Source organism: Noviherbaspirillum pedocola (assembly GCF_016632335.1).
Taxonomy (GTDB): domain Bacteria; phylum Pseudomonadota; class Gammaproteobacteria; order Burkholderiales; family Burkholderiaceae_D; genus Noviherbaspirillum_A; species Noviherbaspirillum_A pedocola.
On sequence record NZ_JAEPBG010000011.1, the window covers coordinates 1 to 57,671 of the forward strand.

The window sequence follows — 57,671 nt, forward strand, 5'->3', positions numbered from 1 at the left end:
TTTGCGAGCGGAAGACATCAGGGCCGGTGCCGACGGGTGCCACAGTAGGCCGGATAGATACATGCAGTCGATTCTCACTTCGACGTCAAAACGGCAGGTCTTGCAAGACGGAGGGAGTCCATAGATACTTTGTTGAATTCAGAGATAAAGGTTGATTCCGTTTCCTTGCATTAGCATTTGAAGGAGGCTATCGAACTCGCATGGCGGGGGCTGGTTGCCGAACGCGTGCCAACACCGCGTGAGCCAATGCACTGGGACTAGCCACGCGCGTACCGAGCGCAGGGTCTTCGTCCAGCATGGGAAAGGGATCGCGCGGCGATTTTTTTCCGTCCGGTTGACGGCACTGACGGGAAAGCCGGTTGCTGGGATCGATCGATGAGTCGTACCCGGTTGGTCTCATGCCTCCAGCAAAAGCTGAAGGCGCAATACACCAGGATCCAATGCCGGCGAATCGCGCGGTCGCTGCGCACCATGAAATCGGCCCAGCCCAATTCATCTTTGGTCTGCTTGTAGCTTTGTTCGACCCAATTCCTTAGCCCGTACAGTCGCACCACTTCTTCCAAGGGCGCCCGTTCAACAGACAGGTTGGTCGTCAGATACCACGTGGACAAATCAGGCAACTTGCGGCGATCCGTGGTGGCGCAAATGGCCCGTGCGCCTCGGTCCGGGCCATAACCCAGCAGCGTCAATTCCGTTGCCCACCAACGCTCGATATGCCCATCGCGAAATCGGCGCACGACGGGCGTCCAGGCAGACAGCCGCACGCGGCGTGTCGCCTCTTCGAACGAATGCGCTGCCTGTATCGGGGCCCAGTAGCCCACACGACCGCGCTGCGCCAGCATGTAAGACCGATGGTGCTCGTCGAGCGCTTCTTCGAAGGCGATATTGTCGCCATAAGCACAGTCGGTCACGATGGCTTTGAACGCAATGCCTGCGGCTTCGGCCTGTTCAATGAGTTGCAGTGCAATTTGCGGCTTGGTGTGAAAAGCTGGGTCGCGCTTCCCCCCGGCCAGGCGGCATTCCGGTGTGTAGGGCGCCACCTGCAAGGGATAGTAGCAGCGCTCATCGGCCCACAAGCTGGTAACGGCGACAATGCCGTTGTCGATCTTGCCCACCGAGCCCAGATACTGGCGTGCGACGTGATCCGTGGCGTTTCCTTCTTTGCGATCACCCGTATCGTCAATGACCAGCACGCCCTGATCGGTCGCGGCCGTGGCCGGGTCAGCCATCAGAAGTTGCAGTCGCCGCTGGTTGATCGCCTCAGCATCCCAGGTCGATTCAGACAAAAAGAATTGCAGGCGCTGCACTGGCGCGGCTTGCGCCTGCACGACCGGTTCTGCGCCCGCCAGCGCCGTGAGCGTCTTGGCGCGATCACGTGGCAGTAGCAATCCGCTGACGTAATTGCGGAATTTGGCCCGCTGCGCATAGGAAGCAAAGAGCGGGTCGAATTGCACCGCAAAATCCTCGAGTGGCCCCGGTGCCGATGGGCAAGGACGACGTGCAGACATGGCCGTTTCCCTCCTCACCCCCAGTATAGGCGTCTTTAACCTAGGTTCAACAAAGTAGCGCTAATCCGCGGCGTGACGGCGATCGCGGTCTCATCAACCTTCTTCGGGCTTAGGACCAGTAGTGGATCAAAAAGCGGGGTCAGCAATACCAGTTGTGATATCAAATCAGGTCGTCGCAGGCATAGCGCATGAGCGATGACCGCGCCAAAGGAATGCGCGAGTACCGGCACCGGCGCGCCATTGGCCGCATGCCAATATTCCAGCCGCTCTTCAGCCATTTCGCATAGTGTTCGGAACGGGTGCTCCAACGTGGCAACACGCGGTTGGTCCCACCAATCTACCGGAATGCTGGCGTCAAACCATGCGCGTTCGGCCGCAGCATCGAGTCCCGGCCCGCCGTGCAGAAAAAGTATCGTCATCGTCGCACCATTTCAGCCTTATGAGGCCCCAAGTGTTGCTTGTGTCAATCTGGTCGTCTGTGGACTTTCTCGGACACGCAGGTTAAGCAGTATTCCCGCTTATCCTGCAGCCCCAACTTACGAAGCTACTGCTAATGTTCCAAGCTGGGAAACGATATCTCGATATCTCATCGTCGTGATTCGAGCCTGATCAAAGTCAGTACCTTTGAAGTGCGTTATCGCAAACCACCCACCAATCAGCAGGAACGCGGCACGATTTCTGCTGAGTGCGAACTTTTCCGCCAGGTTGCAGGTTTTTATGGCTTGCGCATCGTCCTCCGTGAAAACATCGGAGAAGTCATACCCACAGTCATCTACCAACGATACGGTGTACATCTTGGACCTCAACAAGAAATAGCGATATGAAGAAACCAAGTCATGGTAGCCACCCTACGTTTCGCTGATGTGACACCCCAGGAGGTGACTGTCAAAGGTACTCAAGCAGGACGGACGATTGCCAACATTGTCAAAGCCATACCTGTACTCGGCAGCCGTACTTTCAGAGCGGTGCCGTGGCTTGCTAATTCATTCCAAGCGAATATGCCCGAGTTGACGTGGTTCGACGTCTACGATGATTTAAGGCACCATCAGCGCATGCTGTCTGGACCCCAGGTACAGAAAAGCGAAGCGGCGGCACTCGGGCGCTATCGCAGCCAAGTTATGGCGTATCCGCCATGATCGTGCTTCGAAATGGAATAACAACAAATACTGCCTCGTCACCTACAGGTAACATTTCCTGGGAATAATGTTGCATGTAATACATATTCTGAATGTCGGAACCATACCCGTTCTTACCCCAGTCGCTTAGTGGAGTGCCTGCATGACTATTCGCCAACGTATCACCCTTTTACTCATATTCATGTTCATCGCCATTACGGTGATCGGGGGTTGTGGAATCTATCAATCGCGTCGCGGCGCGATAGAAGTTAAGCGCGTCACCGAAGGCGTTGTACCAAGCGCGCTCGCGTCCGCCGACATGGTGAGTCACCTCAAGGATGTACAACTCGCGACCATGGCACTTGTCTTCACGCCCGACAATGAGCTGGTCAACCAATTGAAGGAAAAGCTTGACGCCAAGCGATCCGAGCTGACAGCGGCCGTCAAGGACCAGGCCGCGCATGCTGAAGGAAAGACACAGCAGGGCTTAATCGAGCAAGCGCAGGAAAGCATGTCGAATTACTTCTCGGCGATCAACGACAGCATTTCGATGAAACTCGCCGGCAAGAACGAGCTATCGCAAGCGAACCTGTTCGCCAATGTTGTGCAATATCAGGATGAACTAGGGCAGATCGTCGAGACGCTGCGCATCGAGAAGAACAGGGAGAAGGACCAGGCCATATCGGCGTTGAACGAAAACCTTGCGTCCACCACCACGACCATTACGACCATCACTGCCGCAGCGGGCATTTTGCTGACAATAATCGGCGTTTTCCTGTATCGCCAGATTGTCGGCCCGCTCGGACGCATGCAAGGAACGATGAGCGAGATCGCTTCCAGCCAGGACTTTGCACGCCGCGTCCCGGTAGACCGCATGGACGAGGTCGGACACTCAATCGTCGCATTCAACGGCATGCTGGAAAAAATCGAAGAGAGTTCCGCGCAAGTCAGGCAGAAGACCGCGGACATCGAAGCCATGCTGCAGAACATACAGCAGGGCATCCTGACGGTAGTTGGCGATGCCGTTGTGCATCCGGAATATTCCGCCCACCTCGAAACGGTGCTTGAGACGAACAACATTGCCGGCTGCGATGTCATGCGACTGGTCTTCAGCGACACCGATCTCGGCGCAGATGCATTGTCGCAGGTGGATGCCGCAATTCGCGCATGCTTGGGTGAAGATGAACTCAATTTCGAATTCAATCATCATCTGCTGCCGAGCGAGATCCAGAAAACCATGCCGGATGGCCGCATCAAGGCACTCGATTTGAGCTGGTCGCCAATTTCCGACAGCGGCGGCATCATTGTGCGCCTGATGTTGTGCTTGCGCGATGTCACCGAGCTGCGCAAGCTCGCGGCCGAAGCCGATGCACAAAAGCACAAGCTGGAAATCATTGGTGAGATCCTCGCCGTTACGCAGGAAAAGTTCCAGGAATTCATTGATAGTTCCATGGAATTTGTCCGGCGCAACGTGCAGCTGGCGGACGTCACTGAGTACGGGGACGATGCGGTCATCGATGAATTATTCCGCAACATGCATACCGTGAAGGGCAATGCCAGAACGTATGGTCTGCGCCATTTGACCAACGTCGTCCACGAGGTTGAGCAGGCTTATGAAGCCTTGCGGCAGCCTGATACGGATGTCGCATGGGACCGGCAGCAGTTGTCCAATGATCTGACTCGCGTAACACAGGCGCTTGCTGAGTATGCGCAGATGAACGAAGAAACCCTTGGCCGCAAGGGACCTGGACGCCGCGGCAGCGTGGAGCGCTATCTCATGGTCGAAAAGGCGCAAATCCACAACAGCCTGACGCTACTGGAGCAGGCGGATCCGGGCAGCGTCGAAAGCCTCTCGCATATGCGCCTTACGGTGCACCGAGAATTGCGCTTGTTGGGCAGTGAAACGATTGATGCAATGCTGTCCGGGGTGCTCGATTCGCTACCTTCTCTGGCCTTCGAGCTGGGTAAAGAGCCGCCAATGGTGCATATCAATGATTACGGGTATCGGGTCCACAGCCAAGCCGGTAATGTGTTGAAGAACGTCTTCATGCACCTGCTGCGCAATTCGCTAGACCACGGCATCGAAAATACCGCGACGCGAAGCGCGATGAACAAGCCGGCGGCGGGAAACATCAACATCGAACTTGGGGTGGACGAAGACATGCTCGAGATCACGCTGACCGATGACGGCCGCGGTCTGGCGCTGTCGCGCATCCGTGCCATTGCTATTGAAAAGGGATTGATCGCCGCTGACGCAAGCTTGAGTGACGAAGACATCGCGCATCTCATCTTCCGTCCGGGTTTCTCTACCGCACAGCAGCTCACCGAGGTCTCAGGAAGGGGCGTTGGTATGGACGCGGTGAAGGACTTCCTCGAACGCGAGCAGGGCAAGATCCAATTGCGCTTCACTGATGAAGACGTCGGCGCAGACTTCCGCCAGTTCGAAACCATCGTGTTCCTGCCTGACCGCTACGCCGTCGATACGGTCTCGCCATTGCCCGGTGTCGCTTTGGAGGGCATGCCAATGGATTCAGTGGTCACGAAAAACTTTATTTGAGGCCTGCTCGTTTCGAGCAAGTCAGCTTGGAAGACATCGAGATGTTGACAGGACAATTTGCAGTAGGGTTGCTGGGTGGAGGTAGTGTCGCCGGGCTTGTGCTGACGGGCTTGCGACGCTTCCTGCGCTCGGATGGGAATGCGCATCGGTTAGCCGAGTTGGAGCGGCGGATCGCGGCGCTGGAGCACGAAAACGCACGCCTGCACAATGAGGCAGCAGCGCTTGCGCTGGAGAAGGACGAGCTCTTGGAATTCTCCAACCGCCTTCATGAGAATGTCGAAGAGAAATCACGAATCGAGGAGGATCTGCGCAACACGCTGCAAGCGCATCTGGATGGACGCGCGCAACTCGAACAGCAGGCCAGGCAAATGGAAGACGAAGCCCAGCGGCTTAAGGACTTGAACATTACGTTCGAGCGTTGGCACGAGCAGATGATTTCGTTGATGCAGCAGAATCAGGACATGCATGCGATGAATGCTGAACTGTCCTCAATCGTCAGGCACGTCATCATCGTGTCGCTGAACGCGTCCATTGAAGCTGCCCGTGTCGGCACGGTAGGCAGAGGGTTCGCCGTGGTGGCAAGTGAAGTCAGGCAGCTTGCGACTCGCTCGGAGGAGCTGTCAAAGCAATACAGCGCAAACCTGCACCGCAATGACTTGACGACCACCGCAACGTTCCAGGACATACAAGCAGGGGGCAAGATGATTATGGCTTCGCTCTCTGGCCTAGGCGCCAAGGCTGGCCAAATCGTCGCTGAACTGCAGCAGGAGCAGGGGTGATCACTGAACAAGCTAAAGCCGGATTCGAGCAGCTCCTCGTTTCCGCGCTCAAATCCAGGTTACCGCTTTCTTGCGAGGATACCTGTGAGATCACGCCGGTTACGGCAAACGACTCTATTGCGACATCGGCGAATACGGTCGTCGTTCTGACCATCTCGGGAATCCGCTTCAGGCTGTTGTTCTTCCTCGAAGTTGAAGAGAAAGAAGATATCCGCTTCTACTATGCGGCAAACGGGCAAAGTGAGGCTTTTAAGGAAGCGTTTCTGGAAGTATCGAACCTTTGCTGCGGCCTGCTGAGCCAGGGATTACAAGCACACTTCCCTGACCTTGGCATGTCCACGCCTTACATCCTTCGCAACGGCTGCCTGGCGCACCTGACGAGCCTGAAGCAGGGTTATCTCACGAAACATGCCGTAACGATCAATGGTTCGATGCAGATGCTGGCCACGATCTGCGTCTGCGAGTACGCCGATATCGACTTCATGCTCAGCTTGGCGACAGCCGAAGTCGAAGTGGACAGCGGCGAACTGGAACTGTTCTGACGCAGTATGTTTCGAAACCGATTTGCAAAAAAGGAAAGAATTTTGAATACGGAAAAAGTGGTCAGCAAGGTACTTGTGCTGGACAACTGTGACGATCACATAGAACGGCTAAAAAGCTTTTGCAGCGAAAACAGTCTCGTCGGCTTAAGGGTACGTGAAGACCGCCTGATGTCGGTCCTCCAGTCCAACATTGACCTGGGTGCGATACTCCTGTCCGAAGGGTATGCAGGCTCAATGGCGCGCAGCGCCGAGATCGCGCTCGACATCAACGGGGTGCGTCCCGAGTTGCCTATTATCCTGCGCCGCGAGCACATGCCATCGCTGGAAGATCTGCCGCCGGAGCAGCATCAACCCTTCTGCGCTGCGTATGTCGCTACGGATTTGGAGCCGCTGCACAACATTATCGATGAGTACATTTTCAGCCTCGACTATCCGAATGCGCTGGTACGCGGCATCCTTGAGATCACAGAAACCATGCTCAGCAGCTTGCTGCCTGGGTGCACAGTCGAGTGGAATACGCCGAGCATCGTACGTGACCGGATCATTTTTGGTGAAGTCTTCAGTTTGATTCCGCTGGAGAGCAATTGGTGTCGTGGCTATATGATGATGCAGGCGAAAGAAAAACCAATTCTTGATTTACTCAATGCGCATCAAATGTGTGACGGCAAGGCAAACTTTCGCGATTTGAATAGTTTGTTGGGCGAAGCAACCAATTTGATTTGGGGAGCGTTCAAAAATCGTTATCTGGGCGATGCAGCGTCGTTATGCCGTAGTCAGGTGCAAGTGCCATTGATTGTTAATCATCAGCAAAAATATATATCGTTCGGCACCGAAAACCCGCAATTGGTTTTTATGTATCGACTGATTGATAAAAATACGGGTGAGGGGATAAGTTTGCACCAGCGCTTTGTCTTCAATTTAGCTTGGTCGCCTGAAGATTTCACGGAAATTCCGGCAAACATCGGCGAGATGGTGGACTCCGGCGAGCTAGAGTTATTTTAACGTTAGTATTAGGTAAGGAACCGATCATGTCGAAAATTCTTGTAGTAGATGATTCAAGCACCGTACGTGACGAAGTCGCTGGATTTTTGAGGAAAAATGGTTTGGACGTGGCAACAGCGGTGGATGGAAAGGACGGGTTGGCAAAAATCAGGGCAACTCCCGGAGTCAAGTTGGTGATATGCGATGTCAATATGCCGAACATGGATGGCTTGACTATGGTCGAAAAGGTGCGAAGCGAACTCGGTAACAAAGCGGTGAATATCATCATGCTGACTACGGAGAGTAGCCCTGCAATGAAGGAGCGTGGCAAAGCGGCAGGAGTGAAGGGTTGGATCGTTAAGCCGTTCAAAGGTGACGCTGTGCTAGAAACCTTCAAAAAGCTTGCTGCGTAACGCCAGTTCACTCCGCAAGCATGAAAAGTTGTCTATACGGATCAAGGGTCTTCGCCAAAGAAATCGTTTTTATGGCAAGGCATCGTCGAAGACGAGATATGTAAGCACTATGAGAGCATTGGTTTTGACAAAATCTGGATTTGTGCCCAGGAGCGATGAGGAACAACGAATGTTGACAGAGTTACGTGACATCCTGCGCACGCAAGCATTGACGCCACTCTATCAGCCTATTGTCGATCTTGGGTCGGGCCAGATCTTCGGCTATGAAGGATTGATCCGGGGGCCGTCCAATTCGCCGCTACACTCTCCTCTGACGTTATTTAAATGTGCCAAGATGCATGGCATGACGGCTGAGGCTGAGCGCGTATGTCGCAATGTCTTGCTCAAGCAATTTGTAAAATTGCAGCTCCACGGTAAGCTTTTTCTTAATGTTAGCCCAGACGTTTTGACCAAGCCAAGGCGGGATGTTCGAGCCGATATGCATCAATTGGATATTGCCGAATTCACTGCAACAAACGTTGTGCTTGAGTTGACGGAGTCTGATGCGACTGTCGACTATGCCGCACTCTGTGAGGCTGCTGCTCACTATCGTTCTTTTGGATTGAATATTGCGATCGATGATCTAGGGGAGGGCTTTTCCAGTCTTCGTCTGTGGTCAGAGGTGCGCCCGGAGTATGTGAAGATAGATCTGCATTTTATTCAAGGAATCGATGCAGATCCGTTGAAGCTGCAGTTTGTGCGATCTATTCTTGAAATCGCGCAGAAATCCAATGCCATGGTCATTGCGGAAGGGATTGAAACAGAAAGCGAATTACATGCCGTGAGAGAGTTAGGAATATCGTTTGGCCAAGGATATTTCTTGGGTCGACCGACAGGGACGCCAGGTAGAGCGCTTGCACCAAGCGCGCTCGCGTTATTTGCAAAGTCGCCGGTGAAAACTGGTACGCGATCAACCACATATCAAAATCGGTCAAAAAAAGTGGGCGATCTTCTCCGTGAGGTGCCAACAGTTACAAGCGAAACGCCGGCTAACACGGTTTATGAAATGTTTATTGACCGACCTTCCCTTCAGGTTGTTCCGGTTGTCGACCATGGAATGCCGGTCGGGTTGATCAATCGCTACAAGATGACCGACAATTTCTCCCGCCCGTTTCAACGAGAATTGTATGGAAAAAAGGGCTGCAGTCGTTTCTGCGAACCCACGCCATTAATTGTCGATCATCAGACGAGCTTGCAGGATCTGAGTCATCTTATTGTGGAGTCTGACCCTCAGCATTTGTCGAATGGTTACATTATTACTGATGCTGGAACGTATATAGGAGTAGGCGGTGGCCATGATTTGATTCGTGAGTTGACGAAAATACAGATGCAGGCCGCGCGTTATGCCAACCCATTGACTGGGTTGCCTGGAAATGTTCCAATCAATGAACATATAGAATTGCTTCTTGGTGCGGAAAACAAATTTATTATCTGTTACTGTGATTTAGATAACTTTAAGGCGTTCAACGATTTGTATGGATATCAGAAGGGCGATGAGATCATTGGGTTGACTGCTGAAGTATTAAAAAATGAGTTGAGCAACACATTGGATTTCGTTGGGCATATTGGCGGAGATGACTTTATCCTGTTATTCCAGAGTTCGGACTGGGAGGAGCGCTGTCGACGGATGCTGCATTCGTTCGCAAAATCAAGTCAACGCTTTTATCGTGATGAACACCTACGGGATGGCGGATATGCGACCGAAAATCGTCAGGGGATTAAGACCTTTGTTAGTTTGGTCAGCCTTTCGATAGGGGCAGTATGCATTAAGCCGATGCAGGGCGTAACAAACTATCATGTCGCCGAAGCAGCATCAGCCGCTAAAACGCAAGCTAAGAAATTGGCAGGGAACGCTTTATTTGTTGAGCGGCGAGAAATCTCATCGAATGTTTCTCCTCATGCTGACAATTAAGCCACTCGCGCGAATGTCGAGATTAAGCAAGAACAGGTGCATTAAAGAAATGAGCGCGAGCTTTGTTTGGCGCCGAATTTCGGTGAGCTACTCGATGGCTCTTTGAAGACTCTAATCCGCCTGTGACTGCGGCAGCTTGAAGATTCATGCAGTGCCACAGTCACACCGACCATATGTGTTCGTCATCGCCATGTCGCCGTGGTGGCTTTAATGGAATGGACGCATCCTTCCTGAAATGGCACTGAAGTGCCAAAGTGGATGTGCAAGATGTCCACGACCAGAAAGGAGCGTTCGAAATGAAGCTTAGTGCATGCGGCATTGATCTGGCAAAGGCGGTTTTCCAGGTGCACGGCGTCGATCTTCATGGCACGTCCTGCTTGCGCAAGCAACTACGACGCGCTGAAATGCTGTCGTTCTTTGTGAAACTGGAGCCATGTCTGATTGGCATGGAAGCGTGTGGCAGGGCGCATTATGTGAAGACGAGCAAGAATAACGCCGCGGATGCCGAAGCGATCCGACACGCCGAACGCAAGGTAGAGACTGCTGCACGCGGGCTCGGTTGCTTGCTTGGTCGACGAAACAAGAATGTCGCTGCAGTGGCGTTGGGCAACAAGAATGCGCGCTGGGTATGGGCGCTCCTGATGCATGACGAGAGGCGGTTCCGTGCTGATTGCGCGCCAGCAAATGCTGCCACGTTATCAGCACGGTTGCTTCCTTCTACGATCAACAGCAAGGAGGCACTGGCAAGGATCCTTCCACAGATTGCACAGGCGATCAGGATGTGATGGCAAGACAGGTTCGACCGTGACCAGCAAACCCTGCGTGCAACAGGGAGCGTTAAGCTCGTGGCGTTAAGCTCGTGGCTTTGATCATGAGCCGGTCAGCAAATTGCATCAGGGACAGAGGCGCCAGCCCCAACCAAAGTCCGGAGGTATGGCTGCAATCGACCTCACTGAATATCGCAAATAGAAAGGCTGGCAAACCAGGGTGCGTTCATGTATGTTGCATAAATCCGTAAGCCTATGATTTTGCCAAGCAAAAATTTTGATGCCGTAGGTTCAATTCCTCATGCATTCAAAGGCTTATCGATAATTTGTGCAACAAGGCCCCTCTCGCCAGAAACTACTATTACAACTCCCTTTAGTCGATTGAAGGTTCAGTCTCGGGCGGCATAGGGCGGTAACGATCTGAGGTAAATTTTTGATTGGTTTTTCCAGACAGGCCGGAGGTTGGCCGACAAAGCACCATGCCGGACTGCTCCAAAAGATCACCAGGTTTAATCACCGTTTTTCAAGTAGCGCCGGGCATAGCGTTCTTCCATGCGTGACAGAGACAACAGCAGGAGAAGGTCGGCACAATGGAAGTCTGGATCCCATGCTGGCTCGCCGCAGATCCATGCACCGCTTTTTAGGTAACCTTTCAGTAGCGGAGGCACCTCCACCTTGAATGCACTGTCCTGCTCATGCAGCGGAAAGGGCAGGTGTGGCACTGCCCTGTATTCCGTTGGCGCCAAGTGCAACGGCGCCATTTGCTGGTAGACCGCGGTCGCATTATGTCCGCCGTCAGCCAGGCTGATACTGGCGCAGCCGATGAGGTAGTCGGCCCTGAAGAATTCTGAAGTTCAATATATGGGGTTGCGCTGGCATTCGCCCTTGAGCTTGTTGATGATCAGACGCAGGTTATGCCCGGCGCCGCACAAGACCGCATGGATGGCATCGCCGAGTGCACCTTTAAGCCAATTGCGATCCAGCTTGCCATCGCTCTTCATATGCCCAATGGTCGGCTCGATCGCACTGCGACGTCGAATCATCGCTTTGAGTCCGCGCGTCACGCCCCGCTTTTGGCCTGAGCGCCAGATCTGTACCTGTTCGACTTCCACGCCGCGGTAACCGCGATCGACGAAGACCATTTCCGGCTCCACGTCCGACAGGATGGCAGCCTGCTCCAACGCCTCATGCAGCGTGTGCCCGTCATATGGATTGCCCGGCATGGACCGTGCCCCGAGCACCAGGCCCTCCTTCAACGTCGTCACGATCGCCACTTTGACGCCGAACTCATAACGCACTCTAGCTTTGCCCTTGCTGATGCATTCCACTTCCGGCGCATGCAGCGCATACAGCTTGTTCTTGTCGTTCGGTCGCTGCTGCAGGATGCGCCGGGTACGGCATAGCAGTTCATCGAGCCGTTCGCGCGCAGCCGATTGCACGCGCTGCAGTTGCCGCTCAATATCGCGCTGCACCCGTCCGACGCGGGACCGTAACGCTCGCAAGACACGCCGCATGCGCTTGAATTGGCGGGCATGGGCGTAATGCGCGATCTGACGTACCAGACGCGGTGCCAGGCGATTGTAGTTCTGCCGCAGCGTCAGACCATATTGCCGGGCGGCCTTGACCAGCAGAACACGACTCTTCTCCAGCAGCGCCGAGTCGGTCGGGTATGCAATTGCCTTGGCCATGACGGTGGTATCAGCGATGACGCGCTTGATGCTGGCTGGCTTGATTACACTGGCACGCTTGGCCGCTTCGATGCTTTGCGCCAGCAATTCCTCTACGCCGGCTTCGCCCATGCGCTTGCGCCAGCGCGATAGGCTGGATGGATCAATGGGCGGCTCGGTTTGCAGATACGTCTCGCCGGTAAAGACCTGCCAGTAAGGATTCTCGACCCAGCCCCACACCATTTCTTCATCAGAGAGATCGAAGGTGTGCTGCAAATAAAGCAGGCCGGCCACCAGGCGTGGTCGCAACGGCGGCCGGCGATGTCTGGGGCCCATGGCCTCATAGGCGACGCGCTCGATGGCGTTCCAATCAATCAGCTTGGCCAGCACGATCAGCGGATGGCGCGCATTCAGGTGTTCCAGCAGGGGAAAATCTTGCCGCGGTGATGCGCCTGGCTTTCCGGAATGATGACGCGGGTCCATGATGACCTCATCAGAATTTGCAGGAAACCGCGTATGACAAGCGCCGTTCCCTGCAAATTCCACAGACCGATTTCAGCTCTTAGCCCGCATGGCTACTGGGCCCAAACAATTTTTCAGCGTCGACTATTTAGTCGTCCATGCAAATTCCATAACGAGCAGGAGCCACAAGGGATTTGCGCAAGAACGACCTTTCGAATTCCCGGGAAAATTAGGATACAAGGCAGCGAAAACTGATGGAAACGCGAGGGAGCTCGAATGCCGACCGACGATTTTTTCCGCGCCCGATTGGACCAGATGATCGACCTGCGGCATCCCTTGGCGGTGCTGGCTCAGCGCCTGCCCTGGGCGCAGATCGAAGCCGCGCTGGCACCAGCCTTTGCCCATCGGCCGCGCCCCGGCAAAGTGCTGGCTGATTGCGACTTGTTCGGCACGTCGCTGGAGCTGGGCGGCGCTGCTCCCAGCGCGGCTGGGCGACCGCGCCTGCCGATTCGCTTGATGGTCGCGCTGCTCTATCTCAAGCACGCCTTTAATCTGAGTGATGAAGAACTCGTTGAACGCTGGTCCGAGAACGTGATCTGGCAATACTTCAGCGGCCAGGATTAATACACTCCGAAACTGCCCTGTGATCCAACACAGCTCGGGCGCTTCCGCAAGGCTATCGGCGAAGGCGGGGTCGAGGAAGTGCTCAAGGCCACCATCGATACGGCCGTGGCCAGCAAAGCGGTCCAGCCCACGGAATTCGAACGCATCATCGTCGATACCACGGTGCAGGAGAAAGCCATCGCGCATCCCGTAGACAGCCGCTTGCTCGACGTGGCGCGCGTGCAGCTGGTGCGCCTGGTCAAGCGTGCTGGCATCGCGCTCAAGCAGACCTATGCCAGAGAAGGCAAGATGCTGCGCCGTAAAGCCGGCGGGTATGCGCATGCCCGGCAATTCAAGCGGCTGCGTCGCACGCTCAAGCGCCAGCGTACGATCCTGGGCATCGTCATGCGCGACATCCGGCGTAAGCTTGATGATGCTGCCGCGGTACCCGCAACGCTGATGGCGCAATTGCAAACCATGCTGGCCCGTGCTGAGAGGATTCGTACCCAGCAGCGCAAGGACAAAGACAAGCTGTACGCGCTGCATGCGCCGGAAGTAGAGTGCATTGGCAAGGGCAAGGCGCGCAAGCCGTATGAATTCGGTGTCAAAGCCAGCGTGGCGACCACGCACAAGAGCGGCCTGGTGGTCAGTGCACGTACCTTCCCGGGCAATCCCTACGATGGGCATATCTTGCGCGAGCAGATCGAGCAAACCACCATCCTGCTGGAGGACATCGGCGTGGCGCCGAAACAGGCGGTGGTCGACTTGGGATTCCGTGGCGTCGACGAGGACAATCCGGGCATCGAGATCATCCATCGCGGCAAATACCAGTCGCTCACGGCACCGCAGCGGCGCTGGCTGAGGCGGCGTCAGGCCATTGAACCGACGTCAGGCCATTGAACCGACGATAGGTCATCTGAAGGCCGATCATCGGATGGACCGCTGCTGGTTGCGGGGCGAGGTGGGCGACGCGCTGCATGCGGTGCTGTGCGGCGCCGGCTACAACCTGCGCTGGTTGATGCGGGCGGTGCAGCGCCTCGGGCTGAAGGCCTTTTTATTGCGCCTGCAGTTGCACGCCATGGTGCGTGCCGTCTTGCAGCTTACGCCAGCCAGGGCGGGCAACTGGGACGTCATCGCCGAGTAACGCGGAGATTAAAGAGTGCAATGAAGCGTGCCGTCTACGGTACCGAGGTTCGTCAAATGAATTCTGCAGGTTCGACTATTTACATTCGACTGTCCATATGCCACCGATGATAGAGTCTAGTTTCATTTCGAGGAAGTTTATCGAAGCTGTCGGCACGCCTGTTGGTTCAGCGCGGTCCCAATGGCTCAATAGATGAATGGCAGCTTCAATTTCATGTTTGCAGGGCTGTTTTGAAGGAGCGTATCCTCTTGCACGGCATCCATAGGTCGGGAGAATTGCGGGACGATACAGTGAATGTCTCCTTCCGTGGACCATGATTGGGCTGGGCATTTACATTCTATTTGGCCCCATGAGGCTTCTATTGTGGCACTAGGCAAGCACCGGATTCGCATTACTTACCTTGCAAAATTCCGGGGCGACAAAGTCCGCTGCATTGGCCGGGCCTCTACTGATGTCGGCGCAGCAGCACAAATGCCAAGTGCCACTGCGAAATTTGGTGTTGGTATTGTTGCCGACCGCCAACCCCGGTGGACATGGTGCAGGCTGTCGAAGCTTCGATTGCACCCACAACCATATGGGATGGCATAGTAGTCCAAGTCCATGACGTCAGGATGACGTAGATGAGAAAAGCGTCATGCGCACGCAGCTTGACATTGAGCACCCTATACGCTGTGCTCAGCGTGTTCCTCGTGCGTTTCACCGTCATTTGGTCTTGTATTGCTTCTAGGCTTAAAGAGATTTCGCTCAACGGGCCTCGCATGCCTGGCAAGCCTTTATATCTGGCGCGTGGATTGCAAGGCAAGTCAGGGAGCAGCGAATGACATGTCATGATCATGTCACGACGCATAGCTATTGTCTCAACGCAAATGATTTGTCCACAAAGGAGTGCTTTTATGCGTTTGACTAAGCTTGTCGCTTCCATCCATGTTGCTGCCGCGTCCCTTGCTTTCTGCGCTGCCGCTCAGGCTGCCGAGATCACCGGCGCCGGTTCCACGTTCGCCTATCCCATCCTTGCAAAATGGGCCGAAGTCTACAAGGGGAGCACTGGCACCAGCTTGAACTACCAATCCATCGGCTCGGGCGGCGGCATCAAGCAGATTAAGGCCAAGACCGTCGACTTTGGCGCATCCGACATGCCATTGGACGCGCAAGACCTGGAAAAGAGCGGGTTGATGCAATTCCCGATCACCATGGGTGGCGTGGTTCCTGTGGTGAACGTCGAAGGGGTGAAGCCGGGCGCGTTGAAGATGGATGGCGATGTGCTCGCCAAGATCTACATGGGCAAGATCACCAAGTGGGATTCGCCTGAGATCGCCGCGCTCAATCCCGGCGTGAAGCTTCCCCCGGATGAAATCACCGTCGTGCATCGCGCCGACGGCTCTGGTACCACCTTCATCTGGACCAATTACCTGTCCAAAACCAGCGCCGAGTTCAAGAATAGCGTTGGCGCCGGTACCGCGGTCAAATGGCCGGCTGGCGTGGGCGGTAAGGGCAATGAAGGCGTGGCCGCGAACGTACAGCGAATCAAGGGTGCGATCGGCTACGTCGAATATGCATACGCGAAAAAGAACAATATGGCTTATACCATGATGAAAAATCATGACGGCCAGTTCGTTAAGCCAGACGACACCAGCTTCAAGGCGGCAGCGGCTGGTGCAGATTGGGAGAAGGCGCCGGGCTTCGGCGTGATCATCACCGACCAGCCGGGCAAAGAAAGCTGGCCTATCACCGGCGCCACGTTCGTGCTGCTGCACAAGGTGCAGGAAGACCCGGCCAAGGCGAAGGAAGCGCTAAAGTTCTTCGACTGGTCCTATAACAAGGGCGCGAGCATGACTACCGATCTTGACTATGTTGCGATCCCGCCGTCGGTCGTCAAGCTCGTCGAGGGCTCGTGGAAATCCCAGTTGAAGGATGCTTCCGGCAAGTCGGTCTGGTAAGAGCGTTCCGCTTACTATCAAGCCGCGTCCGCTCGCAACGTGGACGCGGCTTTTTGCACAGCGACGGGTAGGGCAGGCACGTAATGCACATTCCCACCACTCCCGATTATCCCAGTCCACGTGTGTTGTGATTCTTTTCCGCGGTCGTCACAGATTTGGCTTCAACGCCGTGCCGGGTAGCTACCAAACGCCCATGAATCGCGGTTGCCTGATGCCTGTGTTTTTCGTGGAGAATTGAGGTTTCGACTGACACCTACGTAGGTGTTCTTCGCACGCTTTTTTATACAGGCCCCCACAAAGAAAAGTAAAGCGTGCGCTTTCTATCGCATACACGCCAGGGTTTCGAATGCCAAAGATCCGGATGGCGCGACGTCATCAGCGTCGCATGGGCCGCTTCGTCTCATCAGCCGGCGCCGTGGCAAGCAGCTCGCGACGACCTGTGGCTTGATACCTGGACAGCATCAGCAAATAACGGCCCGGCGCTATCGTATTCATGCTGCCACCGGCAACGCAAGCGGCGGACGCATCCTCACGCCAGACCCTTCCAGGAATCTCCCGTTTCAGGCACCTTTCTTCAGGTAGCGCCGCGCATAGCGGCTTTCCAGGCGCGCGAGGGACAGAAGCAGGAGCAGGTCGGCGCAATGAAAGTTTGGGTCCCATGCCGGCTCGCCACAGATCCAAGCCCCGCCTCGAAGATAACCTTTCAACAGCGGCGGTACGACGGTCTGCGCGTTGCAGTCGCCCTCATGGAGTGGAAACGGCAGGTGCGGCGTAACTCGGTATTCTGCCGGGGACAGGTGCGATTGCGCCAATTCGCGATATACAGCAGTCGCATTGTGCCCGCCGTCGGCCAAGCTGATGCTGGCGCAGCCGACAAGGTAGTCGCAGCGCTCGCGACGCATGAAGGCGGCCAACGCGCCCCACAGCAGGGTCAACACGCTGCCGCCGCGGTAATCCGGATGGATGCAGGCGCGCCCAGCTTCCAACATGCGGTCGCGCAGGTGTTCCAGGCGGCTCAGATCGAATTCCTGCTCGGAATAGAGGCTGCCATGCCGTCTCGCATTGCGCGGGGTGAGCAGTCGATAAGTTCCTACCACCTTCAGCGTGCGGGTGTCCCGCACGATGAGATGGTCACAGTAATCGTCAAATTCATCCCTATCCAGTCCTTCCGCATTGGCCATCCCGGAAAGTCCCATCGCATCAATAAAGGCTTTGTAGCGCAGGCGCTGAACCTCCCGTATTTCTTCCGCGTTGGAAGCGAGACTGACGGCAAGGCGCGAGACACGGACATCGGCATCGGAGGTGCTGGTGAGTTGACGCATGAGATCGATTTGTTGTTGGAATCCCATCATGGTAGATAGCGAGTGCTTAATCCATGTGACGGCGGCATGACGGCTTCATGACACGGCGTCGCATTGCCGGAATCGAAGAGTCGCTTGATACAGCGATTTCGACAAAGAGGCGAAAAGCGACGCCCTCAGGACGATCGCGCCGCTGCGCCGATGATGGTGCGGCTACAGGAAGGGGATACGGGACTGGCCGGTCCAGGCGCTCGGGTTACGGCTCTGGCGGCCGGTGACGCAGCGCATGCGCGGCCTCCGCCATCTGCAAGTCAGCCTTTTTCCCGTTTTTTTCGTAACCCATGGTGCCATCGCGCAGGCCCATGGCGATCATCTGGCTGGCTTCCGGATAGTCCAATTCCGCAGCACGCTCCAGCAAGGCGCGGGCACGGGCCTGGTCCACGGCGATGCCATCGCCTTCCATCAGCATGTTCGCCAGCATGAACATGGCCGCCGGAATGCCAGCGTCGGCCGCGACGCCCAGCCAGCGCGCCGCCGCGGCGGGATCGGCGCGCATGCCCACCCCGCGGCGTTGCATCACACCGAGGTAATAGGCGCCACCCGCTTCGCCCGTCGACGCGGCAGCCTCGAAATGGCGCCTGGCGCGCGCGTAATCGGCGGGCATGCCGGGTCCGCCGCGCAGGCTGGCCTTGCCCGCAGCCAGCTGCGCTCTCGCGTTGCCGCTGGCTGCCGCCTTCTCGAGCCAGGCCGAGGCGGCGACGCCATCGCTCGGAGCGCCGCGTGCCATCAACGCTTCTCCCAGCGCGAGGCTCGCCACAGCCGAGCCCGACCAGGCTGCGCGCTCCAGCGCGGAAAGCGCATGCTGGTCTTGTGCGGTCCGCGCCAGCACGGCGAGCCTGCCGATATCGGCATCGGCTGGCAGGCTGGCGCGCCAAGCCACGGCGCTTGCCATAGCGATGGCGAACGCCGCCAGTGCGATTCGTGAGGCCGTCCTCATTGCGACAGGTCGACCTGATACAGCGCTAAGCCCTTGCCGCCGCCGTCATCTGCCTGCAGCTGCGTAACGTTGGTTAGCCCCGCTTTTTGCGCCAACGGCAGCGCATTCTGTGCCGAGTGGAATACCACCGGTCCGGAAGTGACGACCCGGGCGAAGCGCCAGCTCCGGTCCGAGCCATTGGCAGCCTGGGTCAGTGCCTTGGCGGTCTTGATGTAATTGATCAGCACATCCCGGTTCGCGTCCGGTGAGGCGTAGATCGTCTTGCTGCCGTCCAGGCCCGGAAAATTGCCGCCGCCGCTGGCGCGGTAGTTGTTCGTGGCAACGATGAATTCCTGGGTCGACGGGATCGGGGCTCCCTGATACAGCAAATTCTTGATTCGGCTGCCGACCGGCTGGGTGACATCGATCTCGTAGCTGATGTCCTTTGATGTGAACATGTCGAAGTTGTAGCCGGGGAAGCTGCCGACCAATTCCTGCGCAGTAGTCTTGGTCGGGTCGATCTGGTTGAAGCGCTTGGCTGCCGTTTCCAGCCACGCCTTGATGTCGGCGCCGGTGACTTTTACCGCGTAGACCGTGTTCGGGTACAGATAAAGGTCTGCGGCATTGTTGATCGCGACGTTGCCTGCGGCGACATCAGTGTAGTCGCTGCCGCCGCCGAAGCCGCTCTTGAACGGTGCCGACACCGACAGCACCGGCAGACTCGCATATTGCGGCAGATTGGTCTGGACATATTTGGCCACATAATCAGCCTGGGCCTGGTTGACGATTTCGATCGCCGCAACGTCGCCGACGTCGGCGAAATAGCTGCTCATACGGAAATCAGTCGTGCCGATCGGCGTTTTCACATACTGGATGGTGGCGTCGTGCTCTGCCTGGACCGCCGGGGCGATGCTGGCATCCGCAGCGACATAAGTCTTGTCCGCGTTCTGGATGGAGCGCACCTGCACCAAGGTCTTGTTCTTGTCGATGCTCCACGACTTGCCATCCCAAGCGAGGTTCAACGCAATCACGCCCAGATGCTTGCCCCAGTAATTCGCCATCACCGTCGGCACGCCGTTGACCGTTCCCTTGGCCTTGTCCACGCCAGGCAGATTGAACTGGCCGACCGTGCTGGCGGCATCGGGGAACACCTGATGCGAGTGCCCGATCAACATCGCATCGATGCCCGGCACCTGAGACAGGTAGTAGTTGCCATTTTCCATGGTGGGGCTGTAAGGACTGTTGTCGAGGCCCCCATGTGAAATGGCGACGACCAGATCGGCACCTTTGGCTCGCATTTCCGGCACATATTTTTGCGCGGTTTCGCGCAGGCCGTCGGTATAGACCTTGCCCTCCAGCCAGCGCTTGTCCCAGGACATGATGGTGGGTGGAGTGAAGCCGATGATGCCAACCTTTACGATCGCGCTGACCCGCTTGCCATCCGGACCGGTGGCGCTCAGCTGCTTGGAGATGATGGTGTAGGGAGTGAACAGCGGCGCTTTGCTGCGAACGCTGTAGACATTGGCCAGCACTTGGGGGAACGCGGGTCCGGCGCAGGCGGCCTGTTGTGCAGGCGCGGGCAAACCTTCCACATCGAACTTGCTGCCAGTCACCTGGTTCAAAAAGGGTAAGCCGTAGTTGAATTCGTGGTTGCCTATGCCGCCGCCATCGAAGCCGACCAGATCCATCGCCTTGTAGATCGCCAGTTTTTGAGAACAGGCGGCCGGATTGACCAGCGCCTGGTAATCAGCCAGCGCAGTGCCCTGGATGGTGTCGCCATTATCGACGAGCATGGTGTTCGGAAATTCCGAACGTGCCGCTTTGATCAAGGTCGCGGTCCTCTCAAAACCCAGAGAGTTGTCAGCGGCAAGCTTAAAATAGTCGTAGCTCAGGACATTGGTATGCAGGTCGGTGGTTTCCAGCAAAGCCAATGTGGTGCTCGTTCCGGCCGGCGCAACGCTCGCGTTGGCGGCAGCTCCGGCCGTATTGCTATCGTTATCCGAGCTGCCGCAGCCATATAGCAGGCTTAGCAGCGCAGAGATCAGTAGGGTGGTTCGCATGCTCTCTCCTTATTAAAAGCGGGCCGCAGTATGGCTGCGCAACATGACTTGGCTGTGACAGGAGGAGAGCTTCTTTCCGGATGGGACGGGCCGCGCCGCGTTTCCTTATCTGCACGCAAGTGGCGCGCACCTTGCCGCAATTAGCATGGAAACGTGAGACAGGACAAGCCATGCCAAGATGCCGACATGCCGGGCTCCCCGTGGCCTGCCATGGCACGTCCTCGCGCGCAATCCGACGCATCGGACTTCCCCGAGTCGGGCACGCTGGCGCGTCTGATCGATCGGTATCATGCCCGGCTTGCCGTGCGCACGGCATGCGAAGTCAATGCGCACGGCAGGCGTTTCGTGGTGCATGTGCTTGCGCTTGGCAATGCCAGCCCAGATGTGCCCGCGGTAGGTTTCTTCGGCGGCGTGCATGGTGTGGAGCGCATCGGGTCGCAAGTGCTGCTGGCCTTCCTCGAAAGCTTGCTCGCCCGTCTCACTTGGGATCAGGTTCTCAACCGACAGCTCGAGTCGCTGCGGCTGGTGTTCATGCCCATCGTGAACCCGGTCGGGATGGCGCAAGGCAGCCGCTGCAATGGCAATGGCGTGGACTTGATGCGAAACGGGCCGGTGGAATCTCCTGAGCAGGTTCCTTTTCTCGTCGGCGGACAGCGCTACAGTGCCCGGCTGCCATGGTTTCGTGGCTCCGGGGCTGCCATGGAAGTCGAAAGCGCAGCACTATGTCGGGTGGTACGCGAGGAGCTGCAGGGACACAGATTCAGCATGGCGCTTGGTTGCCATTCCGGCTTCGGCTTGCGCGACCGCATCTGGTTTCCGCATGCGCATACGCGCGAACCAATTCCGCATTTGCCGGAACTGTTCGCACTGCAGGAGTTGTTTTGCGCTGCCTATCCCCATCACGACTACATCTTTGAACCGCAGAGCCGGCAATATCTGACCCATGGCGATTTGTGGGATTACTTGTATCTGCAGGCCGCATCCGAGGGCAAGGCATTTTTGCCACTGACGCTCGAGATGGGTTCATGGCGCTGGGTGAAAAAGAGTCCGCTCCAGCTGTTCGCGGCTGGCGGGCTATTCAATCCACTTGCGCCGCACCGGCTGCAGCGAGTACTGCGGCGTCACCTGGTTTGGCTAGAATTCCTGATGCTGGCGGCCTGTGGCCATCGCGATTGGCTGCCGCAGGACAGCCGGCGCATGCATTGCCTGGCGCAAGCGCTGGCGCGCTGGTATCCGGAGCGCTCGCGATGAGCGCATGGGTCCTGCTGCGCGGCCTGATGCGTGAATCCCGGCATTGGGGCGCGTTTCCGCTGGTGTTTCGTGGGACGGTCGGCGCGTCCGACATCCGGCGGCCGGACCTGCCCGGAAATGGCCGCCTGCACGAGGCCGTCAGCCCTTCGTCGGTGGCGGCGATGGTCGAGCATTATCGAGCCACGCTGCGCGCGGAAGGCTGCCGCCCGCCGTATCGCTTACTGGCGCTATCCCTAGGTGGTATGGTGGCGGCGGAATGGGCGAGTCGCAATCCGGGGGAAGTCGAAGCGTGCGTACTGATTAATACCAGCATGCGCCCGTTCAGCCGATATTACCGCCGGCTGCGCTGGCAAAACTATCCGGCGCTGCTGCGCATCGCGCTGGCTGGCGCTGACGTGGAGCGGCGCGAGGCGGCGATCCTGGGTCTCACAAGCATCCGGCCGTGTTTGCATGCGCACCTGCTGCCGACTTGGGCGACCTACCAGCGGGAATGCCGGGTCACTGCAGTCAATGCATTCCGTCAGTTGCTTGCCGCAGCGCGCTATCGGGCGCCCCGAATCAGGCCATCGCCGCCTGTGCTGGTGTTAGCCAGTGCGGGCGACCGCTTGGTGGATTGCGACTGCTCACGCCGGCTCGCAGCGGCATGGCACGTCGATTTCGCGCTGCATCCTGATGGTGGCCACGACTTGCCGCTTGATGACGGCGCCTGGATTGCACAGCAGGTGCGTGCCTGGCTCGCCAGCACGGTAAGCAAGGGGTCGGTTTGCGAGAACGGGGCGCGATAAGCCCCTGGCGATCAACACCGGTCGCCTCCGCTTTATCGTTTTTCATTCGTCGGCGCAGCCGATGCCACATCGGCGTCAGTAAGCGTCTTGAGGAAGGCGATGATGTCCCTCCTTTCGGCGCTCGATAAGGCGTCCTTGCCCTTGCGTTGCCGGTCGAAAGGGGCATCCCGATAGACATTTTCCCGATATGCATCCGGAAGGTCATCGAACGGATGGATGTCGCTGTTCGCCATGCGGTCGGCTATGGCATACCATTTGCGCGGATGACTATCGCGCTGGGCGTAAAAGGCCAGCACCTCTTCCAGCGAATGGAATACGCCGCTATGGAAAAACGCACCCTTAACCGCGACGTTCCTGAGAGTGGGGGTGCGGAACAGGCCGCAATATTCCTTGCGGGCCGACAGATCGCTACGCTGCGGCCCGCACAAACCCATGTCGAAGTATGCCGGGTCGGCATTGGCTGGGAGCTTCCGGTTGCGCGGGGCGCCCAGCGCAACATGGCCGAAATCAGTGAAGCTCGGAAAGCCGGAAGAAGTGATTGCACTCTGATGGCATGAAGCGCAGTTTCCCTTGGCAGGATCATTGAAAAGATCAAGGCCGTGCAGCTCCTGACGCGTCAACTTTGCTTCTCCACGCAAGTAAGCATCGTACTTGCTGGTGTACGGATAGAACTCCACGGGGCTTTGCTGAAACACCTCGAGGGCCATCGTGGCGGCCGCGTACGCCTCTTCGGGATGGTCGAAAATGTCGGCGCCGAAGGTCTGGCGGAATGTCGATGCGTAGCTTGTCGTGCGCAGCTTCGCGACAAGCGCGTCCCGGGTGACATTACCCATCTCATTTTCCGACAACAGCGGGCCGGCAGCCTGGGCGTGCGCTGAATCGGCGCGCCCGTCCCAATCATGACCGCCGGTCGGCCCCTGGTCTTTGCTGTCATCGCCATCGTTCTCATGAAAGTGCTCTGTGAACGGTGGCAGTTGCTGCAGATAGCGCAGCGATGGCGCGGCACGCTGGCCGGCGCCGCGCAAATCTTTTCCGCCGAGCTGCACCGAAAGCTGGTTCGGCGGGCCATACGCATGCCGTGGGTCGTGGCAACTGGAGCAGGCAAGCTTACCGGACGCGGATAACGAGGCATCGAAGAACATCAATTTGCCAATCGCCGCAAGCTGCGCAGGCGGTGGCCTCACCGCCGCCGATCCATAGACGCCCGCGGTCGTGGGGGCCGGCTGCATCGCGGGAGAGGCGGATGTTGAGGAAAGGTTGTCGGGATTTTGAACATCGTCGCAGCCAGCGAGCGTCGCGACGGCGAGAAGAGCGGAAAGGAGCGATCGCACAGACATGGCGGCGAGGGGAGACAAAACGCTGGGGCTTTGGAGAGGGGCGCAGCATACCCGGCAATTGTGACCGGGCCGCTACATCCCTCACCTCCGATTATTTCTTTTTCGACATTGCCTGCGGTCATCCCGTTGTCACAAACGCGCCCTACCATGCGCGGGCTTTTAAACCAATGGGATAGGGAATGAAACTCCATTTCAAATTGTTGCCCCTTGTGGCTCTCGTTTCAGCTGGTCTGACCGCCTGTGGCGGCAGCGACTCCAACGACACGACCGCAGCGAGCAGTCCTCAGACCGCCGGTGTCGTCACCGGAAGCTATTTCCGCCATGCGAAGGTTTGCATCGACGCGAATACCAACGGCCGCTGCGACGCCAATGAAACCAGCGTGTACACCGACAATAACGGCGCGTTCACCCTGGCCGGCAAGGGGGCTGTCGTCGCCGAGATCGGCACCGACGCCACGCGCTACGATCCGGACACCAAATCGGAAACCGCGGTGAGCCAGCCGCTGGTGTTCCGCGCGCCGATGGATGCGCCGACGGTCGTTAGCGCGATCACGACCGAACTGCAGGCAATGATGGATGCGAATGGCGGCGACTTCAAAAGCGCCCGCACGGCGCTTGCCCAACGTCTGGGCGTGGCGGAGGACAAGCTGCTCGAAGACCATAACAAGGAAGCGGACGCAGCGACCAAGGCTGCGCTCAAGAGCGAGAGCGACCAGGCGCTGGAGCGCATTGCCGAAGCATTCGCCGAAGCCGGCACGGGCGGCGACATCGGCAAGGCGCTGCGAAACCGTCTGGACCTCGGACAAATCAAGAATATTGTCGTGATCTACGCCGAGAATCGCGGCTTTGACAATCTGTTCGGCCTGTACCCCGGCGCGAACGGCATCCCTGGCGTGAACGCAAGTTCCGTTGGCGGCTATGTGGCACAGAAGGACATTGATGGTTCGACCTTGTCGGTGCTACCGCCGACTTGGAGCGGCATGACCGCCGCCGGGCAGACCAAAGTCGTCGCCCAAGCCGATACGGTCAATTTGCCAAACAAGCCTTTCCAGATCGATGACCCGGCCGGCTTCAACCTTCCGGTCAGCATCACCACGCGCGACCTTGTGCATCGCTTCTACAATAATCAGATGCAGATCAACGGTGGCAAGAATGACAAATTCGCCGCCTATTCGGACGCCGGTGGCCTGTCGATGGGCTACTACGACGGCAGCAAGATGGCGATGTGGAACGTCGCCAAGGATTACACCCTTGCCGACAACTTCTTCATGGGCGCCTTTGGCGGTTCATTCCTGAACCACCAATATTTGATCTGCGCCTGCGCGCCCGAATATCCGAATGCGGATGATGCCGCTTCGCCGGCGAAAGGCTCGATCAGCGCGATTGACGTGGACGCCAATGGAAACTTTGTGAAGCTGACTGCGGCGGCCACCTCGCCGACGTCGACGCTCAGTGGCCCGCCGAAGTACGTCAACGATAGCACCTTGACGCCGAAGGATGCGCGAGGCAAATTCTACGCGGTCAACACCATGCAACCGGCGTACCAGCCGAGCGGCAATGCACCGGCGACAAGCGACACGACCGGCCTTTACGCCGACACCACGAAGGCCACGACGCTGCCGCCCCAGACCGGCAAAACTATCGGTGACCTGCTGAGCGCCAAAGGCGTGCAGTGGGCCTGGTACGCGGGCGCATGGAATGACGTCAGTGCGAACCGCACCGGCATCTACAACAACACGACGCCGAACTTCCAGCCCCACCATCAGCCGTTCAACTACTATGCCGCGTTCGATCCGGTGAAGAATGCAAGTGCCCGCAGCGCGCACTTGAAGGATTACACCAATGACTTCCTGAAGGATGTCACGGCCGGTACGCTGCCGCCGGTCACCTTCTACAAGCCCCAAGGCAATCTGAACCAGCATCCGGGCTATGCTTCCGTACTCGACGGCGACGCGCACATCGCTGATGTGATCAGCAAGCTCAAGCAAAGCCCGCAGTGGAAGAACATGGTCGTGGTCATCACCTATGACGAGAACGGCGGTTTCTGGGACCATGTAGCGCCGCCGAAAGCGGATCGTTGGGGGCCGGGCACCCGGATTCCAGCGATCATCGTCTCGCCATTCGCCAAGAAAGGCTATGTTGACCATACTCAGTACGACACGGCGTCCATCCTGCGTCTGATCACGCATCGGTACTCACTGGAGCCGCTGCCTGGCCTGGTGGATCGTGATGCAAAGCTCATGGCAAATGGTTTCAAGCCGATGGGCGACTTGACTGCCGCGCTCGACTTCACCCAAAAGTAAATAAGGCCGAGGGCAAGCCATGCCATACGGACTGCAAAGTCCGATATGTCTGCAGGATGGAAATGCGCCGCGCCCTGCGGGCATGAGCCATGGCCTGCCTTACCAATGATGGCGCAATACCAGGCGGACTTAAGAAAGGTCATCGTTACCTTTTCAAGTCCGCCTTTTTGGTGTGTCATGCAGCCATGCACGGCAAGTGGCATGATCGATAAGATTCATCTGAACCCATCAGTGGCATCGATCAGCGTGCTTGAGCAAATCCGAACTCGCACCGCGGTGCGGTGGCGTTCCATGCAAAAAATATGTGTCTTCGGACCTCTGGCCTATAGCGGTCCGGGTAGTATGTAACTATCTTGCAATATTCTTGTGGCAATATCTCGGTTTGCCTTACGTAGGACCCTCTCTCAATTCCACCGCTTATTCATCGTTCCTGCCGACTTTCTTCGGCTCGAGGCGCGCCTCGCATTTGGCGCAGCGGTTATGTAGTAACCGCACCAGAGGAATCCCCTCCAGATTTTCCAAAGATGCTCATACCGCCTTCGTCTTCTTTCCCACTCGTTGGGACGCGATACCGTCGCCTACTTCACTTTTTGCGATTGCACCTGGCAACGGTGATCGCATGGCCGCTTTTGTCGCTCGTCTTGAGTGCGCTGGTGTGCGGCGCCTTTTACTTCAAATTGAGTTCGGACAGGAAGGCGCTGGAGGAAAGCGGTCTGAAGGACGCGGCTTTGCTCTCGCGTGCCTATGCGCAGCAACTGATACATACCCTCGAGGCAATCGACCAGACTTCGATGGAATTACGGGATTTCTGGGAGCAGTCAGGCGGCCATGTCAGGCTCGAGCAAATGAGGGGCACCGGCTCATTCGTCGCACAGCAATTCCGTTACATAACCATTTTCGACCGGCACGGCCGGTTAGTTACCAGCAGCTTTCCTATCGCCGATAAGGTATCGATTGAGGCCCAAGACTTCTTCAAATTTCACAGAGACAATAACTCGGATGCGCTTCGCATCGGCGCTCCACGGTGGGGAAGATTCGTCAAAAAGCGGGTGATTCAGTTCACCCGCCGCTTGTCGGACGCTGACGATCGATTTGCCGGCGTCCTCGTAATCGCGGTCGCACCCGAATACTTTGTCCAGTTCTCCGAGGCTACCGGTCTTGGGAATAACGGGCTGCTTGGCTTAGTTGACTACGATAGCGTCATCGAATCCACGCTAGTCGTGAATGGCCGGGAAGGCGCCGGACACGGTGCACTGGTCCGAGTTCCGGCGGAAGCCATCGGCGGACCCGCCGTCACGCTCAACGGAGACCAGTGGTTCACGGACGGCCGGGCGCGCTTCTTCTCGGTTCAACCGTTGAACAGTTATCCTCTCGCTGTCGCCGTCGGAATCGCAAAGCACGAGAAATTGGCGCCTTATCGGCAAGCTCGGGCCGTGTACGGGAAGATCGCGGCCGCTGCGGTTGTCATCCTCATGGCGTTCGGCTTCGCTTTGACCTACCTGTCAATGCGGCTCGCGTGGCGACAGTACAAGGCAGACGGCATTCGCGAGGCCTACCGTTCCACGACCGAGAGGGCAAGCGAGGGGTTTTTCATGTGGCAGGTGATCGCCGGTTCGAGAGGTGAAGTCGTGGATCTTGAACTCGTCGATTGCAATGAGCGCGGGGCCGCGTTGTATCAGCGCCAGAAGGGCGAGCTGATAGGAGCCAGGCTGTCCGCCCTTTACCAGCCTTTCTTCTTCGACGAACTGTTGAACATCTGCCGTGTCGTGATCGCTGACGGCTTCTACGAGGACGAGTTTGAGACCCGCCATGGGAGCCTGGTGTCGGCGCGATGGATCTATCGTAAATTTGTGCATTCCGGCTCGCGTATTGCACTGACCCTGCGCGACATAACCGAGAAAAAGCAGAACGAACATGACTTGGCAAGGCTCGCTACGCAAGATGCGTTAACCGGTCTGCCGAATCGCCATTGGCTCACGTCCTATCTGCCGGAAGCGTTCGCCCGCGCGACGGCTGGGAAGAGCATCATGGCGGTCCTGTTCATCGATCTGGATAACTTTAAAAACGTGAATGATTCAGCCGGCCATTCCGCCGGCGACCAATTGCTGCGTGAAGTCGCGATACGCCTGCGTGCCGTGCTGCGGCAGCCTACGGATCATGTGGCCCGTCTGGGTGGGGATGAATTCACGGTCGTGATCGAGACTGCCAAGAGCGAGGAGGAAGTCTCCCATGTGGCAGGCCGTATTGCGCAGATCCTGCAAGAGCCTTTTCTGATCAGTGGAAGGGACGTGGTCGTTGGTGGCTCCATCGGCATCGCGTTGTACCCGCGCGATGCCTCCGACCCGGAAACGCTGTTGAAGAGCGCTGATATCGCGATGTATGCGGCCAAAGAGGAAAAGAAGGGCACGTACCGTTTCTATAGCAGCCAATACTATGAAAAGATACGCAGCCGCCTGCGCCTGGAGCAGGCGCTGGCACTCGCGATCCGCAACGATGAATTCGTCATGCACTATCAGCCGCGCATCGCAACACGCACCAACAAGCTGGCTGGCATGGAAGCGCTTGTGCGCTGGGCTCATCCGGAACAGGGATTCATCCCTCCCAACGAATTCATTCCGTTAGCGGAACGCACCGGTTTGATCCTGCCACTTGGCGATCTCGTGATCAGCAAGGTGTGCGCCCAGCTGGCACTGTGGCAGAGAGAAGGGGGGACGGTCTTCCCTGTGTCCATCAACGTGTCGGCGCGCCAGTTCAGCGAAGGCAGAGTAAGCAGCCATCTGGCGTCATGCCTCGCACGCTACCAGGTATCCAGCCATTTGATCGAAGTGGAATTGACCGAGTCGGCCATGATGGGCGACTTGAAAACAGTGCAGCGAGAGATCGATGCCTTGAATCAGCTCGGCGTGAAGATTCATGTCGACGATTTCGGCACCGGTTATTCGTCGCTGTCGCTGTTGAATCAACTGAAGCTCGACGTGCTGAAGATTGACCGAGCGTTCACCGCGCAGCTTGGCTCGGGGAGGGAAGGGGAGATCTTCTTCAGGGCGATTGTTTCGATGGCAAAAGCGTTGGGCATGCAGGTAGTTGCCGAAGGCGTGGAAACGAAAGAGCAACTGGCCCTTCTGCAAACGCTTGATTGCGATGAGATTCAGGGATATTTAATTTCGGCCCCACTGCAGGCGGAGCGCATGTCCGCTCTGTTCCGGCAAGATATATTTGTAATGTAGCCCACCACGTCCGAGACGCGTCGATGGTCAAGCGCTGTTGCCGGACAAGCATTCCCACGGTAACGAACTCCGCCGACTCCAGCACTGTAAGTTCACCGGCCACATTTGACAGCGTCTTGGCGGACAGCTGGACAATCTCGTCACAGCCATTTTCTTTCGGGATGTTGGATGTGAAGAGAACGTGTTCAAGAATGTTCTGTTCCCTATCGCTTCGTCTCCGCCGGAAATCTTGAAATCCTTTCAGTGGTCTGATAAAAATTTTGTTTTGAAGAATGCAACTATGGACGCTGCATCCTGCACCCTCCGCACAGCACACAGCGTGGGTTTGCATTCCATCGCTAAACGGTGCTGGCAATGTCTTGTGGCCGCATGCCGGGCTTAATACATTAGGTTGCCACCCTTGCGGAACAGAGCGATGTCGACATAGCTGGACATGTGATGGTTCGGTGCTGAGGGATTCACTACGAAGCCGCCAAGGTCTAGCACTCCTGTTCGAGAGGTAAACTGCTGAAGCGCCTGGCTTGCGACACCCGAAGCCTGGATCGCGCGGCACAGCGTCTTGGCGGCCAGATAACCTTCAAGGGTCGCTGCGGATAGCGCTTCATCCCTAAAACGCTTCATCATCGCGATGTGATCCAACTGTACCTTCGATTGCTTGCCGGCCGGGTTCGGCACCACTTGCGAAAACACGGTCCATTCCAGTGACTTCGGCCCGGCCATCTCGGCCAACGTCTCGAGGTTCACCAGCGACGTACCGGCAACGAAGGTTCTTTCGGCGTGCCTGCGAAATGCTTTCAAAAAAACTCCCGCGCTCACTCCATCGCCGATGACGATCACGATGTTCGGGTTCGAGGCAGCCAGCGTTGCTGCCTCCTTTTCCACCTGCACCGGGCTGCTTGATATGTGCGCTGTGCCAGCGAGCGTCATGCTGCGTCTTTTGGCTTCTGCAGCGACGTACTGATACATTTCCTGACTGCGTTGAAGGTCCTCGACGGCAATACCGATGCTGCGGATGCCGAGCTTGTCAAAATACGAGAAGATGTAGTGCATTTCCTGTTCCGGCCCGGGACGCCAAAAGACGACGCGCTCACCGTAGTTTCTCGGAGATTCCGTCATTGGCGCAAACAATTGAAAGCCGCTGCGCACGAATGCCGGAGTAGCCACCACGGCATCCGTAGTCGCTGCACCGATCCCACCGATCAGGTAGTCGATCCGATCGGAATTAATCAGTTCAGTCACCGCCTTGGAAGACCGCCGGGGGTCGCCCAGGTCGTCGCGCACGAGGTATTTGATCTTGTGGCCATTGATTCCTCCGCTGGCGTTCAGACTGTCGAAATAAGTAGTGATGCCAGCGACATAATCCCGCCCAATGACTCCGGCGGGGCCTGACAAGTCGATTGCTTGTCCGATCACGATGGACTTGGACTCGGCATGGGCTAGTTGGATGATTGTGTAAAGCAGCAGGAAGCCGTGCAGCAGGGACTGAGAAAAACGTCGCATCTGATTATGGGAAAGATTGCAAGCAGGCAATGATGGCCTGGCTTGATGACTTCCTGATGACGTCGCGGGGTCGGGGCCGCCGCCCGGCAATTTTGCCGTTCTAATCCAAGGCAAAGTCCGAGGTGTTTTCGTAATGCAGTGCCAAAGATGTTTGCATGCATGACCGTGCGCAAACCCGTTCGCCCCTTTCTTCATCTGCTTGTCATCTGCCGCATTTACGCTCGGCGGCTGGAAAAACCTGACTTGCATGCCATGCCAAGACGTGGCGACAGGCTTTAGGTTGGATACGCTGTTATGAAGGGTCTGCATCAATGAAGAAAACAAACGAACCCAGGAGTCGCGAGATACGCCGGCAACTTTTGCGGGCAGGTGTCGCGCTTGCCGCAACAAGCGCTGCCGGCCATGCGGTCATTGCCGGAGCACAAAGCCTAAGCCTGGAACCGACAATCGATGATGTGACCATGATTCCGCTCCTGCCGGAGCCGTCGCAGAGCGGCATCGATCATGTGGTCGTTGTGACGATGGAAAACCGCTCGTTCGACCATTATCTGGGCTGGGTCCCGGGAGCCAATGGACGCCAGGCGGGCCTGAGTTACCCCGACGCGTTCGGTAACCTGCGCCAAACTTTTCCTCTGGCGTCTGATCCTGCTTATGGTTACCAGGGATGCGGACATGCGGACCCGGACCATAGCTTTGTTGGCGGACGAACCCAGTTCAATGGCGGTCGTTGCGATGGCTGGCTACTGACGCCGGATACGAACAAGACGAATGGGGACTTACTGCCGGTCGGCTATTACACTCCAAACGATCTGCCGTTTTTCGCAGCCTGCGCACAGAACTGGACCATCTGCGACAACTACATGCCCGGTATTCTTTCGGAGACGTATCCGAACCGCTTCTACCTGCTTTCCGGTGAAACGGATCGCTTGGTGAATGACAGTACGATTTCGCAATTGCCATCAATTTTTGATCGTTTCAATGCAAAGGGTATCCCGGCCCGTTACTACTACAGCGACATCCCGTTCACCGCCCTCTATGGCACCCGAATGCTGGCCAACTCTTTCCCGTTCACGAATTTTCTTGCTGACGCTGCCGCCGGCAACTTGCCGGCGCTGTCCTTCATCGATCCGCGCTTTGCCGGAGAAGGGCAGGGGACATCGGGGGACGATCACCCGGTATCGGACATTCGCAACGGCCAGGCGTTTCTGAACCGCGTCTACGATGCGGTGCGCACCGGTCCGGCATGGGAAACCACTCTGCTCATCATCCTCTACGATGAATGGGGCGGGTTCTTCGATCATGTGCCGCCCATCGTGCGCCCGGTTTCCTACAACGAGCAGGCGCTCGGCAATGATGGACGTCTCGGATTTCGCGTGCCGCTTGTGCTGCTCGGGCCGCGCGTGAAGCGCCGGAACGTCAGCAGCCGCCAGTTCGATCCAAGTTCCCTACACAGTTTTTTGATGTGGCGCTTCGGAATCGAGCCGCTCGGCGTGCGCTCCACGGACAAGAAAACCAATAACATCGCCTATGCGCTCGACTTCAAGAATCCTCCGAATCTGGCAGCGCCAGCTTTCAACGTGCCGCCCGGGCCTTTCGGCGGCCCTTGCTCGGCTTCCGGCACGGGCAATCCTAGCCTCGAGGCGCTTGCCCCGCTGGCGCAGTCACTTGGATTCAAGCTTCTCTAACGCACATTACCGCCTGCTCATGCCAGCCTTCTGCAAAGCCCGCCGCGCCATTCTTGCGGCGATCATTACCGCCATTTTCTGCTGGCTATATCTGCCAATGTCAGCCGTCGCCGCAGGTACACCGCGCCACGTCTTTGTGGTGATGCTCGAGAACGAAAACTATGCAGCCACATTCGGGCCAAATTCCGCAACGCCGTACCTGGCGCAGACGTTGCCAAGCCAGGGTGCATTGCTGACGCAGTATTACGGGATCGGCCATAACAGCCTAACCAACTATATCGCTCTTACCAGCGGTCAGGCACCAAATCCACAGACGCAGGGCGACTGCCAGATCTATTCCGACTGGCAGGGCGGTACGCAACTGGACGCGAACGGACAGTTGTTTCTGGGATCGGGCTGTGTTTTACCGACGACGGCATTGAGTATTGCGAACCAGATGCAGGCGGCGGGAATCAGCTGGAAAGCCTACACGGAAGACATGGGGAATGACCTCAACCGTGACGGCTCAAGCACCTGTGCCCATCCTGTATTGAATACGCAAGATAGCACGCAAAAGGCAAGTGCGACGGACAGCTATGCGGCGCGGCATAATCCTTTCATGTATTACCATGCAGTGATCGACGATGTCATCGACTGTAATGCCAAGGTCGTGAACCTCAAACAACTTGATGCCGATTTGGCATCCGCGGCGACTACTCCTGCCTTTTCGCTGATCATTCCCAACCTTTGCAATGACGGTCATGACCAGCCATGCGCCGATGGCCGCCCTGGCGGACTCCCGCAAGTCGATTCATTCCTACGGGATATCGTTCCCAAAATCACGGGTTCGGCCGCCTTCAAGAAGGATGGACTGCTGCTGATTCTATTCGACGAAGCGTCCACCCAGGATGCCAGCGCCTGTTGCAATGAAATCCCGGGCCCGCTTTCGCCGCTGCCAGGCATCGTTGGCATGGGAGGCGGAAGGATAGGGGCAGTTCTGCTTTCACCCTTCATCAAGCCAGGGACAATCAGTGATGTACCATATAACCACTACTCGACATTGCGCAGTGTGGAGGATTTTTTCCATCTTCCCTATCTTGGCTTCGCCGGCGCAGCCGGAATGCAAAGTTTTGGCAGCGATGTGTTCAGCCAGCGCTGAGGTATCGCTGGCAAGGGTCTGCTGCATAACTAGCCGAATCGGTACTCCCCAGATGTGCATAAATCCCGCTTCCCAGAAGGACCGAATGGCGAGCTGAAAGTCCTTTAACGTGCCGTTGAAAGCACGTAGCTCGCTGCAACATCAGCCACTTCAATAGCAAGGTGAAACCGTTCACGTTGGACGGCACAATTCGGGCTTTCTCAAGCTTGGCACGGCACAAAGGGTTCGACCGCCTGATGGACCTCCTTGATGAACTCCTTCAACGTCAGCGGCTTGATGATGTACTGGCTAATCCCGAGGATTCTGGAGCGGTGAATTTCGGCCTCGATGGAAAAGTGCGACAGGACAATCACCGGTATGTCGGCAAGGTGAGGAGTTGACCGGATTATCTTGAGGACCTCGATGCCGTCGACTTTAGGCATCTTCAGGTCGAGCAAGAGCAGGGCAGGGCAGGGCTCCCGGGAAGACGGTCGCTATAGCAGTTGCGCATGAGGAGATAGTCCAGCGCCTCTGCGCCGTCGTGAGTAACCACGACTTCATTTAAAAGATTGCATATCTCAAGCGCAAGCAGGGAAAACTCGACATCATGCGGACGGTCGTCGGCAACGAGAATAGGGCGCTTCATTGGATGCATCAGCCACAGCTCGCTGCATATGACCGTGCGAAAGGTACAGCATTGTCAGTAAGCCGTCACCTTGAAGGTGCGATCTTCGATTCACGTACTATGCCGAGCCTTGACGCCCGGACGGCAAGAAAGATGGCAGTTAGCAGTACCGTGCCGACCGCGACGGCCACAATGAAGTGCCAGTCCGGCTGGTCAATGACTTGCGGTAGCAAACTGACGGCAATCGCAGGCGGCACATGCACGCGCAGCGCGCGTACCGAGGCGATTGCTGCTGCCATTGCGATGGCAACCGATACCGGACCAGGATCAAGCAGTCCAACAACGCAGACGCCAGCCGCTGCTGCGATAGTGCAGGCCAGCGGCAACGCAAGAGGCCGCTGCGCCCAAGGGCATACGTCAGCATGTGCCAGCATCACATAGGCGACCACAACCAAGGGTGGAAAAAGGATGAATCGCATTCCCGTTGCCTGACCGGTCGTATAGGCGATTGCGATGAATGCGACAAAGACCGCGGCCCATCCATACCTGTGCCGTGGCTGCCTTGTTTCATCGCCCTTTTCGTCAATGGAGAGCGATGGCGCCTTCTCCGGTTTGGTCACCCTGAAGTGCCTGGTGAGCATCGACAGACAAGCCAGCCCAACAGTGCCTATGCCAATCGACGGAGGGTACGACCAGCTTGTCACTCCCAGCGACAGTGGGAGCACAGCTGCAGAAATAGCCGGGGCAACGGGAGACTGCAGTACGCGTATCACCAGCAACGCGCTCGCAATGCACAGTGCAATTGACCAGGGCCCGTAAGGCAGCAGGCGGGCAATGCCAATTCCACACAATGCGGTAAGCACCGGGGTGATGGCTACCATCGCCGGCGACTTGGCCCAAGCGCCGTCTGGCTTGGCAAACATATCGAAGGCAAGCGCTGCCAATTCCGGGAACATCAGAAAAGTTGCTCCTGTAACGGCAGACCCCTTGGAGAGCGCACTCAAATAGGCGATCGGCAGCAATAGCCAGAGGATAGAATCCTCCCGAAGCGTACGGGTCATGGGAATGAATAGGTGAGAGCAGTAGGCCGCTCGACTGCCGGGGGACAGGGTCAGGCAGGCATGCGGCCGGATTACGGTTGTCGTGACGAAGGCTCTTACGCCGGCGTCCAGCGGTAATCGGCAAACGGCTTGTCGACTTCCGTGCCGAACAGGTGATTGGAATAATTGCTTAGTGTTTTGACGGCGATCGCAAGCACGATCTCTAGCACATGGCGATCGGTGTATCCCGCGCTTTTGAAGTGTTCCACGTCCGCATCACTTGGCATGCCACGGGATCGGACCATCGTCCGGGCAAACGCCGAAAGCGCCCGCAACTTCGCATCCGGGATGATTTCCTTGTTGCCGCGAATGGCAGCGATGACATCGGCGGGTACTTTCGACGCTTTATCCGCAATCATGCTGTGCGCTGCCATGCAATAGGTGCATCCGTTCTCGAGACTAATCGACAGGAAGATCACTTCCTGCTCCGGCGCGCTGAACGCACCGCTTTCACGGAACAAGCGATATCCGGTGAGATAGGTTTCCAGCACACCCGGGGAGTTGACCATGTTGGCATACATGTTCGGAATGAAGCCAACCTGCTTCTTCGCGGTTTCAAGGATGGCCCGCCCTTTCTCGGAAGCGGTTTCCATGGTTTGCGGCGGTAGATTGAGCCGAGCGACGTTTTCCATTACGACTCCTTTCGATGAAGATGAGTAAAAACATTTTGGATGATATTGTCCAAAATGGACGAATTTTCCCAGAAAAGCATCAAACAAAACCAGTTTCTATAAAGCGTGAAGGCGTGGACACATAGCCCAAGCGGAAAGCAATCTCATGAAATACGGCCGTACTTTTCCTCGCCGCTGGGAGAGAATGTTCATTTCAAGAACATCCCTGCAAGAGCCAGCTGGGCTGCCTTTTTCAGTTTTGCCTTTGGCATGCCGGTCTTATGGAAAATGCGCAGTCCCGATAGCGTCGAGCAAATCATCGCCACGATATCTTCTGGTGCTTGTTCGGCCAAGTGCTCGCTCAGTTCCTGATTCTTCTGCGCTACGCGCACATATTGCGCAAGCATGGAGAAAATCTTTTCGAAAGCGGTTCGCAAGAATTCCTGATCCGTTGGCTCGCCTGGCATCAAACCGCTTGCGCTATTAACAAGTAGGCAGCCCTTATCCCCGTAGTTATCTTCAACCGCCATGTCGAAAAGGCGCTGTAATCCGTCCTTCAACGAGCGGCCTTGGAACATCCTGTGCAGTTGACCAACTTGCTGCTCAACGTACCGCGCGATTGCCTGCTCGAACAGCGCCTGCTTGCCGCCGAAGCTGTTATAGAGAGAAGAGCGTGCCAAGCCCGTTGCCGCCAGCAGGTCGTCAACATTGGTGCGATGTACGCCCCGGTCCCAGAAAACCGACATGGCGGCCTCGATGGCGGCGTTGCTGTCAAATGCTTGCGGACGGCCCATGATCTAGAAAGAAACGATAAGTGAAGATGAATGTACATCATATTGGAACAAATCGTCCAGAATAATATCTACCGATGCGAAGCAAGACCTACTTTGCCTCGTTTTTTATAGGAGAAGAGCATGATGTCTGAGCAACAGGTACGTCCGAAGGTGTTGCTGTTCGATGTGAACGAGACGTTGCTGGACATCGGCCCCCTGGCCACGGATATCAATGCGGTATTGGGAGACAAGCTTGCCGCAAAACTGTGGTTTGCGTCGATGCTTCAGCACTCAATGGTCATGACAGTGAGCCAACAACATGCAGCGTTGCCCGACATTGGCGCAGCCGTATTGCAGATGCTGGCCAAGAACGCGAACACTGAACTAAGCAGTGCAGACGCCAAGAAGATGCTGGAGCCGATGCGCAGATTGCCGCCGCATCCAGATGTCAGGGAAGGTTTGGAGCGGTTGAAAAAAGCAGGGTACCGGCTTGCGACGCTTACGAATTCGTCGCAGTCCGGCGTGAAAGAGCAGATCGGTAACTCGGGGCTGACTGCGTATTTCGAGCAGCTTCTCAGTGTGGAAAGCGTCGAGAAATACAAGCCGAGTATGGCGGTGTACGAGTGGGCCGCATCGCAAATGCAAGTGGAGATGGGGCAGTGCATGCTCGTCGCAGCGCACGGTTGGGATGTGGCCGGCGCAAAGTGGGCAGGTATGCGGACCGCGTTCATTGCGCGTGCCGGGCAACAGCTTTTTCCACTAGCGCCATTGCCTGATTACCAGGCTGCCGATATGAAGGCCTTGGCAGAACAGCTAGGCGGGTGAGTGGGCGGGAATGAAAACGGCATTCATCGGTCGCCTTGGTGAGCAGCTTTTTCCATTAGCGCCACCACCTGATTTACAGGTCGCGGATTTACTCGCGTTGGCTGCAGAACTGGGCGCCTAAGTTCTTTGAAGGTATGTAGCTTCCCCTGCCACAAAGGCTTGCGGAGGAAGGCGGCGTCAGATTTCTCCGCAATCGAACGCCCTCTCCTCGACTGTATCGGCGGCGGATAGAGTCCACGGGAATCCCCCAAATGCCGATTGCTTTCGCTTGGGCTACTCTTTCCAGGGCATGATACTCAGGAGGCGCCTCCCGTAGGGCGACTGCCCAGCCACTTTGAAGCATCTACGCACTTAGGTCTTCGCCATTCAAGCTGCAACTGGCAACGAGGCTGCCGTCTGAATTTGTGCCCCACGGTGTGCAATGAACAAAATCCTCTGAAATTTTGAATTCCAGGACGATTGATGCCCGCGGTCCGCAAAGAACTGGACGGACAAAGGTATAGCAGCTCTCGGAAGTCGGAGGAACGTAGATGCTGTAGAGGTGGATTATGTTGCCGGCGACCTTCAGCGAACTATCCTGCTGAACAAAAGCAAAGCTCGAAATGTCGGATTGCGAGATCGCTGGTTGCGATATGCCTATCGCAACCAAGCTTCCGGCCATCACAGTGAGCGCCTGCTTCCGTAGGAATATTTCGTACCACATGTCAGCATAAAAAGCCGAGCTGGGACTTTAAGCCATTGATGGGTCTTGCGAATCAATCTTCATCGTCATCATCGTGATGGTGACGTCTATGCCAATGATGTCCCCAGCGGTCGCCATAGTAAACGGGTTGTGCAGGTGCCACATAGTAGCCCGGCTGTTGGACAACCGTGGGCGGTTGCACATATACCGGGGCGGGTTGTACGTAGACGGGAGCAGGTTGTACATAGAACGCGGCGGGCGCTTGAGCCACCGGCACTCGCACTTGGTCGACGACAGTGCGGCAGCGCTGGACTGAGCGATATCCGGGGCCACCGCTGTTCGCGATTTGGTCGCCGACCAACGCACCGGTCACAGCACCAACCGCCGTCGCGACCGCGCGTCCATTTCCACCACCAACTTGGTTGCCCAGGATGCCACCAGCTAGTCCACCGAGAACTACGCCGCCATAGCCCTGACCGGCGCTCTGAACAGGAACCTGCTCGTTCCAGCATTCCTGGCGCGGACGCTCGACGATACGATATTCGGTCGCGGAGGCTGCGACAGGCAGGGCGAGAACTGCTAGCACACTCAACGTCCGGATTAACATGGCAGTTCCTTTGGGATTAGAAGTTCCGCTTGACGACTTCATTACCGACATATCCGCCGCCGACTGCACCCGCAATGGTGGCCAGAGTCTTGCCGTTGCCTCCGCCTACTTGACTGCCGAGCAGACCGCCGACAACAGCGCCAACACCAATCCCAACCGGGCTATTGCTTGCAGCAGGAGCAGAGCGCTGATAGACCGGGGCAGGGACATACCGGGGCGTGGAATCATATTGGGCATACTGTGCAGCGTGGGTGTGCCGCGGTGCCGTCGCATGCTGCACATACTGGTCATGGACAACGGTCTTGTGCTCGACGACTTCCCGGACTACGACCGGTACGCTTTGCTGCTGTTGTGTTTGTGCTGGCATCACTCCGTATTGTTGCGTCGGAACATTCACTACTCCAGCCTGCTGTGTCGCTATAGGCGCGTTTCCAGGAACGGTGCCATGCGAGCTTGGAACCAAGCCCGTAATTGCAGCGACGCCAACGAGGCTTACCAGCATGACGGAAGCCGCAGCGCCGGCTACGAGCGGATGAATACGGTGCGCTGGCTGGTTAATTTCCATGTTTTGCTCCAAAGGCAGGTTCGGTTGGGTTAGTTCAAGAATAGACACTGCTCTGCCACATTGGTACTCGGAAACCTGTTTCACCGGTAACGGGTTGTAAATGGTGCCACAGCGGAATAGGAAAGACATCCCGCTGCCAGTGAGGGAGCCGTTCGTGAATCCGGGAGCAGGTTTGATGGGGTTACCATAAATTCGCGACGCCGATGCCTGTAAAACCTCACCTCGAGGCACCCTCCTAGTTCCTTTAAGCTCTCACCATCTACAGGCCAGTAGTTCGGGGCTAGGTCGGTCCGCCAGGGGCAGCCAGAGTATGCGTGGAGGAACCCACCCTTTGCGTTTTGAGGATAGGCGTCTAAACGAAGTTGAGCCATAATTTGCTGCGGTGCGCTGTAGGCATTTGCGTCATTGGCAAATAGCGCGAGTTCCCGAAAAGCTCGTTCTTCGTGCACCCCTTTGTTGCGACGCAACAAATTGGTAAAGTACTGCTTCGGCGGTTTAATTAAGATGGCAAGCTGCGCTGACATCGCAAAATGACAGCAAGGGCATGCAATGAATCGCTTGGAAATCGCAAAGTTGGGTGTGTCGTCAGATGCAGAAGCAGTTGAGGCATTGGGCACGACTTCACCACCTTCCGACGATTCACGGGAGTTGCTCAGCATTTTGGAGCCTATCATTGCATGCCAGTTGCTTCTTTTAGCGTTGGTCGCCATCATCATTCAGCAATACAGTTAATAAAAAAACTTGCTTGCAGCTCGGCAGCCCAGCGCAATGCGTGGTCTGTAATGCGCGGTCGCTACCTGCAAATAGCGGCTAAGCTTTTCTAACCACGCAATCACTCACACCGCCACCGGTGCCTCGTCGACGGCAAGTTGCGCCGTCAACGCATAGCTTGTTTCCGTTACGGACGCAGTACCCGCTTGCTGCGTAGCGGCGGCATCGACCGCCGAAGTCAGCCTCTGGAGGTGGTCAGCATCACGTGTGACCTCCGCATGTCGATGAGCGGGTGGCGGTGCTGTTCCACCAGCTACGCTACCGGCAGTTCAAGAGCTTTTATCTTTCCTATGCGGTACGCTTTCTGCGCGCCGAGTTTCCCGGGCTGCCCAGTTATCACCGCTGCGTGGAGCTCATGCCGCGTTGCGTGGTGCCGCTAAGCGCTCTATTTGCGCAGCTCAAAGGCCGTTGCACCGGCATCACCATTGTTGATTCCAGTCCCCTTGCCGTGTGCGACAACTTACGCATTGCCCGGCATCGCGTCTTTATCAAGGTTGCAGCGCGAGGCAAGAGTTCAACAGGATGGTTTTATGGATTCAAGCTCCATGTAGCCATCAATCACCATGGCGAGCTGTTGAGCATCAAGCTCACCCCAGGCAACGTCGATGACCGCAAGCCGGTAGCGTTTCTGTGTCGAGGGCTATTTGGCAAAGTCTATGCGGATAAGGGCTATGTCGCTCGATGGTTGGTTGACCTACTGCGTGCCCGTCAGTTGGAGCTGATCACTAAAGTCCGCAAAAACATGAAACCGGTCCAGCACGCGCCTTTCGATCAAGCGTTACTCAAACGACGGTCCTTAATTGAAACTGTCTTCGATGAGTTGAAAAACCTCTGCCAGGTCGAGCACACGCGGCATCGTTCGCATGCCAACTTCATCGTCAATTTGATGAGTGGTATCGTCGCTTACTGCTTCATGCCGAATAAACCGCGGCTCCCTGTCATTTCCTCTGCTCCAGTTTGCCCGTAATCCGTTATCCCGAACTCAGGTTAATTTAGGGTGACGCTTATCCTATCTTTGAACGCGTTTCGCATCAGCAACTCGTCATGCTTGGCAAATGGGCAAATACAGGTCAGGAAGTCGCGGATTCGGGCGAGGTGAGCGCGGACATGACGGACGTATTTTCTACTGGTGCTGTCTGGATCAGCTGATAGCCGTAGCCGTAGATCATCGCCAGCCGATAACCATGCGCGGGCACGAGTTGCAGCTTGGTGCGCACTCGAGACATATGGGTATCCAGCGTCCGCGACTGCTGCCCCGGTTCGCTTCGCCACACCTCCTCCATGAGAAACGCCCGGGATAACGGCCGGCCGAGATGGCGAAACAGAAGCAGCGCCAGATCAAATTCGTTGTTTGTCACAGTGATCGGCTCGCCTGCGCGCGTGATGCGTTTGCGGCGCGTCTCGAACATGAAATCGCCAAAATGCAGCCGTTCTACTTCTATCGACGACGGATAGGCCTGACGCAAGAGCACGCGAAGCCTCAGGACCAGATCCGTTCGGCGTATCGGTTTGAGCGCGTAGCTACCGGCGCCGGCGGCAAGCGTGGCGACGAGCGCTTCTTCATCACCCCCACGGAAAAGACAAAAGATCGGCACGGTGGCGGGAAGGCTGTCCCGCAGCATCCGCACTAGGCCCGGCATGTCTCGTTCGTTCTGCCACTGCACGATGACCAGATGAAAAGGCTCACGCCGATGCTTATCCAGCACCTCACTGATCGCCGTAACCGGCACACAGTCAAACGCCACCTCGGCCAGGATCTGACAGACCTCGGCGGCCCGGCTGGCGTTATCGTGAAGCAATGCGGTTTTCATAATAGAAGGCATGGCACCGACTGAGCCGAATGGCTGTGGCAGCCAGTTGCCATTGTTTCCCCAAGTTATTTATATTGATTTTCGTCAATAGTCCCACAGTTGCGCCGCGGATACACGAATTATTTCCGGCCTGTTGCGTGTTTGCGAAACCATTGCGGCGCGGGCGAAAAAAAACCGGCCCACTGGCCGGTATGCTCGACCGTCGAGCGCCTGATGCGCATTGCATCCGGTGTGCTGTCTAGCCGTCGTTGTATTTCTTCAAGCACTGGTTCGTGCTCCCATCGAGTCACGCGGCGTTGTTTGCTGGGCGTGCACTTTTTCTTCAGTACGCAACTCTCGCAATTCGAACTCCAATAGCGGTGGAAGGTCATGCCATGTTCGATCGTGGCCATGCGATGGATGAGGTGATCTCCGGTTGGGCAGCGGTATTCGTCCTTATGCGCATCATAGATAAAATCATTTCGGCCATACCGGCCTTCCGCCTTGGCGCTCGACGTCGCTGCCTTCGGCACAATGGCTGCGATTGAGGCCGGCTGAAAAACGTGGATGCCAACGTTTCGTAAAATTGAGGAACGGAGGCAAAGATGAATCGGATACCGAGAGCACGGTACACAAAAGAAGTACGGGAAGAGGCAGTGAATCTCGCGAGAGCGGTCGGGGTATCGGAAGCATCCCGGCGGCTGTCAATTCCACTCAAGACACTAGCGAACTGGATGCGAATTGCGAATGCGGGCAAGCTGCAGGAGTTCGGCAAGCACGAACCTGCGGCCAGTGAAGTGGAATTGGAGCTGATGCGCCTGAAGCGCGAGCTGGCCGAAGTGAAAATGGAGCGCGATTTATTAAAAAATTTGCGGCCTACTTCGCGAAGGAGTCGCGGTGAAGTACCAGGCCATGGAGGGACTGCGACATCAGTATCCGCTGCCACCAATGTGCCGGTTACTGGGCGTGTCGACCAGTGGCTATTACGCTTGGCACGGTCGGAAACCATCGCGTCGCGCGCAACAGGAACCACGCCTGGAAGTGGAAATCCGCGCTGCCCACCGACGCACGAGAGAGACGTGCGGGCCAGAGCGCTTGCAGAAGGACCTGGCAGAACATGGCGTGGAAGTCGGTTTGCATCGCATTCGTCGCTTGCGCAAGAAGCTGGGGCTGCGCTGCAAGCAAAAGCGCAAGTTCAAGGCTACAACCGATTCGAAACACGATCTGCCGATTGCGCCGAACCTGCTCGATCAACGGTTCACCGCCGATGCGCCAGACCGGGTATGGACAGGCGATCTGACCTACATTGCCACCGATGAGGGCTGGTTGTACTTGGCCGGGTTAAAGGACTTGTATTCTGGCGAAATCGTCGGCTATGCGATGGGCGACCGAATGACGCGGCACCTGGTCATGCAGGCACTGTTCGGGGCGGTCTCGCTTCGCCGGCCTGCGCCAGGCCTGATCCAACATACCGACCGCGGCAGCCAGTATTGCTCACATGAGTATCGGGCACTGGTAGCGCAGTTCGGCATGCGCGCATCGATGAGCCGGCGTGGGAATTGTTACGATAACGCGCCGATTGAGAGCTTCTGGGGCACGCTGAAGAACGAGTTGATCCACCACCGGCGTTACGCGACACGGGAACAGGCCCGGCGCGAGATCGCTGAGTACATCGACCTGTTCTACAATCGACAGCGGCGCCAGGCACGGCTTGGTTACCTATCACCAGCCGCATTCATGCAGCGATACCTTCAACGGGGCGCTGTTTAATACCGCGTTGGCATACACGAATTCCGACTGACCTCAGTGACCGGTCCGATGGGTTGTTCGTGACTTCGTGATCGATGATCAGGTGATGCTTGGTTTCGACGCTAGCCTGCACGTTGTAGCCAACAGTGCCTGTGCCACGGGTCTTCATCGACCGGGCATCTGAGTCCGTCTGCGATAGCTGTCCATTCGGTGTCTTGTCGAGTTCCTGTCTGACTGTCTGCATTACCTGCAATTGCGCCTTCAGGGAAGCAATCTTTTCCTTCAGCCGTTCGGTGCGAAGCTGCGCAATCTCCGGCTCCTGCCGGTCGGCTGTATCCATCTCTGTCAGGTAGCGGGCAATGCTCTCTTCCAGGTCCTTCATCCGTCGCTGCAGTTTGGCTTGAGTGAAGTGCTTATCGCGATTGTTCACTGCTTTGAACTTGCTGCCATCAATGGCTATCGTCGAATCCGTCAGCAAGTCGAGCTTACGGCATAGGAGGATGAATTCCCGGCAGGTGTTGCGGATGGCCGGTCCGTTGTCCTTGCGGAAGTTGGCAATGGTCTTGAAGTCGGGCGTAAGGCGGCCGATCAGCCACATCAGTTTAACGTTGCGCTGCGCCTCACGCTCAAGTCGCCGGCTGGATTGGATGCGATTGAGATAGCCATAAATGTAGAGTTTGAGCAGAACGGCAGGATGATACGCAGGTCGGCCAGTCTTTGCCGGAGTAATGCCTTCGAAACCAAGGGTGGCAAGATGAAGGCCTTCAACAAACGCGTCCACCACACGCACTGGATTGTCATCGGTAAGGTAATCGTCGAGGCATTCGGGAAAAAAGGTGATCTGGCTTCGCTCTTCCTGTTCCACGAACCGTTTCATAGCCTATCCCGAGACGCGTTTCCAATACCTCTATTAAACGGCAACACACCTTGCAGCGCGATTAAAAAGATCAAACCCTTGTAAACAAGCTCGAAAGAGGTGTTTTGACACGGTCTGGGCCGAATTAGGTCTAACACTGAATCTTACTCAAGCGTTATTCCTGAAGGTCAGTCGGATGCAAACGCCGAGCTGTGCTTCCCTGGAATCAGCGAAGAACCAAAAAATGCCGTATCGATCTTAGATTACGGCAAGCCAGGCCGGCCTAGCGGCCCCTCAAGAAAGCCAATAATTCAGCGCAACCCTGGCATATGCGAATTGGACGCGGGCAGTGTCGATACTCTTTTTCACGGAACGCTGGACACGGCAAAGTAGCTCAGCGCCTTAAAGCTTATTTCGATCGGGCGCCACGCCAAGGCAAACCGGGGACGGCGCGATGCCGTCCCACCGTGCCTCAAGAATTTAGCGCTGCCAGGACATCCGCCGCCTTGAACGGCACCGTGCGAAGCCGCACGCCGATTGCGTCGTAGACCGCGCCGGCCACCGCGGACGGCACCACCGAGCAAGCTGGCTCTCCTGCGCCCCATGCCGGCTTGTCGGGCTGGTTGAGCAAGACCACGTCGATCTTCGGGACTTCCGGAAAGCGCAACAGCTTGTAGGATGCCCAGTCCAGGCTGGTGATCGCAGAGCGGCTGAAACCCAGTTCCTCATGCAGTGTGCGCGACAGCGTCTGCACAACTTGTCCTTCGATCTGGTTGACTACGCCATCCGGATTCACCACCAGGCCGCAGTCGTGTGCAATCGTGAACTTCGCGAGCCGGATAGCGCCAGTCTTGCGGTTGACCTCAACATCCGCGATCGCTGCCACATAGGTGCGGTCGCCATCGTAGCGAACATAAGCGACGCCCCTGCCGGTCGCAATGTCGCCGACCGCCTTGTGCTGCGAACCCGGCGCACGCGACTGCCATCCGGCCTTGGCCGCGGCGGCTTTGAGCACCGCGATGCCACGTGCATCGTCGAGGTGCCTCAAGCGCAGTTCGATTGGATCGATGCCCGCCAGCGCCGCCATTTCATCGATGAAGGACTCATTGGCGAAGGTGTTCTGCAAGCGTCCCGGTCCACGCAGCCAAGACGCGCGGAAGAACGTGGTCTTGGTCTTGTTGACGACCGCACTCACGTTCGGCACGACATAGGTCGGCGCCGCATTCTTTTCAACGCTACCGGGATTGCTCAATTCCTCGATTATCGTCGAGCCGCGCAGCAGTTCATCCGCCAGCAGCGGCACGTCCGCGGACGGATTGATGCGGTAAGGTTCCCAGGTCTCATGGCGCCATGCGACGATCCTGCCCTGGCTGTCGATGGCACCCGTGAGTTCGTTCACCACCGGCGGGCCCTTTGGATCCCAGCCATGCTCGTCATGGCGCATCCATTGAACGCGGATGGGAACGCCGAGCTCCATTGCTAGCAGCGCCGCATCGGCAGTGGCGTCTTCATGACCATTGCGGCCGTAGCAACCCGCGCCTTCCGCATAGATCAGACGCACCCGGTCCACGGGTAGCTTCAGCATCGCCGCAATCTGCTTGCGGGTCAGGTGCGGTCCCTGGGTAGCGGACCACAACGTCATGCGTCCTTCCTTGTACTCTGCGATGGCGCAGGACGGGCCGATGGAGCCATGAGTCTGCGCCGGCCAAGCGTAACGCGCCTTCAGAGTTTGGGCGCCCGGCGCTGCGAGGCCCTGCTCGATATTGCCAGTGGCGGCCATGACCGACTTGTCTACCACTTCCAGCGCGCGCAGCGCATCGTAGACCTTGGCCTGCTCCGGCAGGCCGCTCCAGTCGGACCATTGGACTTTCAGTTGGCGCGCCGCCTTCACCGCGGTCCATTCCTTCCTGGCCACGACAGCAAGGAAATTCCCCTTGCGCAGGACGCGCACGTCCTTCAGGTCCCCGATCGACGCTTCATCGACCGATATCAGCCTTGCGCCGAGCGCCGCCGGGCGAATCACCCGGGCATGCAGCATGCCGGGCACGCGTATGTCGTGCATATAGGTGGATTCGCCGGTCACCTTGCCCGGGATGTCTTCGCGGCGGATGGACTCGCCCACCACGGTGTACTGACGCGGATTCTTCAGCGCGACTTTCGTGTCGAGAGGAAGCTCCAGGATTCGGTCATGCAGCAGCGTGGCATACGGAAGAGACTTTGCCGGAGCACCGGTGGCGAATGCCCGTCCATCCTTCACGCCGATCTGTTCCACCGGCACGCCGAATTCCGAGGCTGCCCTCCTTTTCAACGCCTCGCGTGCAGTGGCGCCAGCCTGGCGGAGCGTGACGCCAGCGACCTGGATGGAAAGCGAACCGAAGGTCACGCCTTGATCCACGGTCAGCGCAGTGTCTCCCTGAACCATGGTGATCTGGTCAAAGGGAACTTCCATTTCCTCTGCGACGATCTGGGCCAGCGCTGTCATGTTGCCGGTGCCGAGGTCGACCTTGCCGGTATAGACCGTGACCCGGCCGTCTGCATGCAGCGCGAGGTAGGCATCGAGTCCCTTGGGATCAAGCGATTTGGCCTGCCCCGCGGCACCGGGCGCCGCGACGGTCATTGCCAACGCGGGGCTCGTCAGCGTGAAACTGACTACCAGTGCGGACCCCGCCTGCAGGAAGCGGCGGCGAGACAGCTGAACGTCCTTGTCGAACTTCATGCCATCTCCTTCGCAGCGCGCAACACGGCCTTGACGATGCGCACATGCGTTCCGCAGCGGCACAGGTTGTTTGACAGTTCCTGTTTGACTTGCTCTTCGCTCGGGTTCGGATTCTTGCGCAGGAGAGATTCGGCTTGCATGAGCATGCCGTTGATGCAATAGCCGCATTGCGCGGCCTGTTCATCGATGAATGCTTGCTGGAGAGGATGCGGCTTTGCGCTCGAACCCAAGCCTTCGAGCGTGGTGATCTTGTGGCCTGCGGCGGCGAAAGCGGGATAGACGCATGAACGCACCGCCTCGCCATCGATGTGCACGGTGCAGGCGCCGCATTGGCCGAGGCCGCAGCCGAAGCGCGGTCCTTTTAGTTCAAGCTCGTCGCGCAGCACATACAGGAGCGGCGTATCCGAATCTGCTTCCAGTTCCCTCTCATTCCCATTCACCATCAACTTCAGTTTCATTGTGTCGCCCCTCCGAACCGGGATAAAAATTGAATTGAAATTTTTTGCGGCGATTCTAACTCACTGCTGCGTCGCTGTCCCGTAAGGTGGAACGCCGTCGCATAGTGCAGAACGCCATGATCAACAGGGTGAGGCGCATGCACGCCGGTCCTTATTGGGAACATTTCATCAGCATGCAGTTTTGCCGCTCTGATCTTGTTGCAGTTAACTCTGCCGGAATAAGGCGGTTCGCATGAGTGGAAGCGGGAAGCACGATCGCTCAGGCAGTGAATGAGTGCTGGCTTTGGGGTGAACGCGAAGGTTCGACCCAAAGCCGTCCATCAAATTTGCATTGCATGCGTCCGCTATGCAATCGAAAGCTGCACTCCGGACGGAATCGCACAAAAAACGCCGCGGCGCATATAGTCGCCGCGGCGTTTCCGGGACCGGCTCTTGTGGAGCCGAATAGATTAATTACGCCTGCTTCTTGCGGCGGGACATACCTAGACCCAGCAGGCCTAGGCCGATCAGCGCAACGCTTGCCGGTTCCGGTACAGCGGTGCCGCCGAAGATCACGTCCATCGAACCATTGACGGTTTGCGTGCCGGTCAGCGGGATGTTGTTGAACTGGCCGGACTGAAACGACACGTTGTAGAACGGGTTCGGCGAGGTGAAGAACTGGCTGCCTTGCGAGGTCAGGCTGAAGCTGGTGGAAGAGCCGAAGCTGCCGCAGTTGATGCCGTTGCTGCTGCCGCAGGTCGACAGCGACGGATCCAGTGTGCCCTGGCCAGAGGTCGGCATGCCGGTGCCGATCAGATAGTCGTCGCCACTGTTGGCGCGCGTCCATGCGGACGAGCCGTTGGACGGCTGGCCGAAGGTCGTGTTCGTGTTCGGATCGATGTACACCGACAGCGCACCGCCCGGAGTGAAGTTGAAAGTCGTCTTGCCGCCGGTAGTGGTGAAGGTGCCGCTGCCGGTGTACAGCGCATACAGGCCATACTGCTGCGATACTACCGAGCCGGACTGGCCCAGCTGCGACGCGACCGGGGACGAGCCGTTGTTGGCTACGAACTGGCCGGCATTCCACAACAGCGAGACGTTGAAGGTGTTGTTCGCGCCGAAGGAAATGACCTCGGTGTAGTTGCCGGTGACTTTGTCGGCGGTGAAGGTGTTCGCGGCCGCGCCGGCGACCGAACCCTCGTTGACGGTGAAGTCGGGGAACGTCTGCGCCATGGCGCCCGAGCTTGCCAGCGCCAGTGCGCCGGTTACAGCCGCGGTCATCAGGGTCTTTTGGATCAGCTTCTTCATACTACCTCCAGAATTTTGGTTGCTTTGCATGCACAGTTGCCGGGGTTAGCCGGCGTATCAGCAGCACGTTGCGAGAATGCAAAATGTTACGCGATGCAAACGTTATGCAAACGCTATGCCATGCGGACAAACCTGATTTAAACCAAGCAACTAGCATCGATGAAACAATGCACAAAGTAAATTGTGTAAATTGCTCCGACACATCTTCAGCGCAAGGAATTTACATTTGCTTACGAAAGCTCGCTGGAATGCGGTCGCCGGTTGACTGGATTAGCATTATCCCGAGCGAAAAGGGCGAGAAGGAGGAATGAAGGACGGCGCAACGAAGGGGCGCCGGTAGTAGCGCGCCAGCCGTAAGTTGCTGAGCCGCGGCCGGCCAATATCGGGGCCAAAAAAAAGCCCCCTCAAATTGAGGAGGCTTTGCGGTATTTGGTGCTGGTATTCCTGCCTACCGCCAGCTCCGGGGGACATCGAGAAACGGTTTAGTAATTATGTTTTTGTCTCACTCCAACCACTCCATGTGCGCGACATCATACACAACAGGAGTGGTTCGCAGAGCTTTTTTGCGTTGACGTGAATCAGGCAAACCAAAGATGCCTCCTATCGATCAGGCATGCAAGAACCTGGATCGCGGGACTTCCTAAGTGCGACGACCGGGATTCCGGCAACCGGTTTGCGGGGGTAGCTGATCTTCGCAGCACCGATCTCCGCGCCTTGTGCCAGCGGCGCCATCAGCTTGTCAGTCGCCACGACTTCGGTCTTTATCTTGTTGCGGGTCCCCTTTCTAACCAGCGGGCCGCCCTTTGTTCCAAGGACGACTTGGAAAGTCGAGACAGAGCCCAGCCAGTGGGAAAGTGCGGCCTTCACGAGATCTGGCTGTTCCAGAGGTGCCATATGCCCGCATTGCTCCAAGATGACCAGTTCCGACTCGGCAATTCCGGATGCCTTCTCCTGGCTGTAATCCGGCGGCGTGACCTTGTCTTCCCTACCGCATAAAACTAGGGTCTTGCAACGAATGTCCTTCAATAACGGGCGGCTGTCAGGGCGGCCTATCGCGGTGCGTCGTCGCCGCCTGAACGCTTCCGCGCCGACGTTTCGGGTCATCGAAATCAGCAGCTTGTTGAGCGCCATACCCTGCTCGGGAAGACATATTCGCCGAAAGTGAGATACGCGTTCTGATCCAAGTGGCAACCCTACTTCTTGAAAAACGCATATCGGCACGACCATCACCGTTTTTGCCTTTTTATAAAGTTTTGGAGTGAAATTGCGGTAGCATAAGTAACCTTGATCCACGGCAATAACAAAGTCATGAACCAGCCTTCCTCGTCCACATATCACAATGAATTCAATCCTGATCGTCTGCTTGATGCGCTGATCGAACGGATGAACCTGAAGAACGACGCGGCCCTATCCCGCGCGCTGGAAGTCACTCCACCCGTGATCAGCAAGATTCGGCATCGGCGCTTACCGGTTGGCGCATCCATTCTGATTCGCATGCATGAAGTATCGGGCCTGTCCGTTCGTGAATTGCGCGATCTAATGGGCGACCGGCGCCAGAAATTCCGTATCAGCGATATGCAAGGCAAACCTAAAAGTAGTGGCGAGGATAGTGGCGCGTAGTTTCGAGGAAACTACCGAATTAACCAATAGTCATAGGATCGCGCGTCAATTGCTAGGGGCGCTCATATAAGCTATCCTGAAGTCTCAAAGGAGACTTGCATGACCACCCGATCCCAAACAGCCAATCCAGCAGTCAAACGCTCAACGACATCGACGGCAGCTAAACGCGCAGCAACTCCTGCAGCCGGTAAGACGGTACGCAACCTGGCCCGGCTGAATCATATGAAGAATGTCGAAACCGGGCAGTTCATCAGCTGGTACAAGATGGGTTTCGTAGACAGAATCCGCACCATCCGATCAGGCGTTCCCGCGCAGCGCGTAGGAGAACTGTCGTCGGTCATGGACATGCCGAAGGAGGCATTGATGGACTCGCTGGGTCTGTCGCGCGCCACGGTCAACCGCAAGGTGCAGCGCAAGGAAATGCTGTCTCCCGAAGAATCCGAACGCGTCATGGGTATGCAGGCGCTGATCGGCCAAGTGCAAGCAATGATCGACGCGGATAGTGCGCCGGACTTCGATGCCGCAAAGTGGCTGGCGAGCTGGATAGCAGCTCCACTGCCGGCGTTAGGTGGCGCTACGCCCGCGAGCTTCATGGACACTGTTGAGGGCCAAAAGCACATTGGCAATTTGCTAGATATGGCCCAGAGCGGTGCTTACGCATGACTGTGGCGCTGTGGAGAATCGGGGTCACCACACCGAAGTATGTCGCCGACGATATGTCTGGTACGGGAGCGAAAAACACGGGTGGGCGCTGGAACCCGGTCGGCATAGCCGTTACGTACAGTTCCGAGAATATTGCGCTCACCGTGCTCGAAACGGTTGTGCACCTACGTAGCGGCGGTTTGCCGCTGAACCGCTACCTGGTGCGCATCGATGTGCCGGACGACGTGTGGAACGCGCGCCAGACGCTCAAGCCGCCGGTCGGTTGGGATGCGCTGCCGGCGGGAATGATTAGCGTGCAAGCCGGCGAAGCCTGGTTATTGAGTAAGTCATCCGCGCTGCTGGTGGTGCCGTCGGTCATCGTGCCAGAGGAAGCAAACGTGCTGATAAACCCGCTGCACCCGGACGCCTCGCGCATCGCAGCAAGCGCTTTGCGCAAGTGGCACTACGATCCTCGCCACTTCTGAGTGGCCTCCCGACGATGGACGGTCGCCCGTCAACCTGGGGGAAAGGTCAGTGCAAACTAGGAAGGGTGAGTGGAAGGTAGGATGGCGCCCAACAACAAACACCAGGCTACCGCCACAACTTGAATATTGGCAAGTACGTATATACCATAAGTAAGATTCTTGGCAAACCAATAATTACCATTGTTGGCGGTTCCATGAGGCTCAACAACGATGCGACCGTTTTATCCACCTCACCTTCAAAGAAGTCGGCTAACCCCGCAAATTGGACGGAGCAGACAATTCAGTGCAAGCGTTTCGGGGAATAGCCGGCCCGGTAGGGATCAATAGCATCGCTCGAGAGAACTGCATGGACGCGCTTGGAAAATTCCCGCAAGCGGGCATCGAATTCGCCCAGCGCCATCGACGGCTGCTTTTCCATCAGATCGCAAAGCTCTTCGCGCAGTGCATCCGTTGGGAGACGCTCCATAAAGTCGAGGATGAGCTTGATCTTACTTATCTGTTCCTCGGACTTGCCTTCAAAATTTAGCAATTCGAATCCGTCACGCTTCATCTCAATTTCCAAAAAGAAACAAATCTGAGGATAGCAGTTCCGGTTACGTAAAACTGTATTTCTCAACGAAATTGCAACAAGCATTGTGGTTATTTAATCGTGTACTGCGTCTGAGTCCGCGAAGCCTAAGATATGGCCGATATGGTTCTCTTTGGCATCAAGACAACGTCCGTATATGGACTCCTCCTCTTTTGCAAACAATCCGTTTATTAGCTTTGGGTACGACTGCTCACGTATATCCGGTCTCTGACTTCCACCCCTGTCGCAGGAGCTCGACCATAATGGGCTATTCGCGCGCCGGTTCCCTATCAGGCTGCTGAAATACTTCCCGCAGATGTCGGCCGAATAGAGATCCGAGCCGTTGATCTGGCACCACCCACACCTGTTGAGTTTTATGCGCGGCGCCGATACCTTCACCGAGAGCTTGTTCACGATGCGCCGGCTGGAAGACTTCATTCCCACCCATCATCCATTACGTCCGATTCGCCAGATGGCCAATACGGCACTTGTGAAGATGGAGGGCTTGCTCACTCGTATGTACGAGGCTGACGCCAAGGGTGGTCGACCCAGTATCGCACCCGAGAAACTGCTGCGCGCGATGCTATTGCAGGTGTTGTACAGCGTGCGCTCGGAGCGCCAGTTGATGGAGCAGGTGCACTACAACATGCTGTTTCGCTGGTTCGTTGGCTTATCCATGGACGATGCGGTATGGGTGCCGACCGTGTTCACGAAGAACCGCGAACGCTTGATCAAGCACGATGCCATCATTGCGTTCTTCAACGAGGTGGTGACCATGGCCGAGGAAAAAGGCTGGTTGTCGGGCGAACACTTCAGCGTGGACGGCACGCTGATTGGTGCCTGGGCTGGCCACAAGAGCTTCGTGCGCAAGGCGGACGATGACCACGGCAACGGCGACGGCGGCAACTTCAAGGGGGACACCCGCAGCAACCAGACCCACGAATCGAAGACGGATCCGGATGCGCGGCTGTATCGTAAGGGGAAAACTGCCAGCGAACTGCGTTTCATGGGCCATACGTTAAGCGACAACCGGCATGGCCTGATTGCCAGCGCCATGGTCACCCTGGCCGATGGCCATGCCGAACGCGAAGCGGCCAAGGTGATGATTCACGATGCGCGTCAGGTCGTCGGCGAGGACCGCGAGATCACGTTGGGCGCGGACAAGGGCTATGACGCCAGAGAATTTATCGACACGCTGCAAGCGATGAACGTGGTGCCCCATGTGGCGCAGAACACGTCAGGCCGACGCTCGGCGGTACCTGATGCGATTGCCGATAGTGATGGCTACGCCATCTCCCAGCAAAAGCGCAAGCTGATCGAACAGGGATTTGGCTGGGCCAAGACGGTCGGGCCGATTCGGCAGGTGATGGTGCGCGGCTTGAAGAAAGTCGATCAGTTGTTTGTGCTGACTATGGCCGCCTACAACCTGACCCGCATGCGCACCCTGGGACAACTCCGTGTGCAGGTGGCGTAAGGGGCCAATAGAACATAACAAGCGGCCTCAGATGCGCCAAAACAGCGGCAAAAGTACGGCGATTTCAGGGTGCGGGAACGACAAACCAGCAATTCGCCATTTCAAGCAAATGGCCATACTTGCGCCGCCAGTATTTCAGCAGCCTGCTATCGCTATCTCGGGCTTATAAGCCACAGACATTTTCGGGTTCTCCCAGCGCCGGTTCGACCTGTTAGCCATCAACGACTTGTCTTGCAATCGTGGCTGGACGTTACTCCTTGGTAAACATTTCTTGCCTATAGTTGAGGTGTTACTTGGCTAGGGCTGTAATCCGAGCCGTTCGTAATCATTGCCCAGGCGATGCGTGCGGTCTTGTTTGCCAATGCCACTGCAGCAATATTCTGGTGCCGTGTATTGGCAATGCGCATGACCCATTGGCTGAGCGGATCAGTCTTCGACCCGGCAGTTCGAATCATTGATCGCGCCCCGTGAACCAACAACATCCGTAGGTAAGCATCGCCGCGTTTGCTAATGCCAAGCAGGCGATCCTTACCACCCGAACTGCTCTGTCGCGGTGTCAGGCCGAGTGCGGCTGCCATCTGCCTGCCATTGGCAAATTGTTTTGCGTTGCCCACGGTGGCCACGATCGCCGTGGCAATGGTGGGGCCAACTCCACGCAGTTGCTGCAGTCGCTTGGCCACCGGATCCGTTTCGGCAATCAGCGCGATTTCGGCATCCAGTTCCTTGAGCCGGTCATCGAGTCCAAGCAGATCCTGCCAGAGACCCGTCAGCAACCGGCGAAACCGGCTGCTCAGTCCATTTGTCTGGTCTTCTAACCAATATGGGATAGCCGCCCGCAACTGGTTTAATTGTCGCGGCGCAGTTAAACCATATTCCAAACATAGGCCGCGAATTTGATTGCCTTTGGCAGTTCGCTGGCTTATCAATTCAGCCCGAATGCGGTGCACGGCCTGGATGTCTTGTTGCTCGACTGTTTTGACCGCTACAAACCGCATGCTCGGCCGGCTCATCGCTTCACAGATGGCTTCGGCGTCGTTGGCATCGTTCTTGTTGCTCTTGACGTAAGGTTTGACGAACTGCGGCGCAACCAGCTTGACGGTATAGCCACGAGCCTGCAACTGGCGAGCCCAGTAGTGGGCACCACCACAGGCTTCCATGCCAACTTCACAGCCTGGTTCAATTCGCTCTAACAGTGCCTTTAGCCAGTCGCCCCGGCTAAGCTTTTTGCGCCAGACAGGCTTCTCGGTGCGATCAACACCGTGGACTTGAAAGACATTTTTTGCCAAATCGACTCCAACGCGAATAAGCTTCATGGTGGACTCCTTCTTTTACGACTGGTGTGTGGAAACTCCAGGGCACCTCGAATAACACATGATTTCGGCGTCATCAGCGAGCCAGGCGTTTAAATGTGCCCAGCAACGCGCGAGCGTGGTCGTTTCCCGACCTCCTTATCAGGTGGTGATCCCGTTTTCGGCGATCCAGACGGACCTCGGGCGTCAGAATGCCTCGACCCCGGCCTCCTTGAGATAGACGAGACGCTGCAAGTTGTAAGCAGCGACCTTCCAGTTCAGGTGCAACCTTGCCCGTGCCAGCCCAATGGAGCGCAGCGTCTTGCCGCCCATCTGTGCCAAGCCCGCAAACACGTGCTCGATGCGCGCACGGGTCTTGGCAATGCGATGATTGCGCCGCTGCTGGGCCTCAGAGATCGGCTTGTCCTTGCTGCCTTTGCGCTGGATGTGCAGGCGCCAGCCCTGCTGGCTCAGTCGCGCTTCGCGCTCGCCATCGACATAGCCCTTGTCGGCCAGAATGTCCCGGCTCGTGTTGGCGGGGTCGAGCACGTCTTCGAAATGCATGGTGTCGTGTTCGCTTGCCGTGCTCACCTTGAGCTTGCGCACCAGCTTGTAGCGCTTGTCGGCATTGGCCGACACCTTGTAGCCGAAGTAGGACTTCCCGTGTTTCTTGGTCCAGCGCGCCTCCATATCCTTCTGGCGCCGTTTGGCCGGCTTCCAGTCAGCCGGCATCGCCCCTTCGCTGACGATGGCTTTCTCTTCCTTGCTCAGCGATTGCTTGGGCGCCTGCACGATGCTCGCGTCGATCATCTGGCCGCCGCGCGCAATGTAGCCGTGCCGGGCCAGCTGGCGATTAACAGCATCGAACACGCTCTCGCTGGCGCCGGCCTGGATCAAGCGCTCCTTGAAGCTCCAGATCGTCGTGCGGTCCGGGATCTGGCTGCTGGCGCGTAATCCGACGAAGCGCTGGAAAATCAAACGGTCGAGCAGCTGGAATTCCATCTGCTCATCGCTCAAGTTGAAGAGCTGCTGGATCAACAGTACGCGCACCATCAGTTCGGTTGGGAATGGCGGACGGCCGCCGCGCTCGCGGCTGGGGCGCGGTGCCGCACGGTCAACCTCCGCAGCAAGGGCGGCAAAGTCGACATGCTGCTCCATCACCTGCAGCGCATCTCCAAGCTGGTTGAGCTTGGCTTCGCGCTCCTGGTCGGCAAACAGACTGGTCTTGATCATGAAAATTTATGTCAGGCTCGAGGCGTCCATATCATGCCAGACCCACCGGGGTTTTTCGAGGTGCCCACAAGTGTTACGCTTGGGACTTATTTGTCTACAATTTATACAAGATTTTATTTTAAAAACATCATCCGCTTGCTTTAGGTCGCTCAGTCGGGCGATCGCCCCATGATATATGGAGCGCAAGAGGGCAACACGATAGGTGGACAATATCCGCTCGCACCCGCAGAGCGCGTTCCAACGATCATTGGCATCTGTATACGGCCGCATTTTTAAAGGAAAGATACTTGGTGTCACAACCGAGGCGGGGCGCATACGGACCTAATGACAAGATGCCTCGCAATCATGAGTAACGCTCGTTACCAAAAACCCTCACTATTGTTCGAATATTGTTCGAAGTTGGCGGGCGGTGGGGAAGAGGGACATTGTCGGTGCCAAAATTTTTTGCCATATCCCATGACCTCATGATATTGCGCCATAGTGTTCCGCAAAGCACATCGGTGAGTAAGACGGCTCTTTGTTATTGCCAAAACTGGCAGCACAATAGATGCGCGAGCATTCTAGGCCTCTGGAGGGCGGCTGTTTCGGGATCGAGTGTCCGCTACTTCGTTGCACGTCCCTCCGGTTCTGATAGCGCCCTGTATATCTCAGTTGATGACGAAAGCTCACTAAGTCATTAAATCAAATCGGTTGTGTATGTTAACGTCTGGTCAAATAATCCATTTCGAAGGTTCAAGGAAGTTCATTGATCAAGCTTTCGAAATGCCCGATTACTTTGATATTGGAGACGTGTGATGACCAAGCGCTATCAACTATTTATTAATAACGAGTGGGTAGATCCACAGTCCGGAGAGTGGTTTTCGTCTCTCGACCCATTTTCTGGTGAGGCTTGGGCGGAGGTACCTCTCGCCAACGAAAACGATGTAGATCAGGCAGTTCAGGCAGCCTCAGCCGCGATGGACGGCGCCTGGGGGAAA

General features: G+C 56.9%; 45 protein-coding genes and 5 pseudogenes (1 of these 50 running past the window's edge). 24 read left to right on the plus strand and 26 right to left on the minus strand.

Annotated features, from left to right (window positions below):
• Positions 1-257: 257 nt before the first annotated feature.
• The 3 genes from JJB74_RS21715 to JJB74_RS21725 all read right to left on the minus strand — a co-directional run bounded on the left by JJB74_RS21715 (position 258) and on the right by JJB74_RS21725 (position 2,302).
• The gene (locus tag JJB74_RS21715) at positions 258-1,508 is read right to left on the minus strand and encodes an IS701 family transposase (RefSeq protein ID WP_200595396.1); all 1,251 of its coding nucleotides are present in this window, start codon (positions 1,506-1,508) and stop codon (positions 258-260) included.
• Between the two features lie 35 nt (positions 1,509-1,543).
• Entirely contained in the window at positions 1,544-1,927 is a 384-nt protein-coding gene (locus JJB74_RS21720) for an alpha/beta fold hydrolase (protein WP_200595398.1), read from the minus strand.
• 117 nt (positions 1,928-2,044) lie between these two features.
• Positions 2,045-2,302: a hypothetical protein gene (locus JJB74_RS21725; protein ID WP_200595400.1), complete on the minus strand. Its 258-nt coding sequence runs from the start codon at positions 2,300-2,302 to the stop codon at positions 2,045-2,047.
• 42 nt (positions 2,303-2,344) lie between these two features.
• Between JJB74_RS21725 and JJB74_RS21730 the strand changes: the two genes are divergently transcribed.
• The 8 genes and pseudogenes from JJB74_RS21730 to JJB74_RS21765 form a co-directional block, all read left to right on the plus strand.
• On the plus strand, positions 2,345-2,644 hold the full coding sequence (locus tag JJB74_RS21730) for a hypothetical protein (RefSeq protein ID WP_200595402.1): 300 nt from the start codon (positions 2,345-2,347) through the stop codon (positions 2,642-2,644).
• 142 nt (positions 2,645-2,786) lie between these two features.
• Positions 2,787-5,180: an ATP-binding protein gene (locus JJB74_RS21735; protein ID WP_200595403.1), complete on the plus strand. Its 2,394-nt coding sequence runs from the start codon at positions 2,787-2,789 to the stop codon at positions 5,178-5,180.
• A 44-nt stretch (positions 5,181-5,224) separates the two neighbouring features.
• On the plus strand, positions 5,225-5,959 hold the full coding sequence (locus tag JJB74_RS21740; protein ID WP_407672404.1) for a methyl-accepting chemotaxis protein: 735 nt from the start codon (positions 5,225-5,227) through the stop codon (positions 5,957-5,959).
• Positions 5,956-6,501, plus strand: coding sequence for a hypothetical protein (locus JJB74_RS21745; protein ID WP_200595405.1), 546 nt, complete (start codon positions 5,956-5,958; stop codon positions 6,499-6,501). Before JJB74_RS21740 ends, JJB74_RS21745 begins: the two co-directional genes overlap by 4 nt.
• A 42-nt stretch (positions 6,502-6,543) precedes the next feature.
• Entirely contained in the window at positions 6,544-7,503 is a 960-nt protein-coding gene (locus JJB74_RS21750) for a chemotaxis protein CheX (RefSeq protein WP_200595407.1), read from the plus strand.
• Positions 7,504-7,529: 26 nt separating this feature from the next.
• The gene (locus JJB74_RS21755) at positions 7,530-7,895 is read left to right on the plus strand and encodes a response regulator (RefSeq protein WP_200595408.1); all 366 of its coding nucleotides are present in this window, start codon (positions 7,530-7,532) and stop codon (positions 7,893-7,895) included.
• Positions 7,896-8,064: 169 nt separating this feature from the next.
• Positions 8,065-9,846 (plus strand): GGDEF domain-containing protein, encoded by a 1,782-nt coding sequence (locus JJB74_RS21760; RefSeq protein WP_200595410.1) that lies wholly within the window; start codon positions 8,065-8,067, stop codon positions 9,844-9,846.
• Positions 9,847-10,142: 296 nt separating this feature from the next.
• A pseudogene (locus JJB74_RS21765) lies at positions 10,143-10,370 on the plus strand (IS110 family transposase); the annotation flags it as partial.
• Between the two features lie 752 nt (positions 10,371-11,122).
• Here the strand turns inward: JJB74_RS21765 and JJB74_RS21770 are convergent.
• Positions 11,123-11,335 carry a hypothetical protein gene (locus JJB74_RS21770; protein ID WP_200595412.1) on the minus strand — a complete coding sequence of 71 codons (213 nt, stop codon included), beginning with the start codon at positions 11,333-11,335 and terminating at the stop codon, positions 11,123-11,125.
• A 132-nt stretch (positions 11,336-11,467) separates the two neighbouring features.
• On the minus strand, positions 11,468-12,763 hold the full coding sequence (locus JJB74_RS21775) for an IS5 family transposase (RefSeq protein ID WP_200595414.1): 1,296 nt from the start codon (positions 12,761-12,763) through the stop codon (positions 11,468-11,470).
• Positions 12,764-13,018: 255 nt separating this feature from the next.
• On the opposite strand from JJB74_RS21775, the pseudogene JJB74_RS21780 reads away from it, so the two are divergent.
• Positions 13,019-14,489, plus strand: a pseudogene (locus tag JJB74_RS21780) (IS5 family transposase).
• Positions 14,490-15,382: 893 nt separating this feature from the next.
• Entirely contained in the window at positions 15,383-16,426 is a 1,044-nt protein-coding gene (gene pstS / locus JJB74_RS21785; protein ID WP_200595638.1) for a phosphate ABC transporter substrate-binding protein PstS, read from the plus strand.
• A 560-nt stretch (positions 16,427-16,986) separates the two neighbouring features.
• Here pstS and JJB74_RS21790 read toward each other — a convergent pair.
• The 3 genes from JJB74_RS21790 to JJB74_RS21800 form a co-directional block, all read right to left on the minus strand.
• Positions 16,987-17,748: a GNAT family N-acetyltransferase gene (locus JJB74_RS21790; protein ID WP_200595640.1), complete on the minus strand. Its 762-nt coding sequence runs from the start codon at positions 17,746-17,748 to the stop codon at positions 16,987-16,989.
• Positions 17,749-17,983: 235 nt separating this feature from the next.
• Positions 17,984-18,667 carry a tetratricopeptide repeat protein gene (locus JJB74_RS33965; protein WP_200595415.1) on the minus strand — a complete coding sequence of 228 codons (684 nt, stop codon included), beginning with the start codon at positions 18,665-18,667 and terminating at the stop codon, positions 17,984-17,986.
• A 53-nt stretch (positions 18,668-18,720) separates the two neighbouring features.
• The gene (locus JJB74_RS21800; protein WP_200595417.1) at positions 18,721-20,763 is read right to left on the minus strand and encodes a bifunctional 2',3'-cyclic-nucleotide 2'-phosphodiesterase/3'-nucleotidase; all 2,043 of its coding nucleotides are present in this window, start codon (positions 20,761-20,763) and stop codon (positions 18,721-18,723) included.
• Positions 20,764-20,973: 210 nt separating this feature from the next.
• On the opposite strand from JJB74_RS21800, the gene JJB74_RS21805 reads away from it, so the two are divergent.
• Positions 20,974-22,014: a DUF2817 domain-containing protein gene (locus JJB74_RS21805; protein WP_200595419.1), complete on the plus strand. Its 1,041-nt coding sequence runs from the start codon at positions 20,974-20,976 to the stop codon at positions 22,012-22,014.
• Positions 22,011-22,799, plus strand: coding sequence for an alpha/beta fold hydrolase (locus JJB74_RS21810; protein WP_200595421.1), 789 nt, complete (start codon positions 22,011-22,013; stop codon positions 22,797-22,799). The genes JJB74_RS21805 and JJB74_RS21810 overlap by 4 nt, the downstream gene beginning before the upstream one ends.
• Positions 22,800-22,831: 32 nt before the next feature.
• Here JJB74_RS21810 and JJB74_RS21815 read toward each other — a convergent pair whose 3' ends face one another.
• Positions 22,832-24,136 carry a cytochrome-c peroxidase gene (locus tag JJB74_RS21815; protein WP_200595423.1) on the minus strand — a complete coding sequence of 435 codons (1,305 nt, stop codon included), beginning with the start codon at positions 24,134-24,136 and terminating at the stop codon, positions 22,832-22,834.
• A 179-nt stretch (positions 24,137-24,315) separates the two neighbouring features.
• Between JJB74_RS21815 and JJB74_RS21820 the strand changes: the two genes are divergently transcribed.
• Entirely contained in the window at positions 24,316-26,439 is a 2,124-nt protein-coding gene (locus tag JJB74_RS21820; protein ID WP_200595424.1) for an acid phosphatase, read from the plus strand.
• A 611-nt stretch (positions 26,440-27,050) separates the two neighbouring features.
• Positions 27,051-29,666 (plus strand): bifunctional diguanylate cyclase/phosphodiesterase, encoded by a 2,616-nt coding sequence (locus JJB74_RS33970; RefSeq protein ID WP_200595426.1) that lies wholly within the window; start codon positions 27,051-27,053, stop codon positions 29,664-29,666.
• A gap of 378 nt (positions 29,667-30,044) precedes the next feature.
• Here JJB74_RS33970 and JJB74_RS21830 read toward each other — a convergent pair whose 3' ends face one another.
• On the minus strand, positions 30,045-31,415 hold the full coding sequence (locus tag JJB74_RS21830) for an ABC transporter substrate-binding protein (RefSeq protein WP_200595428.1): 1,371 nt from the start codon (positions 31,413-31,415) through the stop codon (positions 30,045-30,047).
• Between the two features lie 62 nt (positions 31,416-31,477).
• Here JJB74_RS21830 and JJB74_RS21835 point away from each other — a divergent pair, with 62 nt between their 5' ends.
• Both JJB74_RS21835 and JJB74_RS21840 read left to right on the plus strand, forming a co-directional pair.
• On the plus strand, positions 31,478-32,851 hold the full coding sequence (locus JJB74_RS21835; protein ID WP_200595429.1) for an alkaline phosphatase family protein: 1,374 nt from the start codon (positions 31,478-31,480) through the stop codon (positions 32,849-32,851).
• Between the two features lie 97 nt (positions 32,852-32,948).
• Positions 32,949-33,989, plus strand: coding sequence for an alkaline phosphatase family protein (locus JJB74_RS21840; protein ID WP_234484770.1), 1,041 nt, complete (start codon positions 32,949-32,951; stop codon positions 33,987-33,989).
• Between the two features lie 200 nt (positions 33,990-34,189).
• Here the strand turns inward: JJB74_RS21840 and JJB74_RS21845 are convergent, their stop codons facing one another.
• The 4 genes from JJB74_RS21845 to JJB74_RS21860 form a co-directional block, all read right to left on the minus strand.
• Positions 34,190-34,426: a response regulator gene (locus tag JJB74_RS21845; protein WP_267913179.1), complete on the minus strand. Its 237-nt coding sequence runs from the start codon at positions 34,424-34,426 to the stop codon at positions 34,190-34,192.
• Positions 34,427-34,679: 253 nt separating this feature from the next.
• Positions 34,680-35,654, minus strand: a complete 975-nt coding sequence (locus JJB74_RS21850; protein WP_200595433.1) for an HPP family protein — start codon at positions 35,652-35,654, stop codon at positions 34,680-34,682.
• A gap of 95 nt (positions 35,655-35,749) precedes the next feature.
• Positions 35,750-36,286, minus strand: a complete 537-nt coding sequence (locus JJB74_RS21855) for a carboxymuconolactone decarboxylase family protein (protein WP_234484609.1) — start codon at positions 36,284-36,286, stop codon at positions 35,750-35,752.
• A gap of 227 nt (positions 36,287-36,513) precedes the next feature.
• A complete protein-coding gene (locus tag JJB74_RS21860; protein ID WP_200595435.1) occupies positions 36,514-37,098 on the minus strand; it encodes a TetR/AcrR family transcriptional regulator in 585 nt (194 codons plus the stop codon).
• A gap of 120 nt (positions 37,099-37,218) precedes the next feature.
• On the opposite strand from JJB74_RS21860, the gene JJB74_RS21865 reads away from it, so the two are divergent.
• Positions 37,219-37,902 carry a haloacid dehalogenase type II gene (locus JJB74_RS21865; protein ID WP_234484623.1) on the plus strand — a complete coding sequence of 228 codons (684 nt, stop codon included), beginning with the start codon at positions 37,219-37,221 and terminating at the stop codon, positions 37,900-37,902.
• A gap of 755 nt (positions 37,903-38,657) precedes the next feature.
• Here JJB74_RS21865 and JJB74_RS33365 read toward each other — a convergent pair.
• The gene (locus JJB74_RS33365) at positions 38,658-39,191 is read right to left on the minus strand and encodes a glycine zipper 2TM domain-containing protein (RefSeq protein WP_234484642.1); all 534 of its coding nucleotides are present in this window, start codon (positions 39,189-39,191) and stop codon (positions 38,658-38,660) included.
• A gap of 16 nt (positions 39,192-39,207) precedes the next feature.
• Positions 39,208-39,756 (minus strand): glycine zipper 2TM domain-containing protein, encoded by a 549-nt coding sequence (locus JJB74_RS21875; protein ID WP_200595437.1) that lies wholly within the window; start codon positions 39,754-39,756, stop codon positions 39,208-39,210.
• Between the two features lie 1,003 nt (positions 39,757-40,759).
• Between JJB74_RS21875 and JJB74_RS21885 the strand changes: the two are divergent.
• A pseudogene (locus tag JJB74_RS21885) lies at positions 40,760-41,494 on the plus strand (IS982 family transposase); the annotation flags it as partial.
• 103 nt (positions 41,495-41,597) lie between these two features.
• Here the strand turns inward: JJB74_RS21885 and JJB74_RS21890 are convergent.
• Both JJB74_RS21890 and JJB74_RS21895 read right to left on the minus strand, forming a co-directional pair.
• Positions 41,598-42,338, minus strand: coding sequence for a response regulator transcription factor (locus tag JJB74_RS21890; RefSeq protein WP_200595443.1), 741 nt, complete (start codon positions 42,336-42,338; stop codon positions 41,598-41,600).
• Positions 42,339-42,529: 191 nt separating this feature from the next.
• A pseudogene (locus tag JJB74_RS21895) lies at positions 42,530-42,868 on the minus strand (transposase); the annotation flags it as partial.
• A gap of 54 nt (positions 42,869-42,922) precedes the next feature.
• On the opposite strand from JJB74_RS21895, the gene JJB74_RS21900 reads away from it, so the two are divergent.
• Positions 42,923-44,087 (plus strand): IS3 family transposase gene (locus JJB74_RS21900; RefSeq protein WP_200595447.1). Its coding sequence is split into 2 segments (ribosomal slippage): positions 42,923-43,194 and positions 43,193-44,087, totalling 1,167 coding nucleotides; the frame shifts between segments, so codons are not numbered across the junction.
• Positions 44,088-44,127: 40 nt separating this feature from the next.
• On the opposite strand, the pseudogene JJB74_RS21905 reads toward JJB74_RS21900, so the two are convergent.
• The 5 genes and pseudogenes from JJB74_RS21905 to JJB74_RS21925 form a co-directional block, all read right to left on the minus strand.
• Positions 44,128-44,943 (minus strand): annotated as a pseudogene (locus JJB74_RS21905) (transposase); the annotation flags it as partial.
• Positions 44,944-45,394: 451 nt separating this feature from the next.
• Positions 45,395-47,638, minus strand: a complete 2,244-nt coding sequence (locus JJB74_RS21910; protein ID WP_200595451.1) for a xanthine dehydrogenase family protein molybdopterin-binding subunit — start codon at positions 47,636-47,638, stop codon at positions 45,395-45,397.
• Positions 47,635-48,096, minus strand: coding sequence for a (2Fe-2S)-binding protein (locus JJB74_RS21915; RefSeq protein WP_234484665.1), 462 nt, complete (start codon positions 48,094-48,096; stop codon positions 47,635-47,637). The genes JJB74_RS21910 and JJB74_RS21915 overlap by 4 nt, the downstream gene beginning before the upstream one ends.
• Positions 48,097-48,549: 453 nt before the next feature.
• Positions 48,550-49,383 (minus strand): flocculation-associated PEP-CTERM protein PepA, encoded by an 834-nt coding sequence (pepA, locus tag JJB74_RS21920; RefSeq protein ID WP_200595453.1) that lies wholly within the window; start codon positions 49,381-49,383, stop codon positions 48,550-48,552.
• A gap of 600 nt (positions 49,384-49,983) precedes the next feature.
• Positions 49,984-50,514 carry an alpha/beta fold hydrolase gene (locus tag JJB74_RS21925; RefSeq protein WP_200595455.1) on the minus strand — a complete coding sequence of 177 codons (531 nt, stop codon included), beginning with the start codon at positions 50,512-50,514 and terminating at the stop codon, positions 49,984-49,986.
• A gap of 177 nt (positions 50,515-50,691) precedes the next feature.
• Here JJB74_RS21925 and JJB74_RS21930 point away from each other — a divergent pair, with 177 nt between their 5' ends.
• From JJB74_RS21930 to JJB74_RS21940, 3 genes are all read left to right on the plus strand, one after another.
• The gene (locus JJB74_RS21930) at positions 50,692-51,003 is read left to right on the plus strand and encodes a helix-turn-helix domain-containing protein (protein ID WP_200595457.1); all 312 of its coding nucleotides are present in this window, start codon (positions 50,692-50,694) and stop codon (positions 51,001-51,003) included.
• 99 nt (positions 51,004-51,102) lie between these two features.
• Positions 51,103-51,666: an antitoxin Xre-like helix-turn-helix domain-containing protein gene (locus JJB74_RS33370; RefSeq protein WP_234484666.1), complete on the plus strand. Its 564-nt coding sequence runs from the start codon at positions 51,103-51,105 to the stop codon at positions 51,664-51,666.
• Positions 51,663-52,130 (plus strand): RES family NAD+ phosphorylase, encoded by a 468-nt coding sequence (locus JJB74_RS21940; protein ID WP_200595459.1) that lies wholly within the window; start codon positions 51,663-51,665, stop codon positions 52,128-52,130. The genes JJB74_RS33370 and JJB74_RS21940 overlap by 4 nt, the downstream gene beginning before the upstream one ends.
• Positions 52,131-52,410: 280 nt before the next feature.
• On the opposite strand, the gene JJB74_RS21945 is transcribed toward JJB74_RS21940, so the two are convergent.
• The gene (locus JJB74_RS21945) at positions 52,411-52,680 is read right to left on the minus strand and encodes a hypothetical protein (RefSeq protein ID WP_200595461.1); all 270 of its coding nucleotides are present in this window, start codon (positions 52,678-52,680) and stop codon (positions 52,411-52,413) included.
• A gap of 394 nt (positions 52,681-53,074) precedes the next feature.
• Here JJB74_RS21945 and JJB74_RS21950 point away from each other — a divergent pair, with 394 nt between their 5' ends.
• On the plus strand, positions 53,075-54,172 hold the full coding sequence (locus JJB74_RS21950) for an IS5 family transposase (protein ID WP_200595463.1): 1,098 nt from the start codon (positions 53,075-53,077) through the stop codon (positions 54,170-54,172).
• A 275-nt stretch (positions 54,173-54,447) separates the two neighbouring features.
• Here the strand turns inward: JJB74_RS21950 and JJB74_RS21955 are convergent, their stop codons facing one another.
• Entirely contained in the window at positions 54,448-55,485 is a 1,038-nt protein-coding gene (locus JJB74_RS21955) for an IS110 family RNA-guided transposase (protein ID WP_200595465.1), read from the minus strand.
• Between the two features lie 183 nt (positions 55,486-55,668).
• Positions 55,669-56,694, minus strand: coding sequence for an IS5 family transposase (locus JJB74_RS21960; RefSeq protein WP_200595467.1), 1,026 nt, complete (start codon positions 56,692-56,694; stop codon positions 55,669-55,671).
• 794 nt (positions 56,695-57,488) lie between these two features.
• Here JJB74_RS21960 and JJB74_RS21965 point away from each other — a divergent pair.
• Positions 57,489-57,671, plus strand: the beginning of a protein-coding gene (locus tag JJB74_RS21965) for an aldehyde dehydrogenase (protein ID WP_200595469.1). It continues 1,299 nt past the right edge of the window; the window shows 183 of its 1,482 coding nt (coding positions 1-183); the start codon lies at positions 57,489-57,491; its stop codon lies beyond the right edge, outside the window.

Excerpts from the sequence above, each read along its gene's own strand:
- JJB74_RS21715 (WP_200595396.1), bottom strand. The coding sequence starts at position 1,508 with ATGTCTGCACGTCGTCCTTGCCCATCGGCACCGGGGCCACTCGAGGAT.
- JJB74_RS21720 (WP_200595398.1), bottom strand. The coding sequence starts at position 1,927 with ATGACGATACTTTTTCTGCACGGCGGGCCGGGACTCGATGCTGCGGCC.
- JJB74_RS21725 (WP_200595400.1), bottom strand. The coding sequence starts at position 2,302 with ATGTACACCGTATCGTTGGTAGATGACTGTGGGTATGACTTCTCCGAT.
- JJB74_RS21730 (WP_200595402.1), top strand. The coding sequence starts at position 2,345 with ATGGTAGCCACCCTACGTTTCGCTGATGTGACACCCCAGGAGGTGACT.
- JJB74_RS21735 (WP_200595403.1), top strand. The coding sequence starts at position 2,787 with ATGACTATTCGCCAACGTATCACCCTTTTACTCATATTCATGTTCATC.
- JJB74_RS21755 (WP_200595408.1), top strand. The coding sequence starts at position 7,530 with ATGTCGAAAATTCTTGTAGTAGATGATTCAAGCACCGTACGTGACGAA.
- JJB74_RS21760 (WP_200595410.1), top strand. The coding sequence starts at position 8,065 with ATGTTGACAGAGTTACGTGACATCCTGCGCACGCAAGCATTGACGCCA.
- JJB74_RS21775 (WP_200595414.1), bottom strand. The coding sequence starts at position 12,763 with ATGGACCCGCGTCATCATTCCGGAAAGCCAGGCGCATCACCGCGGCAA.
- pstS (WP_200595638.1), top strand. The coding sequence starts at position 15,383 with ATGCGTTTGACTAAGCTTGTCGCTTCCATCCATGTTGCTGCCGCGTCC.
- JJB74_RS21790 (WP_200595640.1), bottom strand. The coding sequence starts at position 17,748 with ATGCGTCAACTCACCAGCACCTCCGATGCCGATGTCCGTGTCTCGCGC.
- JJB74_RS21800 (WP_200595417.1), bottom strand. The coding sequence starts at position 20,763 with ATGCGAACCACCCTACTGATCTCTGCGCTGCTAAGCCTGCTATATGGC.
- JJB74_RS21805 (WP_200595419.1), top strand. The coding sequence starts at position 20,974 with ATGGCACGTCCTCGCGCGCAATCCGACGCATCGGACTTCCCCGAGTCG.
- JJB74_RS21810 (WP_200595421.1), top strand. The coding sequence starts at position 22,011 with ATGAGCGCATGGGTCCTGCTGCGCGGCCTGATGCGTGAATCCCGGCAT.
- JJB74_RS21815 (WP_200595423.1), bottom strand. The coding sequence starts at position 24,136 with ATGTCTGTGCGATCGCTCCTTTCCGCTCTTCTCGCCGTCGCGACGCTC.
- JJB74_RS21820 (WP_200595424.1), top strand. The coding sequence starts at position 24,316 with ATGAAACTCCATTTCAAATTGTTGCCCCTTGTGGCTCTCGTTTCAGCT.
- JJB74_RS21830 (WP_200595428.1), bottom strand. The coding sequence starts at position 31,415 with ATGCAAGTCAGGTTTTTCCAGCCGCCGAGCGTAAATGCGGCAGATGAC.
- JJB74_RS21835 (WP_200595429.1), top strand. The coding sequence starts at position 31,478 with ATGAAGAAAACAAACGAACCCAGGAGTCGCGAGATACGCCGGCAACTT.
- JJB74_RS21840 (WP_234484770.1), top strand. The coding sequence starts at position 32,949 with ATGTCAGCCGTCGCCGCAGGTACACCGCGCCACGTCTTTGTGGTGATG.
- JJB74_RS21850 (WP_200595433.1), bottom strand. The coding sequence starts at position 35,654 with ATGACCCGTACGCTTCGGGAGGATTCTATCCTCTGGCTATTGCTGCCG.
- JJB74_RS21855 (WP_234484609.1), bottom strand. The coding sequence starts at position 36,286 with ATGGAAACCGCTTCCGAGAAAGGGCGGGCCATCCTTGAAACCGCGAAG.
- JJB74_RS21860 (WP_200595435.1), bottom strand. The coding sequence starts at position 37,098 with ATGGGCCGTCCGCAAGCATTTGACAGCAACGCCGCCATCGAGGCCGCC.
- JJB74_RS21865 (WP_234484623.1), top strand. The coding sequence starts at position 37,219 with ATGATGTCTGAGCAACAGGTACGTCCGAAGGTGTTGCTGTTCGATGTG.
- JJB74_RS33365 (WP_234484642.1), bottom strand. The coding sequence starts at position 39,191 with ATGTTAATCCGGACGTTGAGTGTGCTAGCAGTTCTCGCCCTGCCTGTC.
- JJB74_RS21875 (WP_200595437.1), bottom strand. The coding sequence starts at position 39,756 with ATGGAAATTAACCAGCCAGCGCACCGTATTCATCCGCTCGTAGCCGGC.
- JJB74_RS21890 (WP_200595443.1), bottom strand. The coding sequence starts at position 42,338 with ATGAAAACCGCATTGCTTCACGATAACGCCAGCCGGGCCGCCGAGGTC.
- JJB74_RS21910 (WP_200595451.1), bottom strand. The coding sequence starts at position 47,638 with ATGAAGTTCGACAAGGACGTTCAGCTGTCTCGCCGCCGCTTCCTGCAG.
- JJB74_RS21915 (WP_234484665.1), bottom strand. The coding sequence starts at position 48,096 with ATGAAACTGAAGTTGATGGTGAATGGGAATGAGAGGGAACTGGAAGCA.
- pepA (WP_200595453.1), bottom strand. The coding sequence starts at position 49,383 with ATGAAGAAGCTGATCCAAAAGACCCTGATGACCGCGGCTGTAACCGGC.
- JJB74_RS21925 (WP_200595455.1), bottom strand. The coding sequence starts at position 50,514 with ATGGCGCTCAACAAGCTGCTGATTTCGATGACCCGAAACGTCGGCGCG.
- JJB74_RS21930 (WP_200595457.1), top strand. The coding sequence starts at position 50,692 with ATGAACCAGCCTTCCTCGTCCACATATCACAATGAATTCAATCCTGAT.
- JJB74_RS33370 (WP_234484666.1), top strand. The coding sequence starts at position 51,103 with ATGACCACCCGATCCCAAACAGCCAATCCAGCAGTCAAACGCTCAACG.
- JJB74_RS21940 (WP_200595459.1), top strand. The coding sequence starts at position 51,663 with ATGACTGTGGCGCTGTGGAGAATCGGGGTCACCACACCGAAGTATGTC.
- JJB74_RS21945 (WP_200595461.1), bottom strand. The coding sequence starts at position 52,680 with ATGAAGCGTGACGGATTCGAATTGCTAAATTTTGAAGGCAAGTCCGAG.
- JJB74_RS21950 (WP_200595463.1), top strand. The coding sequence starts at position 53,075 with ATGCGCGGCGCCGATACCTTCACCGAGAGCTTGTTCACGATGCGCCGG.
- JJB74_RS21955 (WP_200595465.1), bottom strand. The coding sequence starts at position 55,485 with ATGAAGCTTATTCGCGTTGGAGTCGATTTGGCAAAAAATGTCTTTCAA.
- JJB74_RS21960 (WP_200595467.1), bottom strand. The coding sequence starts at position 56,694 with ATGATCAAGACCAGTCTGTTTGCCGACCAGGAGCGCGAAGCCAAGCTC.